This window comes from Hydrogenophaga sp. T66 (assembly GCF_057219855.1).
The window spans coordinates 112101-169771 of sequence record NZ_JBXVVX010000003.1 but is presented as its reverse complement, the minus strand read 5'-3'; the positions used below and the strand labels follow the sequence as shown (position 1 = coordinate 169771).

49 protein-coding genes, 3 pseudogenes and 1 riboswitch (2 of these 53 cut by a window edge) are annotated in these 57671 nt (G+C 65.7%); of the genes and pseudogenes, 22 read left to right on the top strand and 30 right to left on the bottom strand.

Going from position 1 to position 57671, the window contains the following annotated elements:
• On the top strand, nt 1–1634 hold the 3' portion of the coding sequence (locus AC2D80_RS13145) for an ATP-binding protein (protein WP_484633470.1). The gene continues 754 nt to the left of window position 1, outside the view; 1634 of the gene's 2388 nt are visible here — the last part of the coding sequence; its start codon lies off the left edge, out of view; it ends in the stop codon at nt 1632–1634.
• A 59-nt stretch (nt 1635–1693) separates the two neighbouring features.
• On the opposite strand, the gene AC2D80_RS13140 is transcribed toward AC2D80_RS13145, so the two are convergent.
• From AC2D80_RS13140 to AC2D80_RS13115, 6 genes are all read right to left on the bottom strand, one after another.
• The gene (locus tag AC2D80_RS13140; RefSeq protein ID WP_484633469.1) at nt 1694–2362 is read right to left on the bottom strand and encodes a TPR end-of-group domain-containing protein; all 669 of its coding nucleotides are present in this window, start codon (nt 2360–2362) and stop codon (nt 1694–1696) included.
• Entirely contained in the window at nt 2355–2513 is a 159-nt protein-coding gene (locus AC2D80_RS13135; RefSeq protein WP_484633468.1) for a hypothetical protein, read from the bottom strand. Before AC2D80_RS13135 ends, AC2D80_RS13140 begins: the two co-directional genes overlap by 8 nt.
• A 3-nt stretch (nt 2514–2516) precedes the next feature.
• A complete protein-coding gene (locus AC2D80_RS13130; RefSeq protein ID WP_484633467.1) occupies nt 2517–2666 on the bottom strand; it encodes a hypothetical protein in 150 nt (49 codons plus the stop codon).
• A 108-nt stretch (nt 2667–2774) separates the two neighbouring features.
• Nucleotides 2775–3119 carry a hypothetical protein gene (locus tag AC2D80_RS13125; RefSeq protein ID WP_484633466.1) on the bottom strand — a complete coding sequence of 115 codons (345 nt, stop codon included), beginning with the start codon at nt 3117–3119 and terminating at the stop codon, nt 2775–2777.
• 177 nt (nt 3120–3296) lie between these two features.
• The gene (recQ, locus tag AC2D80_RS13120; RefSeq protein WP_484633465.1) at nt 3297–5198 is read right to left on the bottom strand and encodes a DNA helicase RecQ; all 1902 of its coding nucleotides are present in this window, start codon (nt 5196–5198) and stop codon (nt 3297–3299) included.
• Between the two features lie 16 nt (nt 5199–5214).
• Nucleotides 5215–5637 (bottom strand): rhodanese-like domain-containing protein, encoded by a 423-nt coding sequence (locus tag AC2D80_RS13115; RefSeq protein WP_484633464.1) that lies wholly within the window; start codon nt 5635–5637, stop codon nt 5215–5217.
• A gap of 97 nt (nt 5638–5734) precedes the next feature.
• Here AC2D80_RS13115 and AC2D80_RS13110 point away from each other — a divergent pair, with 97 nt between their 5' ends.
• Both AC2D80_RS13110 and AC2D80_RS13105 read left to right on the top strand, forming a co-directional pair.
• Nucleotides 5735–6835, top strand: coding sequence for a homocysteine S-methyltransferase family protein (locus AC2D80_RS13110; protein ID WP_484633463.1), 1101 nt, complete (start codon nt 5735–5737; stop codon nt 6833–6835).
• A 243-nt stretch (nt 6836–7078) separates the two neighbouring features.
• Entirely contained in the window at nt 7079–8029 is a 951-nt protein-coding gene (locus AC2D80_RS13105) for a TerC family protein (RefSeq protein WP_484633462.1), read from the top strand.
• 80 nt (nt 8030–8109) lie between these two features.
• On the opposite strand, the gene AC2D80_RS13100 is transcribed toward AC2D80_RS13105, so the two are convergent.
• On the bottom strand, nt 8110–8694 hold the full coding sequence (locus AC2D80_RS13100; protein WP_484633461.1) for a cyclic nucleotide-binding domain-containing protein: 585 nt from the start codon (nt 8692–8694) through the stop codon (nt 8110–8112).
• Nucleotides 8695–8829: 135 nt separating this feature from the next.
• Here AC2D80_RS13100 and AC2D80_RS13095 point away from each other — a divergent pair, with 135 nt between their 5' ends.
• The 7 genes from AC2D80_RS13095 to AC2D80_RS13065 all read left to right on the top strand — a co-directional run bounded on the left by AC2D80_RS13095 (nt 8830) and on the right by AC2D80_RS13065 (nt 15233).
• On the top strand, nt 8830–10014 hold the full coding sequence (locus AC2D80_RS13095) for a sensor histidine kinase (RefSeq protein WP_484633588.1): 1185 nt from the start codon (nt 8830–8832) through the stop codon (nt 10012–10014).
• A 16-nt stretch (nt 10015–10030) separates the two neighbouring features.
• Entirely contained in the window at nt 10031–10690 is a 660-nt protein-coding gene (locus tag AC2D80_RS13090; protein WP_484633460.1) for a response regulator, read from the top strand.
• Nucleotides 10691–10834: 144 nt separating this feature from the next.
• Nucleotides 10835–12250, top strand: a complete 1416-nt coding sequence (locus AC2D80_RS13085; RefSeq protein WP_484633459.1) for a CmpA/NrtA family ABC transporter substrate-binding protein — start codon at nt 10835–10837, stop codon at nt 12248–12250.
• Nucleotides 12251–12314: 64 nt separating this feature from the next.
• A complete protein-coding gene (ntrB, locus tag AC2D80_RS13080) occupies nt 12315–13181 on the top strand; it encodes a nitrate ABC transporter permease (protein ID WP_484633458.1) in 867 nt (288 codons plus the stop codon).
• On the top strand, nt 13171–14055 hold the full coding sequence (locus AC2D80_RS13075; RefSeq protein ID WP_484633457.1) for an ABC transporter ATP-binding protein: 885 nt from the start codon (nt 13171–13173) through the stop codon (nt 14053–14055). Before ntrB ends, AC2D80_RS13075 begins: the two co-directional genes overlap by 11 nt.
• Before the next feature lie 163 nt (nt 14056–14218).
• Nucleotides 14219–14662: a cyanase gene (gene cynS, locus AC2D80_RS13070; RefSeq protein ID WP_484633456.1), complete on the top strand. Its 444-nt coding sequence runs from the start codon at nt 14219–14221 to the stop codon at nt 14660–14662.
• Nucleotides 14663–14765: 103 nt separating this feature from the next.
• Nucleotides 14766–15233: a nuclear transport factor 2 family protein gene (locus tag AC2D80_RS13065; RefSeq protein WP_484633455.1), complete on the top strand. Its 468-nt coding sequence runs from the start codon at nt 14766–14768 to the stop codon at nt 15231–15233.
• A gap of 9 nt (nt 15234–15242) precedes the next feature.
• Here AC2D80_RS13065 and AC2D80_RS13060 read toward each other — a convergent pair whose 3' ends face one another.
• A complete protein-coding gene (locus tag AC2D80_RS13060) occupies nt 15243–16109 on the bottom strand; it encodes a pirin family protein (protein WP_484633454.1) in 867 nt (288 codons plus the stop codon).
• A 117-nt stretch (nt 16110–16226) separates the two neighbouring features.
• Between AC2D80_RS13060 and AC2D80_RS13055 the strand changes: the two genes are divergently transcribed.
• From AC2D80_RS13055 to AC2D80_RS13045, 3 genes are all read left to right on the top strand, one after another.
• A complete protein-coding gene (locus AC2D80_RS13055; RefSeq protein ID WP_484633453.1) occupies nt 16227–17297 on the top strand; it encodes an RNA methyltransferase in 1071 nt (356 codons plus the stop codon).
• Between the two features lie 8 nt (nt 17298–17305).
• A riboswitch (S-adenosyl-L-homocysteine riboswitch) is annotated at nt 17306–17400 on the top strand.
• Nucleotides 17401–17429: 29 nt separating this feature from the next.
• Entirely contained in the window at nt 17430–20162 is a 2733-nt protein-coding gene (gene metH, locus AC2D80_RS13050) for a methionine synthase (RefSeq protein ID WP_484633452.1), read from the top strand.
• Between the two features lie 129 nt (nt 20163–20291).
• A complete protein-coding gene (locus AC2D80_RS13045; protein ID WP_484633451.1) occupies nt 20292–20729 on the top strand; it encodes a glycine zipper 2TM domain-containing protein in 438 nt (145 codons plus the stop codon).
• Here the strand turns inward: AC2D80_RS13045 and AC2D80_RS13040 are convergent, their stop codons facing one another.
• The 6 genes and pseudogenes from AC2D80_RS13040 to AC2D80_RS13015 form a co-directional block, all read right to left on the bottom strand.
• Nucleotides 20730–21533 (bottom strand): helix-turn-helix transcriptional regulator, encoded by an 804-nt coding sequence (locus tag AC2D80_RS13040; protein ID WP_484633450.1) that lies wholly within the window; start codon nt 21531–21533, stop codon nt 20730–20732.
• Complete coding sequence (locus AC2D80_RS13035; protein ID WP_484633449.1) at nt 21530–22321, bottom strand: acetoacetate decarboxylase family protein; 792 nt, start codon at nt 22319–22321, stop codon at nt 21530–21532. Before AC2D80_RS13035 ends, AC2D80_RS13040 begins: the two co-directional genes overlap by 4 nt.
• Nucleotides 22322–22418: 97 nt before the next feature.
• Nucleotides 22419–23060: pseudogene (locus tag AC2D80_RS13030) on the bottom strand (ATP-binding protein); the annotation flags it as partial.
• Nucleotides 23061–23374: 314 nt separating this feature from the next.
• Entirely contained in the window at nt 23375–24040 is a 666-nt protein-coding gene (locus AC2D80_RS13025) for a hypothetical protein (protein WP_484633448.1), read from the bottom strand.
• 73 nt (nt 24041–24113) lie between these two features.
• A complete protein-coding gene (locus tag AC2D80_RS13020; RefSeq protein ID WP_484633447.1) occupies nt 24114–30422 on the bottom strand; it encodes an ATP-binding protein in 6309 nt (2102 codons plus the stop codon).
• Between the two features lie 39 nt (nt 30423–30461).
• A pseudogene (locus tag AC2D80_RS13015) lies at nt 30462–30629 on the bottom strand (type I restriction-modification system subunit M N-terminal domain-containing protein); the annotation flags it as partial.
• 67 nt (nt 30630–30696) lie between these two features.
• Between AC2D80_RS13015 and AC2D80_RS13010 the strand changes: the two are divergent.
• From AC2D80_RS13010 to AC2D80_RS13000, 3 genes are all read left to right on the top strand, one after another.
• On the top strand, nt 30697–30990 hold the full coding sequence (locus AC2D80_RS13010; RefSeq protein ID WP_484633446.1) for a hypothetical protein: 294 nt from the start codon (nt 30697–30699) through the stop codon (nt 30988–30990).
• A 219-nt stretch (nt 30991–31209) separates the two neighbouring features.
• Nucleotides 31210–31707, top strand: a complete 498-nt coding sequence (locus AC2D80_RS13005; protein ID WP_484633445.1) for a hypothetical protein — start codon at nt 31210–31212, stop codon at nt 31705–31707.
• 32 nt (nt 31708–31739) lie between these two features.
• Nucleotides 31740–32759, top strand: a complete 1020-nt coding sequence (locus AC2D80_RS13000) for a hypothetical protein (protein ID WP_484633444.1) — start codon at nt 31740–31742, stop codon at nt 32757–32759.
• A 480-nt stretch (nt 32760–33239) separates the two neighbouring features.
• On the opposite strand, the gene AC2D80_RS12995 is transcribed toward AC2D80_RS13000, so the two are convergent.
• The 10 genes and pseudogenes from AC2D80_RS12995 to AC2D80_RS12950 all read right to left on the bottom strand — a co-directional run bounded on the left by AC2D80_RS12995 (nt 33240) and on the right by AC2D80_RS12950 (nt 46115).
• Nucleotides 33240–33644 carry a ribonucleotide reductase subunit alpha gene (locus AC2D80_RS12995; RefSeq protein ID WP_484633443.1) on the bottom strand — a complete coding sequence of 135 codons (405 nt, stop codon included), beginning with the start codon at nt 33642–33644 and terminating at the stop codon, nt 33240–33242.
• A complete protein-coding gene (locus tag AC2D80_RS12990; protein ID WP_484633442.1) occupies nt 33641–34330 on the bottom strand; it encodes a nitroreductase family protein in 690 nt (229 codons plus the stop codon). Before AC2D80_RS12990 ends, AC2D80_RS12995 begins: the two co-directional genes overlap by 4 nt.
• Entirely contained in the window at nt 34327–34998 is a 672-nt protein-coding gene (locus AC2D80_RS12985; RefSeq protein ID WP_484633441.1) for a carbonic anhydrase, read from the bottom strand. Before AC2D80_RS12985 ends, AC2D80_RS12990 begins: the two co-directional genes overlap by 4 nt.
• Nucleotides 34999–35011: 13 nt before the next feature.
• Entirely contained in the window at nt 35012–35845 is an 834-nt protein-coding gene (locus AC2D80_RS12980; RefSeq protein WP_484633440.1) for a peptidylprolyl isomerase, read from the bottom strand.
• A gap of 20 nt (nt 35846–35865) precedes the next feature.
• Nucleotides 35866–36588, bottom strand: coding sequence for a respiratory nitrate reductase subunit gamma (gene narI, locus AC2D80_RS12975; RefSeq protein WP_484633439.1), 723 nt, complete (start codon nt 36586–36588; stop codon nt 35866–35868).
• Nucleotides 36585–37280: a nitrate reductase molybdenum cofactor assembly chaperone gene (gene narJ / locus AC2D80_RS12970; RefSeq protein ID WP_484633587.1), complete on the bottom strand. Its 696-nt coding sequence runs from the start codon at nt 37278–37280 to the stop codon at nt 36585–36587. Before narJ ends, narI begins: the two co-directional genes overlap by 4 nt.
• A 137-nt stretch (nt 37281–37417) precedes the next feature.
• The gene (gene narH / locus AC2D80_RS12965; protein ID WP_484633438.1) at nt 37418–38947 is read right to left on the bottom strand and encodes a nitrate reductase subunit beta; all 1530 of its coding nucleotides are present in this window, start codon (nt 38945–38947) and stop codon (nt 37418–37420) included.
• A complete protein-coding gene (locus tag AC2D80_RS12960; protein WP_484633586.1) occupies nt 38944–39111 on the bottom strand; it encodes a cupin domain-containing protein in 168 nt (55 codons plus the stop codon). Before AC2D80_RS12960 ends, narH begins: the two co-directional genes overlap by 4 nt.
• A gap of 212 nt (nt 39112–39323) precedes the next feature.
• Complete coding sequence (locus tag AC2D80_RS12955; RefSeq protein ID WP_484633437.1) at nt 39324–43151, bottom strand: nitrate reductase subunit alpha; 3828 nt, start codon at nt 43149–43151, stop codon at nt 39324–39326.
• A gap of 45 nt (nt 43152–43196) precedes the next feature.
• Nucleotides 43197–46115 (bottom strand): annotated as a pseudogene (locus tag AC2D80_RS12950) (nitrate/nitrite transporter).
• 239 nt (nt 46116–46354) lie between these two features.
• On the opposite strand from AC2D80_RS12950, the gene AC2D80_RS12945 reads away from it, so the two are divergent.
• On the top strand, nt 46355–46735 hold the full coding sequence (locus AC2D80_RS12945) for a hypothetical protein (RefSeq protein ID WP_484633436.1): 381 nt from the start codon (nt 46355–46357) through the stop codon (nt 46733–46735).
• A gap of 10 nt (nt 46736–46745) precedes the next feature.
• Here the strand turns inward: AC2D80_RS12945 and AC2D80_RS12940 are convergent, their stop codons facing one another.
• Genes AC2D80_RS12940 through AC2D80_RS12930 form a run of 3 tightly spaced genes read right to left on the bottom strand, consistent with a single transcriptional unit; the run spans nt 46746 to nt 49870 of the window.
• Nucleotides 46746–47456, bottom strand: coding sequence for a response regulator (locus AC2D80_RS12940; RefSeq protein WP_484633435.1), 711 nt, complete (start codon nt 47454–47456; stop codon nt 46746–46748).
• Entirely contained in the window at nt 47453–49378 is a 1926-nt protein-coding gene (locus AC2D80_RS12935) for a type IV pili methyl-accepting chemotaxis transducer N-terminal domain-containing protein (protein ID WP_484633434.1), read from the bottom strand. The genes AC2D80_RS12940 and AC2D80_RS12935 overlap by 4 nt, the downstream gene beginning before the upstream one ends.
• 9 nt (nt 49379–49387) lie before the next feature.
• Nucleotides 49388–49870 carry an Rrf2 family transcriptional regulator gene (locus AC2D80_RS12930; protein WP_484633433.1) on the bottom strand — a complete coding sequence of 161 codons (483 nt, stop codon included), beginning with the start codon at nt 49868–49870 and terminating at the stop codon, nt 49388–49390.
• A gap of 138 nt (nt 49871–50008) precedes the next feature.
• Between AC2D80_RS12930 and ytfE the strand changes: the two genes are divergently transcribed.
• Nucleotides 50009–50677, top strand: a complete 669-nt coding sequence (gene ytfE / locus AC2D80_RS12925) for an iron-sulfur cluster repair protein YtfE (protein WP_484633432.1) — start codon at nt 50009–50011, stop codon at nt 50675–50677.
• A 235-nt stretch (nt 50678–50912) separates the two neighbouring features.
• On the opposite strand, the gene AC2D80_RS12920 is transcribed toward ytfE, so the two are convergent.
• The 3 genes from AC2D80_RS12920 to AC2D80_RS12910 form a co-directional block, all read right to left on the bottom strand.
• Nucleotides 50913–51242, bottom strand: a complete 330-nt coding sequence (locus AC2D80_RS12920; protein WP_484633585.1) for an HNH endonuclease signature motif containing protein — start codon at nt 51240–51242, stop codon at nt 50913–50915.
• 707 nt (nt 51243–51949) lie between these two features.
• Nucleotides 51950–52393: a helix-turn-helix domain-containing protein gene (locus tag AC2D80_RS12915; protein WP_484633431.1), complete on the bottom strand. Its 444-nt coding sequence runs from the start codon at nt 52391–52393 to the stop codon at nt 51950–51952.
• A 168-nt stretch (nt 52394–52561) separates the two neighbouring features.
• Entirely contained in the window at nt 52562–53380 is an 819-nt protein-coding gene (locus AC2D80_RS12910; protein WP_484633430.1) for an NYN domain-containing protein, read from the bottom strand.
• A gap of 234 nt (nt 53381–53614) precedes the next feature.
• Between AC2D80_RS12910 and AC2D80_RS12905 the strand changes: the two genes are divergently transcribed.
• From AC2D80_RS12905 to AC2D80_RS12890, 4 genes are all read left to right on the top strand, one after another.
• Nucleotides 53615–53893 carry a helix-turn-helix domain-containing protein gene (locus AC2D80_RS12905; RefSeq protein ID WP_484633429.1) on the top strand — a complete coding sequence of 93 codons (279 nt, stop codon included), beginning with the start codon at nt 53615–53617 and terminating at the stop codon, nt 53891–53893.
• Between the two features lie 247 nt (nt 53894–54140).
• On the top strand, nt 54141–54953 hold the full coding sequence (locus AC2D80_RS12900; protein ID WP_484633428.1) for a hypothetical protein: 813 nt from the start codon (nt 54141–54143) through the stop codon (nt 54951–54953).
• A complete protein-coding gene (locus AC2D80_RS12895) occupies nt 54910–56823 on the top strand; it encodes a hypothetical protein (RefSeq protein WP_484633427.1) in 1914 nt (637 codons plus the stop codon). Before AC2D80_RS12900 ends, AC2D80_RS12895 begins: the two co-directional genes overlap by 44 nt.
• An 80-nt stretch (nt 56824–56903) precedes the next feature.
• On the top strand, nt 56904–57671 hold the 5' portion of the coding sequence (locus tag AC2D80_RS12890) for a TniB family NTP-binding protein (RefSeq protein ID WP_484633426.1). 129 nt of this gene lie beyond the right edge of the window; 768 of the gene's 897 nt are visible here — the first part of the coding sequence; its start codon is at nt 56904–56906; its stop codon lies off the right edge, out of view.

The following is a 57671-nucleotide window of genomic DNA, read 5'->3' as shown; positions in this document are numbered from 1 at the left end:
TCTCCGAGCACAACATCACCGACCTGGCCGACCTGATGAAGGTCAGCGAAAAGCTGCCGCCGGTGTTGATGCGCGAGTACCGGTCCGAGAGCGACCTGATGGCGGTGTTCACCCGCCCGGCCGCCCGCTCCGCCCTCGGCCCGGACGACTTTGCCTACGTCGGCGAGGACGTGACGCTGCTCTGCGCGCTGCTGCGCGAGGCGGTGGCGCGGCGCGAGAGCGGCATCAACGTGCTGCTCTACGGCCCGCCCGGCACCGGCAAGACGGAGCTGGCCCGCGTGGTCGCCCATGCCGCCGGGCTGTCGCTGTTCGAGGTCGAGTACGCCGACCGCGACGGCAACGCGCTGTCCGGCCGCGACCGCTACCGCTCGCTGCAGATTGCGCAGGTCTTCCTCAAGGGCATGGCGCATTCCGCGCTGTTGTTTGACGAGGTCGAGGACGTGTTCCCGCCGATCTCCAGCGAGGCCGCCCAGCTCATGGCGCGCGCCGAACACGTCAGCGCGCCCCACAGCCATTCCGTCAGCGGCAAGGCCTGGGTCAACCAGGTGCTGGAGAGCAACGCCGTGCCCACGATCTGGGTCACCAACCGCATCGAACAGATCGATCCTGCGTTTCGCCGCCGGTTCGCCTACCACCTCGAACTCAAGAGCCCGCCGCCGGGCGCGCGCGAGCAGCTCGTGCGCGGCACGCTGGCCGGCGTGGCGGTGTCCGACGGCCTGATCCAGCGGCTGACCGAGCGCAAAGGCCTCACGCCGGCCCAGATCCGCACCGCGGTGCGCTTCGCCCAGCTCGCGCAGCCGCCGCGCGGCGGCCGCCGGCGCGCGACCGCGCCGCTGGACGCGCTCATCGAACGCCAGCTGCGCAACGCCGACCATGCCCTCGGCCGCGCGCCCGAGGTGCCGGCGCGACCCAGCGTCACGCAGTACAGCCTGGACATGCTGCACGTCGAGACGCGTTACCCCGTCCCGCGCATCGTCGAAGCCCTGCGCGAGCGCGGCCACGGCTGCCTGTGCTTCTACGGACCGCCCGGCACCGGCAAGACCGCGCTGGCCGAACACATCGCGCAGCGCCTGGAGCGCCCGCTCATGATCCGCCGCGCCAGCGATCTGGTCAGCAAGTTCGTCGGTGAGACCGAGCAGCAGATGGCCGCCATGTTCCGCGAGGCGCAGGCCGAGCGCGCCGTGCTGCTGCTCGACGAGGCCGACAGCTTCCTGCAGGACCGCCGCGGCGCACACCGCACCTACGAGGTCACCGAGGTCAACGAGATGCTGCAAGGCATGGAGCGCTTCGGCGGCGTGTTCATCTGCACCACCAACCTGATGGACCGCCTGGACCAGGCCGCCTTGCGGCGCTTTGCCTTCAAGATCCGCTTCAAGCCGCTCACCGAGGCCCAGCGCGAGACCATGTTCGTCGCCGAGGCGCTGGGGGGCGACGCCACCCGGCTCGACGACGCGTGGCGCCAGCGCCTGCGCCGCCTCGAGCAGCTGTGCCCGGGCGACTTCGCCGCGGTCAAGCGGCAGGCCGACATCCTGGGCGCCACCATGGAACCCGCCGAGTTTCTCGACCAGCTCGAAGCCGAACACCGCATCAAGCCCGAGGTGCGCGAGGCCCGCGGCATGGGCTTCGTGCACTGAGCCCGCGGGAGATGACGCCCGCCGGCTCAGCGCGGCATCAACGCGGCGTCAACGTGGCCTCAACGCTGCATGAGCGCCTGGAAGCCCGGGTCGTCCCGCAGCACGCGGAACTGCCCGTCGCCGCGCACCGTGTCGCGCCGCTCGGGCTCGCGCGCGAACAGCGCGGCCAGCGCGGCCACCGCATCGGCCGGCCGCCCGGCGTGGGCGTAGGCCAGCGACAGGTTGTAGCGGCCCCAGCCGTAGTCGGGCGCCAGTGCCACCGAGCGCTCCAGCGACGCCACGGCCTCCGCCACCCGGCCGGCGCGCAGCAGCGCGTAGCCGCGCAGGTCCAGCACCACCGGGCTGTCCGGGTCGATGGCCAGCGCCTCGTCGTAGTGCCGCACCGCCCCGGCGTAGTCTTTGACATAAAACTGCCGAAGGCCGAGCTGCAGGTCCCAGAACGCCGCGCGGGTGCGTTGCACGCGCGCCTGCTCGGCCGCCAGTCGGTCTTGCGCGGTCTTCAGCGCCGCGCGGGTGGCCACGATCTCGGCCTGCAGCGCCTGGCGCTCGGTCTGCTGCCGGTTCAGCTGCGCGGTGCCATAGGCGAGCGCGCCCAACACCAGCGCGGCACTCAGCGCCATGAGCACCAGACCGCTGCGCGCGTGGCGGCGGAAGCGGTGGAGGTCGTAGTCGATGTCGGCGCGGCGCACGGTGTCGTGCACCGCGGCGGCGTGCAGGGCCTCAGTCATGGTCGACCTCCTGCCCCCGCACCACCGGCAGCAGCACGCGCAGCGCGTCGCTCCACATGCGCAGCAGCCGCGCGCCGGTGAATCCCACCGCGCCGGCCGACCCAAACAGCAGGCTGAACGGCACGAGGTCGCGCTCCCCGCGCGCGAACACGACTCACGCGCAGGCCAGCAGCACGACAAAGGACACGGTGGAGATGGTCAGGTAGACCTTGCGCTCGATGTCGAAGATGGCGATGAGTTCGCGCACCACATCGAGCCGCTCACGCAGCGGTTCGGCCGCTGCCGCCGGGCGTCGGGTTGCCACGTCGCGTCCCTCCCTCGCGGCCCGATGCCGCGGGCGGGAGCTTCAGGCCGCCGGGGGCGGCCCGTCCTCACGAAACCCTCACCGCCGACCACGGCCGGCGGGCGGGCTTCAGTGCACCAGCGCCATGGGCTTGCTGGGCAGCTCGTCGGCCGAGTAGTCGGGGTGGTGTTCCACGAAAAACTGCAGCTTCTCGTCGAGCCGGGCCACGCGCCGGAAGGCTTCCGACTCGCAGTGGTGGCGGGAGATCAGGTTGAACAGCTTGCCGCGCAGGAACCACAGGTCCTTGGGGCTCTGGGCGTGCAGCAGGTCGGCGTGCAGCCGGCTCATGCGCTCGTCCTGGATGTCGGCCATGGCGGCCTGGAACTCGTCGATCAGGTAGTCGAAATCCAGCACTTGGGTGTCGCGAAACGACGCGGGTTTGCTTTTGCTGAACCAGGGCAGGCGGAAAAACATGCCTCGCTCCCTTGTGGGATGGCTGCCGGGCGGACCCAGGCGGCCGGTGCTGCATCGGCGATGGCCGTCGGGTGGACGACCGCGCGGAGGTGACGGGCGGCCGGCAGACGCACGGCGCGCAGTGTCACGTCGGGGTTTTCGGCGCCTTGAGTCCGAACTTGAGGATTTTTCGACCGTTCATCGGCTGGCGTTCACGATGTCCACCACCGCCTGGCCATAGGCTTCGCGCTTTTTCTGCCCGATGCCGGGCAGGCCATCGAGCTCGCTGAGGTCTTTGGGCTGCGCCACCGCGAGCGCGCGCAGCGTGGCGTCATGAAAAATGACGTAGGCCGGCAGGTTGTGCTCGCGCGCCACACCGGCGCGCCAGGCCTTGAGGGCGTCCAGCCGGTCGCGCTGCGCCAGGGTCAGCGGCGTGCCGTCGTCGGCGGCCGCGGCGCGGGCGCGCCCGCTGCGGCCGCGCGAGGTGGGCGCCCGCTCCGCCTGGATGCGCAGCCGCACCGTCGCCTCGCCACGCAGGATGGCGCGCGCCCCCTCGGCCAGGTGCAGCGTGTTGTAGGGCGCGTCGGTCACGCGCACGGCCTCGATCGCGATGAGCTGGCGCAGCAGCGCGCGCCACTGGGTTTCCGACCAGTCGGCGCCGATGCCGAAGGTGCTCAGGCGGTCGTGGCCGAGCTGCAGCACCTTCTCGGTGCGCTGCCCGCGCAGGATGTCCATCAGGTGTCCCGCGCCGTACCCGTGGCCGCTCGCCTGTTGCACGCGGTAGATGCATGAGAGCCACTTGCGCGCGGGTTCGGTGGCGTCGAAGAGCGCGGGCGGGTTCAGGCAGTTGTCGCAATTCCCGCAGGGTGCGCTGTCTTCCCCGAAGTACTTCAGCAGCCGCACCCGCCGGCAGTCGCTGGCTTCGGCCAGCGCGAGCAGCGCGTCGAGCTTGCCGCGCAGCACTTGCTTGAAGGCGTCGGCCGCGGGGCTGTCGTCGATCATGCGGCGCTGGTTGACCACGTCTTGCAGGCCGTAGGCCATCCAGGCGCTGGCGGGTTCGCCGTCGCGGCCGGCGCGGCCGGTTTCCTGGTAGTAGCCCTCGATGTTCTTGGGCAGGTCGAGGTGGGCGACGAAGCGCACGTCCGGTTTGTCGATGCCCATGCCGAACGCGATGGTGGCCACCATGATCAGGCCCTCTTCGCGCAGGAAGCGGTCCTGGTTCTGCTGGCGCACGGCGCCCTCTAGGCCCGCGTGGTAGGGCAGGGCGTTCAGGCCGGCCTGCTGCAGCTGCTCGGCCACGGCCTCCACCCGCCGGCGCGACTGGCAGTACACGATGCCGGCGTCGGTGCGGCCGTCGCCGCCGGTGTGTTCGTCGCGGATGAAGCGCAGCAGCTGCTGGGTGGCGTCCTTCTTTTCCACCAGCAGGTAGCGGATGTTGGGCCGGTCGAAGCTGCTGACGAAGGTGCGCGCCTGTTGCAGCTGCAGCCGCTCGACGATGTCCTCGCGGGTCAGCGCGTCGGCCGTGGCGGTCAGCGCGATGCGCGGCACGCCCGGGTAGCGCTCCGGCAGCACCGCCAGTTCGCGGTATTCCGGTCGGAAGTCGTGGCCCCACTGGCTCACGCAGTGGGCCTCGTCGATGGCGAACAGCGCCAGCGCCCCGCGCTCGTGCAGCGCATCGAGCTGGGCCAGGAAGCGCGGCGTGGTCAGCCGCTCGGGCGCGGCGTAGAGCAGCGTGATCTCGCCGCGGCGCAGGCGCTTCTCGACGCGCTGCGCTTCGTCGCTGCTGAGGCTGGAGTTGAGGAAGGCCGCGTCCACGCCGGCCTCGGTCAGCGCGCCGACCTGGTCGTGCATCAGCGCGATCAGCGGCGACACCACCACCGTCACGCCCCGCCCGGCGCGCTGGCGCACGATCGCCGGCACCTGGTAGCACAGCGACTTGCCACCGCCGGTGGGCATGAGCACCAGCGCGTCGCCGCCGTCGGCCACGTGGCGCACGATGGCGGCCTGCGGGCCGCGGAACGCGTCGAAGCCGAAGACCTCGCGCAGCACGCCTTCGGCGGCTTCCAGCGTCTCGGCGCCCTCGGCGATGTCGATGCTCATGCGGCGCGCCGCGGGCTCACATCTGTTCCCACGGCAGGCCGTCGTGGCGCCAGCCGTTGATGCGCGAGCGGTGGAACGCGTCGTCCAGGTCACCCTCGAAGCCGTGCACCACGTGCTGCACGCTGGTGAAACCGGCGGCCTCCAGCGCCGCGCCCGCTTCGCGCGAGCGCTGGCCGCTGCGGCACAGCAGCAGCACCGGCCGCTCGCGGTCGCCGCCGGCCTCCATCAGCACCGTCTCGACAAAGCGCGCCGCGTCGGGCGTGAAATCGGGGTACTCGTACCAGGCCACGTGCACCGTGCCCGGCGGGCGCCCCACGTACAGCGCCTCGATTTCCATGCGCACGTCCACGAACAGCGGCGCCGGCGCGCCCGCGGCCTCGCGGCGCGCGGTCTCGGCCTGCAGCCAGGCCCAGGCTTCGGTGGGGGTCAGGTTGTTCATCGGCCGCTATTGTCGGGGATCGGTCGTCGGCGATGCTTGTCGATGCCCCCACGCCCGCCACCCGCCAGGGTTGGACCCGCCTTCCTACAATCCCGGGATGAGTCCATCCGCCCACCCCCGCGCCCACCCCCGCGACTACACCCGCGCCCAGGCCCTGCCGGCGCTGCTCAACCAGCGCATCGCCATCCTGGACGGCGCCATGGGCACCATGATCCAGCGCTTCAAGCTCGATGAAGCGCAATACCGCGGCGCGGGCTACAGCGGGCCCGGCGCCGTGGGCGATCGCTTCCGCGACCTGCCGCGCGACGTGAAAGGCAACAACGAGCTGCTCAGCATCACCCGGCCCGACGTGATCCGCGACATCCACGAGGGCTACCTCGCCGCCGGGGCCGATCTGATCGAGACCAACACCTTCGGCGCGACCACCATCGCCCAGGCCGATTACGACATGGCGCCGCTGGCGCGGGAAATGAACCTCGCCTCCGCCCGGCTGGCCCGCGCCGCCTGCGACCAGTTCAGCACCCCCGAGCGCCCGCGCTTCGTCGCCGGCGCCCTGGGCCCGACGCCCAAGACCGCCAGCATCAGCCCGGACGTCAACGACCCCGGCGCGCGCAACGTGAGCTTTGAGGAACTGCGCCAGGCCTACCGCGAGCAGGTGGAGGCGCTGATCGAGGGCGGCTCGGATGTGCTGCTGGTGGAGACCATCTTCGACACCCTCAACGCCAAGGCCGCGCTGTTCGCCATCGACGAGGTGTTCGAGGCCACCGGCGAGCGACTGCCGCTGATCATCAGCGGCACCGTCACCGACGCCTCCGGCCGCATCCTCAGCGGCCAGACCGTGGGCGCCTTCTGGGCCAGCGTGCGCCACGCGCAGCCGCTCGCCGTGGGCCTGAACTGCGCCCTGGGCGCCGCGCTCATGCGCCCGTACATCCAGGAGCTGGCCAAGGTGGCCGGCGATACGTTCATCAGCTGCTACCCCAACGCCGGCCTGCCCAACCCGATGAGCGACACCGGCTTCGACGAGACGCCCGAGGTCACCAGCCGGCTGCTGCACGAGTTCGCCGCCGAAGGGCTGGTCAACATCGTTGGCGGCTGCTGCGGCACCACGCCCCAGCACATCGCGGCCATCCACGACCGCGTGGCGCCGCTGGCGCCGCGGGGTGTGCAGCGCGCCCCGTTCTACCGCGAAGCGGCCTGAAGCGCCCAGGATCCAGCCCCCGACAAGCCCCCACAGCTTGTCGGGAATGCAGCGGCTGCGGCACAATCCGCGGTTCCCTTCAAGGGGAGTAGTCAGCCATCCCCGGCGCCACGCCGGTTGCGATGCGCGGGGTTTTCGTCAGTACGCGGTCTTCGGCCGCCGGAAGCCCCCCGCCGCCCCACCCGGGCGGCGGCGGCAAGACCTTGGGGTGTTTGTGTCGCAACACCAACCAGAGGTTCCCTCATGCAAAGCATCGCGCCCGTGTGGCTGTGGGTCGTCTTCGTCGCGTTCGTCGCCGTGGCGCTGTTCGTCGATTTCGTGGTCCTGAAGAAACAGGGTTCCCACGAGGTCGGTGTCAAGGAAGCGCTGAACTGGTCGCTCGTCTGGATCGCGCTGAGCTTCGTGTTCAACGGCCTGTTCTGGTGGGCCATCAAGGACACCACCGGCTCGACCGAGATCGCCAACGAGAAATCGCTCGAATTCCTCACCGGCTACCTCATCGAGAAGAGCCTCGCGGTCGACAACATCTTCGTCTTCTTGATGATCTTCACCTACTTCGCGGTGCCGCCGGCGTACCAGAAGCGGGTGCTGATGATCGGCATCATCGGCGCGATCGTGCTGCGCTCGATCATGATCCTGCTGGGTGGCTGGCTGCTGGCCCAGTTCCACTGGATCCTGTACGTCTTCGGCGCCTTCCTGGTCATCACCGGCATCAAGATGTGGTGGGCCGCCGGCCAGGAGCCGAGCCTGGACGACAACCCCGCGCTCAAGCTGCTGCGCAAGTGGATGCCGGTGAGCAAGGGTTTTGACGGCGAGAAGTTCTTCACCGTCGAAAACGGCAAGCGCATCGCCACGCCGCTGCTGATGGTGATCTGCCTGGTCGGCCTGACCGACGTGATCTTCGCCGTCGATTCGATTCCGGCCATCTTCGCCATCACCCAGGACCCGTTCATCGTGCTGACCAGCAACGTGTTCGCCATCCTGGGCCTGCGCGCCATGTTCTTCCTGCTGCAGGCCGTGGCCAGCAAGTTCCACCTGCTCAACTACGGTCTGGCCGTGATCCTGGTGTTCATTGGCACCAAGATGATGCTGATCGACATCTTCAAGATCCCGGTGGCGGTGTCGCTGGGTGTGGTGGTCGGCATCCTGACCATCACCATGCTCCTGAGCATGCGCACCGCGCCCAAGACCTGATGGTCCGGGCGGCCTGAGTGGCCTGAGCGGCCTTGGTGGCCCGGGTGGCCGGTGGGCGTCCGGGCGCCCCCGGTCGCCGATCAGTCCGGCATCAGCCGGTCGATCTCCTGCTGCAGCGACTGCACCAGCTGGCTGTAGAACTTCAGCTTCCCGTCCACCTCGCGCAGCCGCCCGCCCAGGCGCTGGCCCACGGCGGCCAGCAGCTTGGCCGCCGTGGCCGGCTCGCGCGCCATCAGCGTCTGCAGGGCTTCGCGCGTGAGCAGCGCGCACACCACCTGCGGCGTGCTGGCGGTGCAACTGGCGCTGCGCGCGTCGCCGTCGAACAGGGCTACCTCCCCGATCACCTGACCCGGGCCGAGCACGCTCATGGTCAGCGGCTCGGCGCGGCTGATCAGGTTGGATTCCACCGTGACCTCGCCCTCGACCACCAGCGCCAGAAAGCCGCCGTCGCCGTCGGCGCCTTCACGGATGATGGCCTCGCCGGCGCGGTAGCGGCGCAGCGCCATGAAGGCCACGACCGTCAGGGCGTCGGTGCGGTCCAGCGTGGCCAGGGCGGTGGGCGCGCGCAGCAGGTCGGCGGCGTGGCGCCCGCGGACGGAGTCGCGCACGCGGGCGCGGCGGGCGGCGGTGTCGCGGGCGTTGAGAAGGCGGCGCAGCCAGTTCATCGGTGGTGCCATTGTGGCGCGCGTGGGGGAAGGCTGTCGCGAGAAAAAGGGGTGTGGCACACCCATTGCTTCCTGGTATTCATGCGCGACCCCGCCACCGATCCCGCCACCGGCCGCACCGCCGACGGCCTGTCCATGCTGGTCAGCGCGTCCCGGGCGCCCGCCGACGGCGCGTGGCGCGACCCGCTGGCGCTGATGCTGGCGTCGACCGGCGAGGGCGTGTTTGGCGTGGACCTCGACGGCCTGTGTGTGTTCATCAACCGGGCCGGCGCCCGCATGATCGGCTTCGAGCCGTCCGAGCTGCTCGGGCGCAACATGCACGAGCTGACCCACCATTCCCACGCCGACGGGCGGCATTACCCGGTCCACGACTGCCCGATCTTCAGGGCCTTCCTGGAGGGTCAGCCCTGCCGCATCGACAGCGAGGTGTTCTGGCGCCGCGACGGGACCGCCTTCCCCGTGGAGTATTCCAGCCACCCGATCCTGGACGGCGGCCGGGTGCGCGGCGCGGTGGTCACCTTCGTCGACATCACCGACCGCCGCCGCGCGGCCGACGCGCTGCAGCGCGCCAAGGACGAGCTGGAGGAGCGCGTGAGCGAGCGCACGCTCGCGCTGGAAACCGCGCTGCGGCAGGTGAGAGAGCTGGCCGCCTGGTCGGAGCGTGTGCGCGAGGAAGAGCGCACCCGCATCGCCCGCGAGGTGCACGACGAGCTCGGCAGCCTGCTCGTGGCGCTGAAGATGGACGTGAACTGGATGGACAAGCGCCTGGCCGAACAGGCCGCGCGCAGCGCCGACGAGGCCGAGGCCATGCGCCAGCGCATGCGCGGCAAGTGCCAGGCCATGAGCCGGCAGATCGAGCGCGCGGTCGACAACGTCGGGCGGATCATCACCGACCTGCGCCCCAGCATCCTGGACCACCAGGGGCTGTGGGCGGCGCTGGAGTGGCAGGCGCAGGAATTCGTGCAGAGCGCCGAGCTTGCACTGGAATGGTGCATGCGGACGGACGGTGCGCCCGAGCCGGCCGAACCGCAGGCGATGGCGGTGTTCCGGATCTTCCAGGAGATGCTGAGCAACGTGGGCCGCCACGCCCGCGCGCGCCGGGTGGCGGTGGACATCGCGGTGCGCGAGGGGGTGCTGCACCTGACCGTGCGCGACGACGGCGTGGGCGCCGCGCCGCAGGCCTTTGAGGCGCCCACCTCGTACGGCGTGATGGGCATGCGCGAGCGCGCCCGCCACTTCGGCGGCGACGTCGCCATCGACAGCGCCCCGGGCGCCGGCACGCGCCTGTCGCTCACGCTCCCGCTCACCGCGCCCGCCTGAACCCGCCGCCACCGCCATGACCCGCGCCGACCCGATCCGTGTGTTGATCGCCGACGACCACCGCATCGTGCGGGAGGGACTCAAGCAAATCCTGGCCGACGCCCCGGACGTGGTGGTCGCGGGCGAAGCGGTCAGCGGCCCCGACGCGCTGGCGCAGGTGGCGGCGCTGGGCGGGCGCGCGGGGCTGGACCTGGTGCTGCTGGACATTGCCATGCCCGGCGCCGACGGGCTGGACGTGTTGCAGCGGCTGCGCCGTGAGCACCCGCGCCTGCCGGTCCTCATGCTCAGCACCTACCCGGAAAAGCAGTACGCGGTGCGTTGCATCCGCCTGGGCGCGTGCGGTTATCTCAACAAAAGCGCCGATCCTGATGACATGCTGGGCGCGGTGCGCAAGGCCGCGGCCGGTGGCGTGTTCGTCACGCCCGCCACCGCCGAGGCGCTGGCCACCGCGGTGGGCAGTGGCGCCGCGCAGGCCGGCCCGGAGGCGCTCTCGCACCGCGAGCATCAGGTCTACCGCCTGCTCACCGCGGGGCACACGGTGAGCGAAATTGGTGCGCAACTCGGCCTGGCGCCCAACACCGTGAGCACCTACCGCGCGCGCATCCTGGAAAAGACCGGCGCGAAGAACGACGTCGAGCTCGCGCTGTACGCCGAAAGACATCGCGCCGGCGCCTGACGCGCCCGCGCCGGCCCGGTTTGTAGGGCTGGCCCTACAAGGCGTCGGGCCGGGCCCCGCGAAATACCGCCGCGGGCCCCCGCAGGCATGCAACTGGCCCGGCCCTTGCAAGACATGCCGCACCCATCAACCCCGAGGTGCGCCATGTCCGATTACTTCGATCCGTACGACGCCGACCGTCCGCTGATGCTCAAGTGCAGCTGCGGCCGCGACCACACCGCCGCCGAACACGCCGCTGAGGAAGCGGTGAACAAGGCGTCGGCCCAGGCCGCACAGACTTTGCGCGAACGCAGCGAGACGACCGAGTTCGAGGCCTACAGCAACGCCTTCGTCGAGGCCACGCTGGTCAAGGCCCTGTTCCCGCAGGACGCCGAGCGGCGGCGCTTCCTGCGCGCCGTGGGCCGCAAGACCGCGATGGCCGCGATCGCCAGCGTGCTGCCGGTGGCCAGCCTGCAGGCCATGGCCCAGGAAAAGGGTGCGCTGGAAAAGAAGGACCTGAAGATCGGCTTCATCCCGATCACCTGCGCCACGCCGCTGATCATGGCCCACCCGCTGGGCTTCTATCAGAAGCAGGGCCTCAACGTGGAAGTCATCAAGACCGCGGGCTGGGCGCTGATCCGCGACAAGATGATCAACAAAGAATACGACGCCACGCACTTCCTGTCGCCGATGCCGCTGGCGATCTCGCTGGGCGTGGGCTCCGCGGCGGTGCCGATGAACGTGGCAACGGTGCAGAACACCAACGGCCAGGCCATCACGCTGCACGTCAAGCACAAGGACAAGCGCGATCCCAAGACCTGGAAGGGCTTCAAGTTCGCTGTGCCCTTCGAGTATTCGATGCACAACTTCCTGCTGCGCTACTACGTGGCGGAAGCGGGCCTGAACCCGGACACCGACATCCAGATCCGCGTGGTGCCGCCGCCGGAGATGGTGGCCAACCTGCGCGCGGGCAACATCGACGGCTTCCTCGGCCCGGACCCCTTCAACCAGCGCGCCGTGTTCGAGGAGGTGGGCTTCATCCACCTGCTCACCAAGGACCTGTGGAACGGTCACCCCTGTTGCGCCTTTGGCACCAGCAGCGAGTTCATCCGCCAGAACCCCAACACCTTCGCCGCGCTGTACCGCGCCGTGCTCAACGCCGCGGCCATGGCCCGTCAGGCCAAGAACCGCGAGCTGATCGCCAAGGTGATCGCGCCGCAGGCCTACCTGAACCAGCCGGAGACGGTGCTGTCGCAGGTGCTCACCGGCCGTTTTGCCGACGGTCTGGGCAAGATCCAGAGCGTGCCCGACCGGGCGGACTTCGATCCGATGCCGTGGCAGAGCATGGCGGTGTGGATGCTCACGCAGATGCAGCGCTGGGGCTACGTGAAGGGTGACATCGACTACCGCGCGATCGCCGAGCGCGTGTTCCTGATCACCGACGCGCGCAAGCACATGAAGGACCTCGGCATGGACGTGCCGGCCGGCCCGGCCTATGTGAAGCACACCATCATGGGCAAGGTGTTCGACCCGGCCAAGCCGGCCGAGTACCTCAACAGCTTCGCGATCCGCCGCACCTGAGGCGACCCACCCTCCGTGAGACCGCGGCGGCACCCTCCGGCCGCCGCCCACCAGGAAACCCGCGATGAAATCCCTCCACCTCAACCTGCGCGCCGCGCTGGTCTCGCTGCTGCTGCTGGGCGTGTTCCTGGGTGCCTGGCACCTCGGCACCCGCGCGCCCGCCGGCGCCGGCCCGGCCACCACGATGACCGCCGAGGAAATCGAGTACGCCAAGATGATGGGCAAGGACCCCGGCGGCGACACCAAGGCCACCGGCTTCCCGCCCCCGCTGGAAGTCGCCAAGGCGAGCTGGCAGCACCTGTCGGACCCCTTCTACGACAAGGGCCCCAACGACAAGGGCATCGGCATCCAGCTCGCGCATTCGCTGGGCCGGGTCGCGCTGGGCTTCCTGCTGGCCATGGCGGTGGCCATCCCGCTGGGTTTCATGATCGGCATGTCGCCGCTCATGCAGAAGGCGTTCAACCCCTTCGTGCAGGTGCTCAAGCCGATCAGCCCGCTGGCCTGGATGCCGCTGGCCCTGTACACGCTCAAGGACTCGAGCGTCAGCGGCATCTTCGTGATCTTCATCTGCTCGGTCTGGCCGATGCTGATCAACACCGCGTTTGGCGTGGCGTCGGTCAAGCGCGACTGGCTCAACGTGGCCGCCACGCTGGAGGTCAACCCGCTGCGCAAGGCCTTCCGCGTGATCCTGCCGGCCGCCGCGCCGACCATCCTCACCGGCATGCGCATCAGCATGGGCATCGCGTGGCTCGTGATCGTGGCTGCCGAGATGCTCGTGGGCGGCACCGGCATCGGCTACTTCGTGTGGAACGAGTGGAACAACCTCTCCCTCACCAACGTGATCTTCGCGGTGCTGGTGATCGGGATCGTGGGCATGTTGCTCGACCTGATGTTTGCCCAGGCACAGAAGGTGGTGACCTATGTGGAGTGAGACCCGAACCCGCGCCGAGAGCGCGCCCGTGGCCGCGGCCACCCCGTCCCCGAAAGAGTCTTCCATGAGCGCCAACCCCGGCACCGGCTTCCTGCGCGTCGAGCAGCTCGGCAAGGCCTACCACGCCGACCGCCCGGTGTTTGCCGACGTGTCCTTCCAGATCGACCGCGGCGAGTTCGTCTGCATCATCGGCCACAGCGGCTGCGGCAAGACCACCATCCTCAACGTGCTGGCCGGCCTGGACAGCGCCAGCACCGGCCACGCCTTCATGGACGGTCGCGAGATCGCCGGCCCCAGCCTGGAGCGCGGCGTCGTGTTTCAGGGTCACGCGCTGATGCCCTGGCTCACCGTGCGCCAGAACATCGCCTTCGCGGTGCAGTCGCGCTGGCCCGACATGGACCGCGCGGCGCTGAAAGCCCACGTGGAGAAGTTCGTGGGCATGGTCGGGCTGTCGAACGCCATCGACAAGAAGCCCAGCCAGCTCTCCGGCGGCATGAAGCAGCGCGTGGGCATCGCCCGGGCGTTCTCCATCCAGCCCAAGATGCTGCTGCTCGACGAGCCATTTGGCGCGCTCGACGCCCTCACCCGCGGCACCATCCAGGACGAGCTGATGGGCATCGTGCGCGAGACCCAGCAGACCGTCTTCATGATCACGCACGACGTGGACGAGGCCATCCTGCTGGCCGATCGGATCCTGCTCATGACCAACGGCGCCGACGCCGGCGGCACCTACAAGCCCGGTGGCCTGGCCGAGGTGGTGGTCAACCCGCTGCCGCGCAGCCGCACCCGCGCGCAGCTCCACCACCTCGACGGCTACTACGACCTGCGCAACCACATCGTCGATTTCCTGGTCACCCGCGCGAAAGCGCATTGATCGAGGGCCCCCCTGCGCCGCTGCGCGGCTTCCCCCCGAGGGGGGACGGCACCGGCGGCCCGGCGAAGCCGGTTCCGCCGTGCCCCGCGGCGGGGATGGGCTTGCCGGCGTCTTTTCTTGTCGATTTGTTTTTCTCCTTTTTCCACCCCAACGAGGCAACACCATGAACCGACTCGCCGTCACCGAAAAAATCATCAGCACCAAAGTCGCCAAGGGCATGAGCTGGGCCGCCATTGCCAAGAAGGTCGGTCAGTCCAAGGAATGGACGACCGCGCTGTGCCTGGGCCAGATGACCGCCACGCCCGAACAGGCCAAAGTGCTGGGCAAGCTGTTCGGCCTGACCGCGGAAGAGCAGAAGTGGCTGCAGGTGGTGCCCTACAAGGGCTCGCTGCCCACGCAGGTGCCGACCGATCCGCTGATCTACCGCTGGTACGAGATCGTCAGCGTGTACGGCACCACCATCAAGGAACTCATCCACGAAGAATTCGGCGACGGCATCATGAGCGCCATCGACTTCAGCATGGACATCACCCGCGAACCCGATCCGAAGGGCGACCGCGTGAACGTGGTCCTGTCGGGCAAGTTCCTGCCGTACAAGCAGTATTGACCTCCCGCGGCGCGCCTCCCCCCAGGGAGGGAGGCGACGCCTTGGGCCGGCGGAGCCGGACCCCCGGCGTCCGCGCGGGCGGCGCACACCTGAAAGCACCTCGATGGACACCCGACCACCCCTGCCGCCGTTCAACGCCGAGACCGCCGCGCAGAAGGTGCGCCGCGCCGAGGACGCGTGGAACACCCGCGACCCGGACCGCGTGGTTCAGGTCTACACGCCCGACACCCGCTGGCGCAACCGCGCCGAGTTTCCGGTGGGCCGGGACGCGGTCCACGCCTTCCTGGTGCGCAAGTGGGCGCGCGAACTGGACTACCGGCTGATCAAGGAGCTGTGGGCGTTTGACACCCACCGCATCGCGGTGCGCTTCGTGTACGAATGGCGCGACGACGCCGGCCAGTGGTACCGCTCCCACGGCAACGAGAACTGGTTGTTCAACGACCAGGGCTTCATGGCCGAGCGCCACGCCAGCATCAACGACCGCCCCATCGGCGAGCGCGACCGGCTCTTTCACTGGCCGCTGGGGCCGCGACCGGCCGACCACCCGGGCCTGAGCGCGCTGGGGCTCTGAGCGCCGGGCTCAGGCGGGCAGCGGAATCCACTCCGCGTCGTCGCCCGGCGGCAGCGCAAAGCGGCCGGCGGCCCAGTCGGCCTTGGCTTGCTCGATGCGCTCGCGACGCGAGGACACGAAGTTCCACCACACGAAGCGCGGGCCCAGCGGCTCGCCGCCGAAGAGAAACACGGTGGCGTCGGTGTCGGCCGCCAACGGTGGCTCCGCTCCATCGATCAGCAGCAGCTGGCCGGCCTCCAGCGTGGCGCCGTCGGCCCGCACCCGGCCGCGCGCCACGTACAGCGCGCGCTCGGTGTGGCCCGTGGGCAGCGGAATGCGGGCGCCCGCGGATGCCCGCAGGTGCAGGTAGAACAGGGGCGAGGCCACGGCCACCGGGCTGCGGCACCCAAAGGCCTCGCCGGCCACCAGCCGCCACCACACGCCGCCGTCTTCGCCCTCGGGCAGCGCCGCGCGCGGCGTGTGGGCGAAGGCGGGCGCGCACTCTTCGGCCTCGGCCGGCAGCGCCACCCAGCTTTGCAGCAGCTCCAGCCCGCCGCCGGCGAAGGAGTCGGGGTGGGTGAAGCGCTCGCTGTGGCTGATGCCGCGGCCCGCGGTCATCCAGTTCACGTCGCCCGGGCGGATGTCCTGCACCGTGCCCAGGCTGTCGCGGTGGGTCATGGCGCCGCTGAGCAGGTAACTCACCGTAGCCAGCCCGATGTGCGGGTGCGGGCGCACGTCGGCGCCGCGCACCGCCTCGGGCGCCAGCGTCACCGGCCCGGCATGGTCCCAGAACACAAAGGGCCCGACCGCGCGGCGCTGCGCGTGCGGCAGGGCGCGGCGCACGGTCAGGCCGTGGCCGAGATCGGCGGTGCGGGCGGTGATCGGGGCGGTGGGCATGCGGGTCTCCGGGGGGGGCGGGCGGACGAGGGCCGCGCGAGGCCAAGGTTCATTGTGGCCAAGTCGCCTCGCCCTGGCCACCCTGCGCGACAATCCCCACCCCACGATCCCCACCCCATGACGCACGCGCCCCCCACCCAGCTGACCGACCTGCGCGAGCGCCTGCGCGCGCTCGGCGCCGGGCCGCTGCATGTCCAGCGCGTGCTGCGCCACTGGCTGCACGCACTGCCGCCCGATGCCGGCCGGCGTCAGCCCGCGCACCACTTTCCCAAGCCGCTGCTGACCGCGTGGCCCGCCCTGCGCGAATCGCTCGCCGGCCTCGCGCGCCTGCAGGCCGAACACCCCGGCGAAGACGGATCGGCGCGGCTGCTCGTGGCGCTGCACGACGGGCAGACGGTCGAGTCGGTGCGCCTGCCGCGCGGCGGCCTGTGCGTGTCCACGCAGGTGGGCTGCGCCGTGGGCTGCGCCTTCTGCATGACCGGCACCGGCGGCCTGATCCGCCAGCTCGGCAGCGCCGAGATCGTCGCGCAGGTGGCGCTGGCCCGCGCCGGCCGGCCAGTCAACAAGGTCGTGTTCATGGGCATGGGCGAGCCCGCCCACAACCTCGACGCGGTGCTCGATGCCATCGAGTTGCTCGGCACCGTGGGCGGCATCGGCCACAAGAACCTGGTGTTCTCCACCGTTGGCGACGAGCGCGCGTTCGACGCCTTGCCGCGCGCCGTGGTCAAGCCTGCGCTGGCCCTGTCGCTGCACACCACGCGTGCCGACCTGCGCGAGCGCCTGCTGCCGCGCGCACCGCGCCTCACGCCGACGGAGCTGGTCGAGCGCGCCGACGCCTACGCCCGCGCCACCGGCTACCCGGTGCAATACCAGTGGACGCTGCTGGCCGGCGTGAACGACGGCGACGATGAAATCGAGGGCATCGAGCGCCTGCTCGGCGGCCGTTACGGCGTGCTCAACCTGATCCCCTACAACGCGGTCGAGGGGCTGCCGTTTGAGCGGCCCGCCTGGGAGCGGGCCGCCGAGATCGCCCGCCGCCTGCACCGCCGCGGCATCCTCACCAAGCTGCGTCACTCCGCCGGCCAGGACGTGGACGCTGGCTGCGGCCAGCTGCGCGCCCGCGCGCTGGACACCGGCGAGCGGGTCGTGGCCGTGCGCCGTCGTCCCGCGGCGGTGTCCGCCGGGTAAAATCCGCGCCTCTCAAGGAGCGTTGCAGCGCCAGCCCCGGCCCCCGGGTGCCCGGCGTCAGGCTTGAGTGGGCGCGAACAGGCCCCAACGACGCTCGCCGGTCTGTTTTCCCCGAAAACCCTGGTGAGCCGCATGCCCGAGTCCCTCCGCCCCTCGTCCCCGCCGCCCATGGTGCTCTCCGGCCTGGAGCCGCTGGTCATCGGCCCCGGCAGCCTGTTCGTCAACATCGGCGAACGCACCAACGTCACCGGCTCCAAGGCCTTCGCCCGCATGATCCTGGAGGGTCGTTTCGAGGACGCGCTGGCGGTCGCGCGCCAGCAGGTCGAGAACGGCGCGCAGATCATCGACGTCAACATGGACGAGGCGATGCTCGACAGCCAGGCCGCGATGGTGCGGTTCCTCAACCTGATCGCCGGCGAGCCCGACATCGCGCGCGTGCCGGTGATGATCGATTCCTCCAAGTGGTCGGTCATCGAGGCGGGGCTGCAGTGCGTGCAGGGCAAGGGGGTGGTGAACTCGATCTCCATGAAAGAGGGCGTGGAGGAGTTCAAGCGCCAGGCCCGGCTGATCCGCCGCTATGGCGCGGCCGCGGTGGTGATGGCGTTTGACGAGCTGGGCCAGGCCGACACCTTCGCGCGCAAGACCGAGATCTGCGAGCGCGCCTACCGGGTGCTGGTCGACGAGGTCGGCTTCCCGCCCGAGGACATCATCTTCGACCCCAACATCTTTGCGATCGCCACCGGCATCCCGGAGCACGACAACTACGCGGTCGATTTCATCGAGGCCACGCGCTGGATCAAGCAGCACCTGCCGGGCGCCAAGGTCAGTGGCGGCGTGAGCAACGTGAGCTTCAGCTTCCGCGGCAACGAGCCGGTGCGCGAAGCGATCCACACCGTGTTCCTGTACCACGCAATCCAGGCGGGCATGGACATGGGCATCGTCAACGCCGGCATGGTCGGCGTGTACGACGAGCTGGACCCGGTGTTGCGCGAGCGGGTCGAAGACGTGGTCCTCAACCGGCGGCCCGATGCCGGCGAGCGCCTGATCGAGATCGCCGAGTCCGCCAAGGGCGCTGCGCGCGACGACAGCAAACAGAACGAGTGGCGTCAGCTGCCGGTGCGCGAGCGCCTGTCGCACGCGCTGGTGCGCGGCATCAACGAATTCATCACCGAAGACACCGAGGCCATGTGGCAGGAGATCCGCGCCGCCGGCGGCCGGCCGCTGTCGGTGATCGAAGGGCCGCTGATGGACGGCATGAACGTGGTCGGCGACCTGTTCGGCGCGGGCAAGATGTTCCTGCCGCAGGTGGTCAAGAGCGCGCGCGTGATGAAGCAGGCCGTGGCCCACCTGCTGCCCTACATCGAGGAGGAGAAGCGCTGGCTCGAAGCCGCCGGTGGCGACGTGAAGTCCAAGGGCAAGATCGTGATCGCCACCGTCAAGGGCGATGTGCACGACATCGGCAAGAACATCGTGGCCGTGGTCCTGCAGTGCAACAACTTCGAGGTGGTGAACATGGGCGTGATGGTCCCGTGCCACGAGATCCTCGCGCGCGCCAAGGCCGAGGGCGCCGACATCGTGGGCCTGTCGGGCCTGATCACGCCGAGCCTGGAAGAGATGCAGGTGGTGGCCGCGGAGATGCAGAAGGACGCGTGGTTCCGCGAGCGCCAGGTGCCGCTGCTGATCGGCGGCGCGACCTGCAGCCGCGTGCACACCGCGGTGAAGATCGCGCCCCACTACGAGGGCCCGGTGGTGTACGTGCCGGACGCCTCCCGCAGCGTGGGCGTGGCCCAGGGCCTGCTGTCCACCCAGGCGGCCGCCTACATCGAGGAGGTCAAGGCGGATTACGAACGCGTGCGCCAGCAGCACGCGAACAAGAAGGCCGTGCCGCTGTGGCCGCTGGCCCGGGCGCGCGCCAACAGGACGCCGATCGACTGGTCCGGCTACACCCCGCCGGTGCCCAAGTTCATCGGCCGGCGCGTGTTCAAGAACGTCGACCTCGCCGAGCTGGCCCGCTTCATCGACTGGGGTCCGTTTTTCCAGACCTGGGATCTCGCCGGCCCGTTCCCCGAGATCCTGAAGGACGAGGTCGTGGGCGAGGAGGCGCGGCGGGTGTTCAGCGACGGCAAGCGCATGCTGCAGCGCCTGATCGATGGCCGCTGGCTGCAGGCCAACGCGGTGATCGGCCTGTACCCGGCCAACCGCGTGGGCGATGACGACATCGCGCTCTACGCCGACGAGGCGCGTGAGCGCCCGGTGCTGGTGTGGCACGGGCTGCGCCAGCAGGCCGAGAAGGCGGAGGTCGACGGCGTGGTGCGGCCCAGCCGCTGCCTGGCCGATTTCGTGGCGCCGCAGGGCGTGGCGCGCGATTACGTGGGCGTGTTCGCGGTGACCGCCGGCCTTGGCGTGGAGAACAAGGAGCGCCAGTTCCTCGCCGACCACGACGACTACGCCGCCATCCTGTTCAAGGCCCTGGCCGACCGGCTGGCCGAGGCGCTGGCCGAGCAGATGCACCACCGCGTGCGCACCGACCTGTGGGGCTACGCCGCCGGCGAGTCGCTGAGCAACGAGGACCTGATCGCCGAGAAGTACCAGGGCATTCGCCCCGCCCCGGGTTACCCGGCCTGCCCGGACCACTCGGTCAAGCGCGACATGTTTGACCTGCTGCAGGCCGGCGACATCGGCATGGGCCTGACCGAGAGCCTGGCCATGACGCCGGCGGCCAGCGTCAGCGGCTTCTACCTCAGCCACCCGCAGAGCACCTATTTCAACGTCGGCAAGATTGGCGAGGACCAGCTGGCCGATCTGGCCGAGCGCAGCCGCGTGGCGCGCGACGAGTTGCAGCGCTGGCTGGCGCCGAACCTCTGACGAAGCGCTGATGAGCCGGTGATGAGCCGGTGACGAACCGCTGCCAGCGGCCACCGGCCGGAACCCCCTGGCGCTGGGCCGGCCCGGCGGCTACGCTGCAGGTCTGTCCCACCCTGCTCGGAGGAGCCCATGAACCTGTCCACCCCCCGCCGTTTTCTCACCCCCCTGGCGCTGGCCACCGCCGCGCTCCTGACCGCCGGCCCCTCGCTGGCCGACAGCAAGAAGCTGTGCCCCACCTGTGGCGTGGTGCAGGCCGTGCACAGCGAAAAGCGCGACGGCGAAGGCGGCGCGGTGGGTATCGTGGGCGGCGCGGTGGTCGGTGGCCTGCTGGGCAACCAGATCGGCGGCGGCACCGGCAAGACCCTGGCCACGGTCGGCGGCGCGGTCGGCGGCGCCTACGTGGGCAACGAGGTGCAGAAGAAGGTGACCAAGAAGACCGTGTGGGTCACCGACGTGAAGATGAAGGACGGCAGCCTGCGCCGTTTTGAAACCGCCAGCCAGCCCACCTGGGGCAAGGGCGGCGTGGTGCGCGTGGACGAGCGCGGCCAGCTGATCCCGCTGAAGTGATCAGCCGGCGGCGCGCGCGGCGTGCGCGAGGTCGCCCGGTGAATAGCCAAACAGCCGCTGGAACCAGCGCGTGAAGTGCGCCTGGTCGGCGAAACCGCAGGCCGTAGCCACCTCGGCCAGCGCCATGCCCTCCAGCACGAGACTGCGCGCGCGGTGCAGGCGCACCGCGAGCAGGTAGTCCCGCGGCGTCAGGCCGAGCGATTGCGTGATCACCCGGTGCACGCGTTCGCGGCTCACGCCGCAGCGCGCCGCCACGCCGGCCACCGTCGGTGCGCCCTCGGCCAGCGCGGCCTGCATGGCGGCGAGCAGCCGCTGCGCCGCCGGACCGAGCGGCCGCGGGGCCGGCGCGTCGTGGCCCGGGGCCGGGTTCGCGCGGCGCCACGCCCGCAGCAGCGCCTGCAGCCACTCGCGCGCCGCGTCGGCGCTGCGCACGTCGCGCGCGCGGGCGGCCAGCCCGGGCAAGCGGACCCGGCCGCTGCGCGGCGGCGGGTGGAGCCCCTCGGCCGCGAGCCAGGCCTCGGGCGCGTACAGCATCACCACCGCCACCGAGGCCGTCGGCCCGGCCGGCAGCAAGGCGCCGGTGTGCACCTCACCCGGCCGGATCGCCACCACGTCGCCCGCGCGCACCGTCAGCGGCTGGCCCCCCACCACACAGCGGCACTCCCCGTCGATCACCGCGCCGAACGACCATTCGTCGTGCCAGTGGGGCATCCACTCCTGCCACGCTTGCGCGTGGTCAACCCGTTCGACCCCCGCGGCCAGATGCAGCCGTCGCACGCGGGAGCGGCGCGGCGGCGCGTTCATGCGTCCAGCGCGCCGGTCACGGTCAACCCCAGCCAGCCCGCGCTGGCGCTGTCCACCGCACACCCGCCCAGCGCCCCGACCTCCTCGGTCGGGTGCGGCAGGAAGTCCAGCGTGGCTTCGGCGGCGTGCCAGCCGGCGTCCACCTTGCCGGTGATCGCCGAGCGCACGAAGGTCGGCACGGGCCGCTCGTGGGGCGCGCGCAGGTCGGGCCAGCCGACCGCTCCCACCGTGGGCAGCGCGAGAAAGCCCAGCGGCTGGCCGGGTGCGCCGGTGAGGGTGGCCCGGGCCTCGACCAGACGCCGGTCCTTCACCGCCAGGCTCGCGCCCAGCCGGCTGCCGGCCATCACCGGCGCGGCGGCCGGGTGAATCAGCGGCAGGCTGCGGGTGAGCCAGGTCGTGCCCAGCTTCTTGGGCCAGCCCTGCAGCAGCCCGCGCACCAGCGCCACGTCCTGATCCACCCAGATGAACGGGCAATAGGCCGCGGTCTGGCCATCGGCGCGCGCCACTTCCAGCACCACGATCGTCTCGCGGTACTGCGCGTGCACCGGATCGAGCAGCTCACGGCCGTCGGTGCAGGCCTGCCAGTCGGCGAAGTGCACACAGCCGCGCCCCGTGGCCCGGCCGACCACCGGCGGCACCCAGCCCGCGGCGAGGGCGGCGTCGAAGCGGAAGGCCACGTTCAACAGCCATCCCGCGTAGTGCCAGGGCGGCGGCGGCACCAGCGCGGCCCGGCCGCGGGCGGTGAACGGGGCGGTGAAGCTGGCGTGGGGCCAGGCGGGGGTGTCCATGGCGCGATGGTGCCGCCGCCCGTGGCGCGTGGCTAGAACGTTTGTGAACCCCGCGGCGCTGACCGTCGGCCTCGCTCCCCTCACTTCACCGCTTGCCTCACCCCCCGCGCAGCACCCGCCGGTACTGCACGGCCTCGGCCACGTGGCCGACGGCGACCGTGTCGCTGGCGGCGAGGTCGGCGATGGTGCGGGCCACGCGCAGGCAGCGGTGCATGGCGCGGGCGCTCCAGCCCAGGCGCTGGGCCGCCGCTTGCAGGAAGGCGCGGGCGGCGGGGTCGACGGCGGCGTGGGTGTCGAGTGCCGCGCCGTCGAGATCGCGGTTGGGGCCGCCCTGGCGCGCGGCCGCGCGCGCCCGCGCTGCCGCCACCCGCGGGCGCACGGCCGCGCTGGGCTCGCCGGGCGGGCCGGTCAGCAGTTCGTCGGCGCGCAGCGCGCCCACCTCCACCTGCAGGTCGATGCGGTCGAGCAGCGGGCCGCTCAGGCGTCCCTGGTACTGGGCCACGCGCTCGGGCGTGCAGCGGCACGCCCGCGTGGGGTGGCCGAGGTGGCCGCAGGGGCAGGGGTTCATGGCGGCGATGAGCTGGAAGCGGGCGGGGAAGTCGGTGGACTGGGCGGCGCGGGCGATGCGGATGTGGCCGGTTTCCAGCGGCTCGCGCAGGGCCTCGAGGGCGCTGCGCGGAAATTCGGGCAGCTCGTCGAGGAACAGCACGCCGTGGTGCGCCAGCGAGATTTCGCCCGGTGGGCATAGCCAGAGTTAGAGGTTGTGTCGATCTCAAAAACGCGTAAATTTGAACCCGCGTAGTACCTAAGGGCTGTTTTTTGCGCGTAGGCTATCGTTCAGTAGTAGATGGGCTGCCGTCCGCCACGTTGTTGGTCTGCACCGATCAACCGTAGGGCTGGTCTAGACGAGATGCTCGTTGGAGCCGACCGGTCACAGAACTGTTTCCAACTTGCCCTAGGTTGGGCTCGCTAATGGCGAGCCAAGCTCGAATGACGGGTTTGCAGCGGTTGCAGTCACTCACGCCCGCAAAGTGAGAGTCAGCTTCAAGCCCGTCACCGGGCACTCTCGGGTCGTTCGGAGACAGTGGTCACAGAACCTGATTTGGCTGTCTGATCGGATGATCCCGCATCGATCTCCCGGACACGATCGATCAGTAGGCCCCGGATGTCGGCCAGCGCCTTGGCAAGCCCATCAATGCTCTCAACTCGGCGTTGAAGCATCTCCTTCAGAACCGACTGCTCGTCCCGTGGAATGATGTCCTTTAAGGCACCTGCGTTCTGAATGACAATCCGCACGAGCTTTATGTCCGTGTCCAAGGTACCTTCGACCTTCTGAGCTAGCTCGACCCAATCAGCCGATTCGTCCTTCGTCTCGGCAGCCGCTCTAGAGATGCAATATCCAATGAGCGTGCGCGCCCCGCGATCAAGAGATCGCGCAAGGTCCAGCCAATGCCTCGCGGGTTCTTCTAGCAAGTCCACTTTATCGACGCGAGCGCCGAGTTCTCGAAAGTAGAAGTAGGACGCACTATCGGGGTCAAGCGCCTCCAGCGTGTTCAGAAGAGGATCCAACTTTTCGAAGGGGCGGGAACCGTGTCTTAAGCTGTTTCGATGGGCCCATAGCTCCAAGATGGCGCGCCGACACTCGGCCTCAAGCTCTAGCCGATCGCCAGCGCCTTGTGCCTCCAGTCGCTGCATGAGTTCAGCGATGTGGTGCGCCATCCAATGAGACAGCGTGTCCCTGTTCTCGTCCCCGTCAAGTTCGGTTACGAGTCGCTTCCCCAGTTTGACCACGTCAGACAGTTGAGTAGTAGCTTCCATCGGGCATTAGCAAGAAGATTCCCGCGTAAGGGAAGGTATAACCAAGCGAGTCATCGGACTCGCTGCCGTAACGGGATCGCGCCAGATTTCGTTCCACTCGTACATCGAAGATGAGTTGCATGGAGGTCTCTGCGCAAAGCCGACGCAAGAGCGTGGGCGAAGCGGACAGGACCCTTCCGCCATCCCGCCTGCCTTCAAAGTAGTCGTCCTGATTAAGGTCCTCCCATGTTCCCCACACCGAGCAGCTGATCGTTTCGTCCGCGTGACCGGATACTGACTGACGCCAGTTTCTAAGTTCCGCGTCTGCTTCCAATCCCAACATCTGAACCAAATCAGCAGTCGGTGCATACGGGGGGAACTCAATGGAGCCAGCCCAAGGATCGTACTGATCGAGCCCCTTCTCGATGTGAGGATCAACTATCCAACCGCGTAGTCGGAAAGGACTGTGATCAATCTCAGAATCATCTCCTGCTTTTGGCAAGTGATGCTCGAACGGACTCCGCGCGCATTGAAGTGCATGAACAAGCGCAGTGGCCCGTTCAGGTGCTACCAGGGCACTTGAAACTCGCACTTCTTCAATCCGGCGACCACAGCGTACGGCCCAGGTCCCACACACAACTGTTTGCCCGTTTGGAAGGTGCAGATGCTTCTTGAAGTGGTCACGCTGAACAGAGGTGGGCCACTCCTTGTCGGATGGCATGACCGAGTCGACCCACGGCAACTGCGGTGCAGGGTCCCGTCTGTCGGCGAGCCAAGACCCATCGGGCTTAGTGAGCGCGTGACCTTTCAGCCAAGTCGTGAAGCCGTCCTCAGTGTCCTCTGGGTCGGTGTGGGCTGGCGTCGTACGAAGCAATTTGCCAGCGACGATCATGATCGCGTGATACGAAAGATAGTTGCGCAGGTTGCTGCAACGCTCGTCATCACCGTACGAGTAGCTGTTCCTGCGTTCGAAGTGTTTCCGCTTCCCGCGCTCATCCCGGTCCCAATGCCCGTTCTCCTCTAGCTGCCAGTCATCCCAGACAACGTCTCCAATCATTCGTTCGACTGTGGTTCCCGAAACTGCGAACTGTCGACCCAGGTTGTCCGGCCAATGCTTCTTGAAGTCATAGCCGACAAGGAACCTGGGGTCCTCTTTCGAAGGCTTGGTGCTATGAGTATCACTGTCCCTAGCCGATCGCTCATACTGTTTGGAGATGATCTGAGCGAACGGCGACCTGTTCACGGCATGAAGCTGCTCAAGCTCGCTATTACTGATGACGCCTGACGCCGCGCGCGCGACATTGATGAGGCAGTCGGCGGCGAAGTGGCGCAGGAGGACGTGCATTTCGCGGCCAAGCGCGATTTCTCGTAGCACCGGGACATGACGCCCGACAACTGCCGGCACTTCCTGGGCTGCCCGTGCCAATGCGATCAGTAGCCACTGTTTCGCGTGTAGCGAGTAGAAGAAAAGGGACTGGTCGGCGAATGGGCCAGAAACGGGATTTCCCAACCGCCCCGCAAGTGCATCAAGTGTTTGAATCTGACCGAAGCCGCTTAGATTCCGAACCACATGAGCCGCTTCCCAACGAATCGAGGCCTCAGGTGATGCCAACGCGGCCCAAACGTACCCGGCAACGTTCGCTTCGAGAGTCGCCTCAGGACTCAGCTCTGGCCTCCAAGGACCGTCACCGTCGGTTGGCCGCATGGCGCCATCGAGAAGTTCAAGTCCATACTCAAGCGCAGCTTGGGACTCGCTCGGCGTCATTGTCTCGGAGAGTAGATTGACAACCCTGAAGAGACTCTGGGTGTCTAGCACCACATGCGACTTGCCGATTGCGCCAAGTGCAAGCGCACAAAGCTCAGGTCGCGAGTACCCCGACAGATGGCTGGCCAAATCAAGTGGCAGCCGTTCATGGGGCGTGCCCGGAGCCAGTTCAAGGCAATGCGCTGTTACGACGCCTCTTATCAACGAGCGCAGCGCTGGCCTGACTGAGACGCGGGTGAGCCACTGCTCGGGGATCGATGAAAGCACTCTGCGGTAGTCCCAAAGGTCCAACTCAGTGAAGGACTCCAGCGCCGTGACTATCGCGGCCTCTTCCCCCGGTTGCACGTGTGCAAACGCCCGAGCCACGAACTCGGAGACATTGTGCCGTTCGGACTGCCCTCTGTAGTTTGCGTACGCCGCTTGCAGATCCACGTGGTCGTGCAGTTTGCGCGGTCCAAACACGCGGCTCCAGTCAGGGTGAGCCTTAGGTTCGGCTGCATGGGCAATTAAAGGTTTTTCCTGGGCGCCTTTTTGGTTTGCAGCAGCTTGGAGCTGTGTTTCGCGGGCAATCTCAGCATCGATGTCGTCGAGAGCTACACCATTGGCAACCAACACCTTCCTGATCGCGAGCCACGCCTCAAGTGTGTGAGGCTCCAGTCGAACCTTGTCAAGATAGAACTCTGCAGCCTTCACCTTGTCCGATCGCTCTTCGAGACCGTTAAGAATCAGGGAGAGGTGAGGCGCATAGTCCCAGTCGGCCCGAAAACCAATCAGCGACAGTGCGATCCATGGATTAAGGCGCCCTGACCTCAGAAGATGCTCTACCGTAACGGGCAAAAGGCGTCGCCAACGACCGAAGCGGCGATCTCTCCAGCGGCTAAGAATCGCGACAGCCGAGTTCGGGCAAAGCGATAGAACTGCCTCGACGCTTCTTTCCCAATCGAAGTGATCTTGTCCGTAGTCGTAGATCAACTCAGCTGCCCGCGCTGTCCGATACGCGAGTTCGCCTTGCGGATGTCCTGCATCTGCCGCCTTCTCAGCAAGACAAAGCAACGATGTCCACCTGGCAAGGCTCTCGTCTCCGACCCGATTCGCAATATCGATAGCGGTCTTGAATAACTGGTTCGCCTCGGACGCGCTCACAGCGATAACTGCGCGGCAAAGCGCCACGAGGGCCCCGGCCGTCGATGCGGCGTCGTCGCGTTCACTGACCAAGCGTGCGAACGTTGCACTAGTCTGCTGAAGTGCCAGGTCGGGAGAGCCAACACGGCGCGCCGCATACCAGACTATGCGCGTAGTCGTTGGCGTAGCCAGCGGGTGCCGCAATCCCGCGATCCAAGAGATCAAGTCCGCCCAAGAGCTTTCGTGCGCGGAGCGACTGGCGCACAAGGCTTCAGCCCACACTTCGGCAATCTCGTCCGCAGTCGTCAATTCCTCGCGGTAGCTGGAGCCCTCGGCCTTTCGCGATTCCGCCAACGCGTTAGCGCAGGTGCGATCTAGGTCAGCGGCGGCTTGTGTCGACAGGTGCAGCGATGCCCACAGGCGGCACCATGGTAGTAGCGCTCCAACCGACTCCCTAAACTCCCGGAATTCGCGTGACCCCTCACCTCCGCGCGCCTTCTCGAGGGCTTTCTTGGTCTCGGCATCAGCTAGGTCCATTACCTGGAGGTTGGTTCCTTCCAGCTTCTCCAGAAGGGCATGAATCCGAAGCAGATGAACTCTTCGGCGACCGTATCGAGACATGCTTCCCCGAGGCAACTCATGCGGATAGTGCCGCCGCAGCGCTTCTGCAATTTTGGCGGTCGGAATGACTTGATAGTGCAGCGCTGCACAGACTAGGGCGGCAACTGCTGCATCCTCAAAGCCGTCGGTCTTCCAGTGCGCCGTGTTCCGGATGTTGAGATACCGTCTGCTGCAAACCCTAGCTGCCCGCTTGACCACGTCCACAGATGGTCGAAGGCCGACTGTCTGCAAGACGGAAGTCATGGCAAGCGCTAAGCCAACGTCTCGAATACCAGCTGTCGCAATGGCATCAATGTCCGAGAAGCGGCCAAGGTCGGCGAGCCGCGCTGCAACCAAAAGCCCAACACGAAATGCCACTGATCTAGGGCTCCAACCCAAGAGTTCGGCAGCGCAAGCTTTGGGCCCATGAACGTTCAACTGAGCGATGGCAAGCTCGGCTATGTATGCGTCGTCGATTTGAGTCTTTCGGCGCTCCTCGGACGGCAATGACGACCAATGTCGCAGCCAGTCACGTGCGATTCGAAGGCGACTGCGCGCGTCGGATTGAAGCTCCGGTCGACCGGAGAGGAAGCTTGCCTCGTAGGCGTAGTGCTCGCCAAGCCACTTGCCGCGAAATGCTCGCCTCGACACCAGTTCAAGCATCCGGTCCGGCTCAATGAAAGTGGCAGCCAGGTCAGTGTTTTCCGACAGTAGGCGCTGCTGACGCTCGTCTGCAGCCGCCTCCCCAGCTGCCTTTTGCGCAATCTTGCTGGCATCGAGATGCCGGCCGCCTCGAAGACACGCCTTCAGGGCAAATTGCAGGCGCTGCAGTTCGAGGTCGCGTCTTTCAAGGGGGTTGCCTTCTGGCAGCGCCTTCGACGTAAGCGCGAGGTCTACCAGCTCCGCGACATGGCCCGCCTCAAGCATGAGTTGAGGCAGCACTGAAGCCACATAGACACTCTGACCTGCTAACGGTTGCAACGCGCGCAGGTAGTCGACCAGCGCAGCGCCCGTCGCACGAAATCTTTCTTGAAACCACGTCTCTGTGGGTTCGTCAATGAACTGCAGCAAGTCGCCGCGCAACAGAAGCGGGCGTTGAAGATCATTGACAAAACTCCTCACGACCGAAACAGGCACCGAAGCGATCGTCGACACGACACCCAGAGGAATGAGCGGTCGCAACGTGGCCATCGCCTGACATACTCGATCGATCGACTCTGCACCTGAGGCGCCAGCCTCGTCCCTGACTCGCGCAACAGCTTGCTCAAGAAGGTTCTCAATCAGGGTTTGAACAGTCGACGGATTCGGGCCAAGGGCCCGCAGAATTTCAGGCAACGTTTTGTGGGCGACCAAAGCCGCAGCCTGAACTCTCGGGTTGTGTGAACTCAGACGATGAAACTCGTCGACATCCTGGTCCGACGCATCGGGGAATGCCTGCTTTAGATTGCTTTGCGTTTCCTGCCTACTGAATGGTCGAAGCTCAATCTTGCGACAGGCAGGCGGTGGGTTTAGAAGCGCGGTTCGGTATGGCCGGCAGAGCAAAACCACGCAGACGCCCCCTGGAATCTGTTCGCGCAAGAGGTCACGGGCAAAGGAAGGCCCATCAGAGTTCTCCTGCGCTGCCATCTCTGCGTTGTCGGCAGCGTCGACGACTATCCACAGAACAGCGTCCGACGACCGCGCTCGAAGGGACTGCACGGCCTGAGCTAGCCGCGCCAAGAAGGCCCGCGTGTACGCTGCGCTGTCAGCACCTGCTGATGGAACCAATGGATCGCACAGAGTTGCGCCTGCCAGTTCATTTGCGATCTGCACCAGCGCATCTCTGTGGCGATGTCGAAACCCGCTCGGTGATCTGTATGCACCATTGCCAAAGCAGTCATACACCACGGCGTGCGACCCACTCGGTAGATGCAAGGGCAACCTCAGAGCCAAGACTGTCTTACCAACGCCACCATCGGCCTCAACGATAAGGCTCTGGCCGGTAGACTGAACAATCGCCCGTGCCAATTCGGCCTCTTGCTCTCTAGCCACCACGCGAGCGGGGGGCTCGATGAGGCAACGCGCTGGGAAGAGGTCTTCTTCGCTGGACCCGATGGACTTCAGTACATCGAACCTAGTGATCTGCGGCGTTCCAGTGAACTCGGTAGTCGCCTTGCGGGTTACTAGTTCTTTGAGCTGAAGGGGTGCTTCTGAGTCAGGCCCTGGAAGGTATCGTCGCAATCCTTGGGTCAGTAGTTGACGCTGCTCCAAGAACCCTTTCTGTTCTGGCTCTAGTCGAATAAGACCGCAGACTTCTGCCAGGTCAGGTCCCTTCAGGCCGCAATACTCTTCGAGGAACGCGAAGACCTTGGAGTGACGTGGGGGCTGGCTCTTCGCGGCATCTTCGATTGTTTCAACAACATCCTGTGAGATGGGTCTGTTCGTAATGAAGTACAGCTCCAACCAGCCGGCCAATGGTAAGCCGTTACGTTCCTTCTTCAGTGCGACGCAGAGTTTTGCAAATCCAAGCAGCGTCTTTTTCAGGCCACTGAGGGTCCACTCTTCCGAAGCGTGCTTGGTCGAGTGCTTCAATTGCACGTACTTCAGCAGCCTCGCAGAGGCAAGCTCTTGGCTGCCGTAGTACTCCCCTATATCAATCACCTCCTCGCCGGCCTCAATGGTTTGGCCGCTGCCGCGTTCTTGTGATGAAGCTCCTTCAATGGATACAGCTACAAGGTCTGAGCTTTGGGACAAAAGCCCCAGACATCTTTGAGCGGCCCACAGGTAGTGGAACTGATCACCATCCCGACTTGACCGGACGAGTTCGCTGTCACTCATTTTTCATCGCCCGGGCTGCGAACGGCGGGATTCGACGGCAGGGCCGGCCAAGCGCGCGGTCAGTGCCTTGCTCTTGGCCTGGAAAGTGTCTGAGATGTACCTGCCGAAAACACTGCCGAGCATTAGGCGCTTGTACTCGGCAGCATCCATGTTCGCGCGGAGCTTGTCGGTGGTGGCCCAGTGTGTGCGTTTGAGGTTTTCGATCATGGGTGGCGGAGTCGGCTCGCAACGGGGCGTGCATCTGGCCACATGATTACATGCGGCGGGACGATTTATGCCGGTATACCTGCCGCACTGGCTCTTCGCTCGCATCGAACTACAGAGTCCGCCGCAAATCGATCGGCGCGTCAAGCTACTTCTCGCCTTCGTCGGTCTGCTAACGGTTGAATGGCTCCTCGGCCATGTCCGCTGCGACAACATGGTCGCGTTCTGGGATTCGAGTGGCGACGGCGATGTGCGACCGATCGACCGGTCTCGTATGCCGCGTTCCAGTATTGAGCCGGTGCTCGCGAAGGTCGGCTTCACGCATCCGCCGACGTACAGGATGAATCCATCGAATGTCAGGTGACAGGCTGAAGCCGACAGCCTCTAGGTCAAGCGCGCCTGCTGCACGGCCCAAACCCCGCTGGCAAAGGTCGGGAGAGCGAGGCGGTCAAGCCGATCTCGCGCTGTTTCCGGCAAGCGCCTACGACCAACCAACCCTCAAGGGGCTGGACTTTGCATCTTGATGAGTCGGATTCTGCAAAATGCAGCGGTAGGCAAAAGCCGGTTGACAAAGGGAGCCGACATGGGTCACGAACGTTCATTTGATAAGGGCGTAGGCAAGCGCCCGAGTACCGCCCTGATCGTGCGTCGTGCGGCGAGCAAACGCTCAGCCATCAACGAGTTCCAAGCCCAGCACTTATGCGCCTTGGCCCGCCACATGGTCCAAGCCGTCGTGGAGCAATCAGAGGTGGACTCTGTGGATGACTTGCCCGAAGAGGGCTGGGAAGCCTTCACGAAGATGCCGGAGTACGAGCTGTTCGTCCAGGGCGCATACGCCTGTGGCTTTGTCTGCTCCGATCTGATCCCCGATGTGGATCTGAACGCTGTCACATCGCGCCCGCGAGAAATGCTCCGCGAAATGTCGCTGCCGCAACTCCGGCATTACGTCCATACCCTCATGCGATCGGAGCGCGCAGGGCATGGATATGGAAGTGTGATTTATGACGCCTTGCGTGCTGGGGTGTTCGACGTCTTTTGCGAGCGTCTTGAATACGGTTCAGACCTCTACGAGAGTCTGTGACCGGAATCGCTACCACCCCAACGGAGAGAGTCATGGCATTTTTTCTGCTTCCCAACAACTCGATTGCGATGGCGCATGACGTGCCCAAGATGTTCATCAAACAGGCCGGATACACGGAGAACGACGTTCGGGATCTGGTGGCCGCCAACATCGGAACGTTCTTCCCGGGCTTGATGACCATCGCCACGGAGTTCAGCCGCTGGGAGGACAGTTCGCGACGACTGGACATCTTGGCCATCGACACCGATCGCAACCTCTACGTGATCGAGTTCAAACGCGACAACGACGCTGCGCACGCCGAGTTGCAAGCCATCCGGTACGCCGCCATGTTGTCGGTGTGTGATGTCGATGATCTGGTACAAGCGGGTTATCACTACCGCAAGAAGATGGATGCAGGGGTTCAGCCGGAGTCTTGGCAGGCTGAGCTGCTGAAGTTTCTGGGAGAGACCAGCCTCGACGAAATTGAACTGCGGCCAATTCCCCGTATCGTCCTGGTATCCAGTCAGTTCAACAAGGAGATCACCACGACGGTTCTATGGCTCAACGAGCGGTTTGGGTCCACGGAGGAAGACGGTCCAGGCATGTACATCATGTGTTTCGAGATGGGTGTGTATGAGTTCGCTGGGCAGAGGGCCCTGCACTTCGATCAGATCATTCCGATTTCGCAGGCCGAGGAGTACCAAGTTAAAGCCAGGGCCAAGGAACTCGACAGCGCGAAGAAGCAAGCCAAGTCCAAGCGAGCGCGATCAGTGACCCTGCTGCAGGCCAGCGGCAAACTGCAACCGGGCAGCAAGATTGTTCTGATGCAGGGAGCGTTCAAGTCACTTACTCAGATGAGCCCCCAGGATCGAGAGGCGACTTTCGTCGGGGGTGGGCGGTTCAGGTGGGCAGCAGACGGTGAAACCTACGACTCCCTCAACGCGCTGACCCGAGCCCTTCATGAGAAGCATGGCCAGCCCATGGGCACTATCCAAGCGCCCCAATACTGGCGCATCGAGTCAAGCACGATTTCCCTGGCGGAGCAGGCTAACCAACTGGCTGACGGCGGATAGAGCGCTACTTCCCGAATAGGGATCCCGCAGGGGCGTTTTCCTTTGCTTTCGCTCATGAGTTGCTATCCGATCTCCTGGCGTGTCACCTAACTGAAATGGGTACCGAGTACGTCGGCGGAAGCCGTCTTTCTGATGCTCTTCTGGCGCGACGCGCTACATCACTTCTGACCAGAGGCGCCAAACGGCTCGGGTACAGCTGAATCTTTTCTGTCTGCCAATCGGGCAGGCGTACCGCCGACGCACTCATAGACGAGATGCTCGATAGAGCTGACCGGTCACAGAACTGTTTCCGACCTGCCCTAGGTTGGGCTCGCTATTGGCGAGCCGAGCTCGAATGACGGCTTTGCAGCGAAAGCTGTCAGCTGATGGAGCTTACCGAACTCACGGTGTGCGCTCTAAAGCGGTCGTTTGGGAGAGCCAACCGTTTCTCGTATCTCCGCACGTTTCCCATCGACTCAGGGAAACAGATACCGGTCCAGCTCAGGAAAAGTAAACAGTCTGCCCCTGTCGGTCAAAAGTCAAGGCGCCTGGAATCTGCCCCTGGTGCACACCCTTGAGCATGCGATTGAGCGCCTGCTGAATGAACTCAGTGGTTGCCGTCTGTCCATCTCGGCCAGACAGCGCTGCCGCTATCACCATGCGCCACGCGGGCGATTGCTGATCTGCTTCGGCAGCAAGATCCGTCCAGTCGGACAAATCGGCCGCGGCTCGGTCTAGGCACATGCGCGGGGTGAGCGCGCCGCCTTGTCCCTGCTCGAAACGTGTGCGTTCGTCCAGACTGGCGTCGGGGGGCAGCTCAACATCCACAAACACCATCAGCAGGGTCTGGGGCGTGGGCTGGCTGCGGGCGGCGGCGATCAGGTCGTCAAAGCAGGTGATGTTCATGGGGTGTCCGTGTTGGAGGCCTCGATCAGACCGTCGATGGGGCCGGCGTCGGTGAGGGTGCGCACGATCTCGTGCACGCCCGGGCGTGGCGGGGTCGGCTTGCGGGCGCTGGCGGTGCCCACGCTCAGGCAGCACAGCGCGTGCTCCTGCGAGCCGAGCGCGAACAGCGCACGCAGCGCGGCGGACTTGAGCGCTTTGCCACTGGTGAGCGCCGAACCCCAGCCGCGCGCGGTGGCCATGAGCAGCAGGTTCTGCACCGCACAGCCGGCCGAGAGGATGCGCTCGTTCAGATCGATCTCGGGGTCACCGACCGCGCCGTTGACCACCACCAGCAGCAGCACCGGCGCGCGCAGGGCCTTGTCGTGCGCCTGTTCCAGCTGGTCGGCGGTGGCGGCGGGGTCGCGTTCGCGCAGGGCGTCGGCAAAGGCCTGGCCCAGGCGCGGGCGCTGCGCGGCGGGCACCAGCACCAGGCGCCAGGGGCGCAGGCGGTCGTGGTCGGGGGCACTGGTGGCGCTGGCCAGCCAGTCACGCAGTTCGTCGGCGTCGGGGCCGGGCCCAACCAGGCGCTTGGGCAGCACGGTCTGGCGGGCGTCCATCAGGGCCCGCAAGGCCTCGGCGGGGGACGCCTCGTCGGGCGCCGGCGCAGCTAGTGCGACAGACGGGAAGCGGTGCAGGGCAGCGTTCATTCTGAGATTTGCCCGTCGGGTTCCACATAGGCCAGGTATGGGCCGGTCCCGCTGTGCGCGGCCTCGGCGGCCGGCACGAAGGCGCCGAGCGCGGCGTCGAACACGTGCACCTGTCCGCTCTCGATCACATAGTGCCAGCCGTGCAGGCTCAGGTGCCCGGCTTCGACCGCACGGCGCACCATGGGGTAGTCCATCAGCCGTTCAAGCTGCAGCACCACCGCGCGTTGTTCGGTGCGGCGCAGGACCTCGGGCCCCGGGCTGACGGGTAGCAGCGCCTCGTCGGCCAGCTTGAGCCAGGCCTTGAGCGCGATGGCCTCGTCGGGTGCGCCTTCGTACGCTGCGCGGATGGCACCGCAGTGGCTGTGGCCGCAAACGATGATGTGCTCGACCTTGAGGCTGAGCACCGCGAATTCGATGGCGGCCATGGTCCCGTGCAGACCGTGCGACTGGTCGTAGGGCGGTACGAAAGCGCCCACGTTGCGCACGAGAAACAGCTCGCCCGGCGCGGCGCCGGTCAGCAGGTAGGGCACCAGGCGCGAGTCGCTGCAGCCGATGAACAGCGTCTTGGGATGCTGGCCCTGGGCCACCAGATCCTGAAAGCGCTGCTGGTGGTGCGGGAAATAGTCGTCCTGGAAATCGCGCAGGCGCAGCAGCAGGTCGTCGGGCATGTTGGCCTCTTCTTCACTGCACCAGGGGCGAGTCGGCCCCTTCGAGCTCTATGCCCTCGACGGTGGCCTGCCCCACCAGCAGGCGTATGTACTGTCGCAGCGCGGTGGCGCGCGACTGGTGCTGCAGGCGCTGGCGGATCGCGTCAGCCACGTCTTCGTACGGCGGCAGGGTGCCCTTCTTGCGACCCAGCACCTCGATGATGTGCAGCCCAAAGCGCGTGTGCACCAAGCGCGGGTGCACGCCCATGCCCCAGCGCGAATCGGTCTGGTGGAACAGCTCGTTGGCCAGCTCGGGCGCGCAGTCCTCGGGCGCGACCCAGCCCAGGTCGCCCCCTTCGGCGCTGGACGGGCAGTTCGACAGCTCGGCCGCCAGCTGCTCGAAGCGACCCGGGGCCACGTCCTTGCGCGCCAGCTCCAGCAGGGCGCTCTCGGCGCGCTGGCTGAGCGCGTGCACGTTCACGCCGGGTGTCACCGCGAACAGGATGTGCCGCACGTGCAGTGCCTGGCCCACGATGAAGTGGGTCTTGTTGGCGTCGTAGTAGCGGCGGCACTCGGCGTCGGTCGGCTCGGGTGACGAGACCTCACCATCGGTCATGGCCTCGATCACGTGGCGCTCGGCCGCGTCCAGTTCGGGGGCGACCAGCACATGGGTGTTCGGCAGCAGGCCCAAGTGCACGGCGCGCTGGCGCAGCAGTTCGCCGTAGGCGCGTTCGCGCAGCGCGTCACCGTCCAGCGCCTGGCCCGGCTCGTGCAGGGCGATGCCGTTGATGCTGGCGGGCACGATCTGCATCTGGTCCGAGCAGGCGCAGTTCGCGCTGCCGCAGCCGGTGGACTTGGGGTCGGTCACGGTGGGTCCTGGTGACATGGTCAACGACCCCGCTGGCTCAGAGGCGCCTGGGGCTTGAGGCCGACACGGCGGCTGCGCACCACCTGGTAGGGACGAACGATGTAGGCCAGCGTGCCGAAGCCGCTCCACACGTGCACCAGGCGCGAGAAGGGGAAGAGCAGGAAGATCGTCATGCCCAGCACCAGGTGCACCTTGTAGGGCCAGTCCAGCGCCACCAGGCCGGCGGCGTCGGGGCGCAGGGTGACGATGCGCTGCGCCCAATCGGCCAATGCCAGCATCACGCCCGCATCCTTGTGACCAAACGAATACGGCAGGGTGATCAGGCCCAGCACCAGCTGCACCCACAGGATGATCAGGATGCCCAGGTCGGTGCGGTGGCTGGTGAGGCGGATGCGCTCGTCAAAGATGCGCCGGTGCAGCAGCATCGTCAGACCGATGAAACAGATGACACCGGCGATGCCGCCCGCCGTCACGGCCACCAGTTGCTTCTGTTCGGCGGTGATGAAAGGCTCGTACATGAAGTGGGGCGTGAGCAGGCCAACGGTGTGACCGCCGAACAGGAACAGGATGCCGACGTGGAACAGGTTGCTGCCCCAGCGCAGCTGGCCCTTGCGCAGCAGCTGCGACGAGTCGCTTTTCCAGGTGTACTGATCGCGGTCAAAGCGCGCCAGGCTGCCCATGAGGAACACCGCCAGGCAGATGTAGGGATAGACGTTGAAGAGGAAGTTGTGCAGCGTGTTCATGCCTGCGCTCCTTGAGAGGTGGGGGGTGACTTTCTGACGATCTGGATCGCTTGCGGCTGGCCGGGTTTGGCCTGGCCTTCGGTGGAGCAGCCCCCGAACACCTCGGGCTCGGCCCAGCTCTCGTCCATTTCAGGCTCGGGTGCCACGGCCACGGCTTCAGCCCTCTCGCCCGCCAGCTCCAGCACGGCCGCCAGCACGCTGGCGTAGGGGCTGTTGCGCGCCGTCAGCGCACTGAAGATGTTGCGGGCAATGTGTGCGATCTCACCGAGGAACTCCCGCGCCTGAGCGGGTGGCTGTGTGGACGCGAACTCCAGCAATACGGGCAAATGATCCGGCAGCTCTTCGGGACCGAGGTACAGCCCCCCTTTTTCATAGGTCTGGATCAGGTCGATCATGGCCGGTCCTCGCTCGCGCGAATCGCCGTGCACATGCTCGAACAGGTGCAGCGCGGTTCGGCGCCCGCGGTCGAACAGTTCAACGTACTCGGACTCCACATCCAGCGCAGGGGAACGCTCGAGATGGCGCAGCAGCGCGCCGAGTTCGGCCAGACGCATCGGCGCCAGTGCGGCCTCCGACTTGAGCGCTTGCTGCATCTCCGGAACGTGAGCGCGAAGCGCTGCATCGGGGTAGCGCAGCACATGCGCCAGCACGCGCAGTGTGTAGGTGGCTTTGGGAGGAGAGGAAGAAAACAGATTCATGGCATCAAATCCTTCAATCAAAAACAGGCCATTGGGCTCGCCGGGCTATCAAGCCAGGGCACCGCGGAACCGGCTCTGCCGGGCCGCCAGTGCCGCCCCCTTGAAGGGGGTCGCGCGCAGCGCGGCGGGGGTTAGCCAATGTGTATGGGGATGGTGCGCTTCTTCTCGCTGCCGAAAAGGCTGGTTTCGGTCTGGCCTTCCGAGCAGCCATTGCCAAAGCTGAAGCCGCAACCGCCCTTGACGTTGAAGGTGTTCTCGGCGTACTCGCGGTGCGTGGAGGGAATCACAAAGCGGTCTTCGTAGTTCGCGATCGCCATGTACCGGTACATCTCTTCGACCTGCGCAGCGCTGAGGCCGACCTGCTCCAGAACCGCCGTGTTGACCAGACCGTCGACATGCTTGGTGCGCTGGTAGGCGCGCATGGCGAGCATGCGCTCCAGGGCATGCACCACTGGCCCCGTATCCCCTGCAGTCAGCAGATTGGCCAGGTACTTCACCGGGATGCGCAGCTGCGACACGTCCGGAATCTCGCCGTTGAGACCCAGGGCGCCCGACTGGGCTGCGCCGGTGATCGGCGAGAGCGGCGGCACATACCAGACCATGGGCAAGGTGCGGTATTCGGGGTGCAGCGGCAGCGCCACTTTCCATTCCACCGCCATCTTGTAGACCGGGCTCTGGCGGGCGGCGGCCATCCAGGCATCGGGGATGCCGTCGATGCGCGCCTGCTCGATCACCTTCGGGTCGTTCGGGTCCAGAAAGATGTCGAGCTGGGCCTGGTAGAGGTCGATCTCCCTTTCCACACTGGCGGCTTCGGCGATGCGGTCGGCGTCGTACAGCAGCACGCCGAGGTAGCGGATGCGGCCAACGCAGGTCTCGGAGCACACCGTGGGCTGACCGGCTTCGATGCGCGGGTAGCAGAAGATGCACTTCTCGGCCTTGCCGCTTTTCCAGTTGTAGTAAATCTTCTTGTAGGGGCAGCCGCTCACGCACATGCGCCAGCCGCGGCACTTGTCCTGGTCGATCAGCACGATGCCGTCTTCCTCGCGCTTGTAGATCGAGCCCGAGGGACACGAGGCCACGCAGGCCGGGTTCAGGCAGTGCTCGCACAGGCGCGGCAGGTACATCATGAAGGTATTCTCGAACTGACCCATCATGTCTTTCTGGGTCTGCTCGAAACCGTCCAGGTTGGCGTCCTTGCTGCGTTTGCTGAACTCGCCACCGAGGATTTCTTCCCAGTTCGGCCCCCACTCGATCTTCTCCATGCGTTTGCCGGTGATCAGCGAACGCGGGCGCGCGGTGGGGGCGTGTTTCATCTCCGGCGCCGACTGCAGGTGGTCGTAGTCGAAGGTGAAGGGCTCGTAGTAGTCGTCGATTTGTGGCAGGTTGGGGTTGCTGAAGATTTTCATCAGCAGCGACCACTTGCCCCCCTGCTTGGGCTGAAGGGAGCCGTCGGCTTTGCGAACCCAGCCACCGTTCCACTTGTCCTGGTTTTCCCAGTCCTTGGGGTAGCCGATGCCGGGCTTGCTCTCGACGTTGTTGAACCAGGCGTATTCCACGCCGGGGCGGCTGGTCCAGACCTGTTTGCAGGTGACCGAACAGGTGTGACAGCCGATGCACTTGTCCAGGTTGAGCACCATACCGATTTGTGCGCGCACTCTCATGGGGTTTCTCCAGAATGACTAGACGGATTCGCGTGCGTGCCGATCAAGGTCAGCAACGCGGAGCTGTTTGCAAGCGCATGAACAGCGTGTATTTCTTCGGGCGGCAGGTGACACATATCGCCTGGGTTCAGGGTCAGTCGGCGACCCATGGTTTCAAAGACCAGCTGACCTTCGCGGCACTGGATGATCAGTTGCTGGTGGACCCGATGTGGCTTGAGCAGATGCCCAACGGGGAGGACCAGGCGAGAAATCTGGAGATCTCGCTCGTTGACCAAGGTGAGCGAATGGCCGTTGGACCAATCGCCTCCCAGTGGTCCAGCGGCGATGACTTCGCCGGCGGTGGCATGAGGTTGTGCCATGGTGCAGATCTCACGCGTCAGGGGTTTTCGCCCTGCGACTGGTAGGCGCGAACGAGGTGGTCGTCCGCCGGCGTGTCGAGCCAGTCAACCTTGTCCATCTTGCGCACCACCACGAACTCGTCGCGGTTGGTGCCGATGGTTCCGTAGTAGTTGAAGCCGTAGCTCAGCTGCGCGTACCCGCCGATCATGTGGGTGGGCTTGAGCACGATTCGGGTCACCGAGTTGTGGATGCCGCCGCGCACGCCGGTGATCTCAGACCCGGGGGTGTTGATGATCTTTTCCTGCGAGTGGTACATCATCACCATGCCGTTGTTCACGCGCTGGCTCACCACCGCCCGGGCCGCCACGGCGCCGTTGATGTTGAACAGCTCGACCCAGTCGTTGTCTTCAATGCCAGCCGACTTCGCATCGTCTTCGCTGAGCCACACCACGGTGCCGCCGCGGTTGAGCGTGAGCATCATCAGGTTGTCGCTGTAGGTGGAGTGGATGCCCCACTTCTGGTGCGGCGTGATGAAGTTCAGCTGGATCTCTTTGTGGCCGTTGGGCTTGATGTTGTGGATGCCATTGGTGGTCTTCAGATCCACCGGCGGGCGGTAGCTGCCAAAGCCTTCCCCGAAAGCGATCATCCAGGGGTGGTCCTGGTAGAACTGCTGGCGGCCGGTGAGGGTACGCCAAGGGATGTATTCGTGCACATTGGTGTAGCCGGCGTTGTAGCTCACCGTCTCGCTCTCGATACCGCTCCAGGTGGGCGAGCTGATGATCTTGCGCGGCTGCGCCTGGATGTCGCGGAAGCGGATCTTTTCGTCTTCTCGGTAGAGCGCCAGGTGGGTGTGGTCACGCCCGGTCTGCTTGCCCAGCGCTTCCCAGGCCTTCACGGCCACGTGGCCGTTGGTCTCGGGCGCCAGTTGCATGATGACTTCGCAGGCGTCGATGTCGGTCACGATGCGCGGCATGCCCTGTGACACGCCCTCGTCCAACGTCTTGCCGTTGAGCTGGCCGAGCTGCTCGACCTCGGTGCCGGTCTTCCAGCCGATGCCCTTGCCACCGTTGCCCAACTTGTCCAGCAGCGGCCCCAGCGCCGTGAAGCGCTTGAAGGTGTTGGGGTAGTCGCGCTCGACCACGGTGATCTGCGGCGCGGTCTTGCCGGGGATCAGGTCGCAGTGGCCCTTCTTCCATTCCTTGACCTCGAACGCTTGCGCCATCTCGCCGGGGGTGTCGTGCATGATGGGCGAGAGCACCACCTCTTTTTCCACACCCAGGTGGCCCACGCAGACCTCGCTGAAGGTCTTGGCAAAGCCCTTGTAGATCTCCCAGTCCGAACGCGCCTGCCACACCGGGTCCACCGCCGCACTCAGCGGGTGGATGAAGGGGTGCATGTCGCTGGTGTTGAGGTCGTTCTTTTCGTACCAGCTCGCGGTGGGCAGCACGATGTCGGAGTACAGGCAGGTCGTGCTCATGCGGAAGTCCAGCGTGACCAGCAGGTCCAGCTTGCCTTGCGGCGCGTCCCGGTGCCACTTCACCTCTGAAGGCTTGGCCTCGTCCTTGCCCAGGTCCTTGCCCTGCACACCGTTTTCAGTGCCCAGCAGGTGCTTGCAGAAGTACTCGTGGCCCTTGCCGCTGGAACCCAGCAGGTTGGAGCGCCAGACGAACATGTTGCGCGGCCAGTTCTGCGGCGCGTCCGGGTCTTCGCAGCTCATCTCCAGCGTGCCGTCCTTGAGCGCCTTGACGACATAGTCCTTGGCGTCCAGGCCGGCGGCCTGTGCGTCTTTGACCACCTGCATCGGGTTCGTCTTGATCTGTGGAGCGCTGGGCAACCAGCCCATGCGCTCGGCGCGCACGTTGAAGTCGATCATGCTGCCGCTGAAGGCGGCTTTGTCGGCACTGCTGAGCGTCGGTGAAACGATCTCGTCCATGCCCAGCTTCTCGTAGCGCCACTGGTCGGTGTGGGCGTAGAAGAAGCTGGTGCTGTTCATCTGCTTGGGCGGGCGAATCCAGTCGGTGGCAAAGGCCAGCGGCACCCAGCCGGTCTGCGGGCGCAGCTTTTCCTGGCCCACGTAGTGCGCCCAGCCGCCGCCGCTCTGGCCGATGCAGCCGCACATCATCAGCAGGTTGATGACGCCGCGGTAGTTCATGTCGGCGTGGTACCAGTGGTTCATGGCCGCGCCGATGATCACCATGGACTTGCCGTGCGTCTTGTCGGCGTTCTCGGCGAACTGGCGCGCCACGGTGATCACCTGTGCGCGCGGCACACCGGTGATGCGCTCCTGCCAGGCGGGTGTGTAGGCAGCGTCGTCGTTGAAATCTTTCGCGCCGCTGCCCAGGCCGCGGTCGATGCCGTACTGCGCCACCTGCAGGTCGAACACGGTGGCCACCAGGGCGTAACGTTCTTCGCCAGCCTTGCCCAGGCGCAACCGGACGGCCGGCACCCTGGCGTGGTTGATCTCGCCGTTCTGCGTGTTGCCGGTGAAGTTGGGGGTGTCGCGACCGCCGAAATACGGGAAGCCGACGTCCACCACCTGGTGCTCCTGCTCGCCGTCTTCGATCACCGAGAGCTTGAGCTTCACCTCGGTGTTGGTGCGCGCTTCCTTCGCTTCCAGGTTCCACTTGCCTTCGTCTTCACGGCCCGGTTCGCCCCAGCGGAAGCCGATCGAGCCATTGGGCAGCACCGCCTTGCCCGCGGTGTCGAACGCCACGGTCTTCCACTCGGGGTTACTCTTTTGGCCCAGGTGGCCGTTGAAGTCGCTGGCGCGCAGGTAGCGGTCGGGCACCCTGGTCACCGTGCCGTCGGGCAGGGTGTGTTCCTTGAGCATCACCAGCAGCGGCAGGTCGGTGTAGCGGCGGGCGTAGTCGTCGAAATAGCTGGAGCGCGGTTTGCCGCCGTCGGGGAAGTAAAACTCCTTGAGCGCCACGTGGCCCATGGCCATGGCCAGCGCCGCGTCGGTGCCCTGCTTGGGGTGCAGCCAGATGTCGGACAGCTTGGCGACCTCGGAGTAGTCGGGCGTCACCGCCACCGTCTTGGTGCCCTTGTAGCGCACCTCGGTGAAGAAGTGGGCGTCGGGCGTGCGGGTCTGGGGCACGTTGGAGCCCCAGGCGATGATGAACGAGCTGTTGTACCAGTCGGCCGACTCGGGCACGTCGGTCTGCTCCCCCCAGATTTGTGGGCTGGCCGGGGGCAGGTCGCAGTACCAGTCGTAAAAGCTCATGCACACGCCGCCGATCAGCGACAGGTAGCGCGAGCCAGCGGCGTAGCTCACCATGGACATGGCGGGAATCGGCGAGAAGCCGATGATGCGGTCGGCGCCGTGCTGCTTGATGGTGTAGACGTTGGCCGCTGCGATGAGTTGGTTGACCTCGTCCCAGGTGCTGCGCACAAAGCCGCCCATGCCACGCACCTGCTGGTAGTCGCGGCGGGCTTCGGGGTTCTGCTGGATCAGCGCCCAGGCGTCGACCGGGCTCTTGCTGACCTTGAGGGCGGCGCGCCAGCGTTCCAGCAGGCGGCCGCGCACCATGGGGTACTTCACCCGGTTGGCGGAATACAGGTACCAGCTGTACGAGGCACCACGCGCGCAGCCGCGCGGCTCGTGGTTGGGCATGTCCCAGCGGGTGCGCGGGTAGTCGGTCTGCTGGGTTTCCCAGGTGACGATGCCGCCCTTGACGTAGATCTTCCACGAGCAGGAGCCCGTGCAGTTCACACCGTGGGTGCTGCGCACGATCTTGTCGTGCGCCCAGCGGTTGCGGTAGCTGTCTTCCCAGGTGCGGTCTTCGTTGGTCGTCAGGCCGTGGTTGCCCGAGAAGGCTTCCTTGGGCAGGCTGAAGTGGGTGAGGCGGTCGAGAAAGTGACTCATCGTGGGTCTCCGAAGAATGGGGCGTGGCTTCGTGGATGCGCGTGTTCAGGGGTTGCGGATCTCTGCGCCCTTGCGCAGGTAGAACCACCAGTTCAGCACCAGGCACAGGGCATAGAAGATGGCGAAGCCATACATGGCCAGTTGCGGGGTGCCCGCCTTGATCTGCGCGCCGATGACGACCGGTGCGATGAAGGCGCCGTAGGCGGCGACGGCGGAGGTCCAGCCCAACACGGGGCCGGCCTGCTGGCGGTCGAAGATGACGCCGATGGTGCGGAAGGTCGAGCCGTTGCCGATGCCGCTGGCGAAGAACAGCACGATGAACAGGCCGATGAAGGCGGGGAAGTAGTGCTCAGGCGTGGCCGAGCCGTAGGCCTGCATCATCACGTAGCCCACCGCGACCGACGCGGCCACCATCACGGCCGAGATGACCTGGGTGACGATGGAGCCGCCAACCTTGTCGGAGATCCAGCCGCCGATGGGGCGCACCGCAGCGCCCACAAACGGGCCGATCCAGGCGTAGGTCAGGGCCGAGGGCGCATTGGGGTTCTTCAGCGTGTGTGTCATCACGCCGGCGGCGTCGGGGATGTGCTGGAAGCCGAAGATCACCGTGATGGCCAGCGGCAGCACCATCGAAAAACCGATGAAGGAACCGAAGGTGACGATGTAGAGCGCGGTCAGCGACCAGGTGTGCTTGTTGCGAAAAATGGCGAACTGCTTGCTCACGCCCTCTTTCATGGGGCCGAAGGCGGCCAGCTTCATCATCAGCAGCGCCAGGACGACGTCCAGCGGGATCGCGATCCACATGTTCAGGATGCCCAGACCGGTGGGGGCCGGCAGGTACAGCCAGAGCATGAAGATGGCCGGGATGAAGGCCAGGGTGTAGAGGTAGGTGACCTTGGCGAATGCGACGATGGGATTGCCCGTGGCGGGCGACACCGTCTTGAGGTTGTTCATGCCGAACCAGGCCAGGATGGACAGCGGCACCAGCGAGAGCACCCAGGCATAGCCGGCGTTCTGGATCCAGGTCGGCGTGCCGGCGGCGATCTTGCCGAAGATCCAGCCGCTGTCCTTCACCAGCGTCATCGGCTCACCGCCGAAGGCACCGAGCAGGGGCAGCGTCATCACCAGCGGGATGACGATCTGCATGGTCGTCACGCCGAAGTTGCCCAGACCGGCGTTCAGACCCAGCGCCGTGCCCTGCAGGCGCTTGGGGAAGAAGGTGCTGATGTTGGACATCGAGCTGGCGAAATTGCCGCCGCCCACGCCCGACCACAGGGCCAGCAGCTGGAACGCCCACAGCGGCCACTCGGGATGCTGCAGCGCGACGCCGGTGCCGATGGCCGGGGCCAGCAGCATGGCGGTGGTCAGGAAGATGGTGTTGCGGCCACCGGCCAGGCGCACCAGGAAGGACGCCGGGATGCGCATGGTGGCGCCTGAGATGCCGGAGATGGCGGTGAGCGTGAACAGCTCGGCCTGGGTGAAGGGGAAGCCCAGGTTGAGCATCTGCACGGTGATGATCCCCCACATGCCCCAGACCGCGAAGCCGCACAGCAGCGCGGGCACCGAGATCCAGAGGTTGCGGTAAGCGATCTTCTTGCCGGTTGCGTTCCAGAAGGTTTCGTCTTCGGGGCGCCAGTCCTGGACGTCGGCGCCGTTGTGTGTGTTGGTGTTCATGGGGTGTGCTGACCGGAGCGGTCAGTTCTGAAGGGAAAAGGGCTTGGCGCTGGCGCCCATGACCTCGGTCTGGCGGACTTCGGTCCAGTACATCCAGATCAGCGAGACCCAGACGACGCCGTACATCAGCATGAAAGCGCTGGAGCGGATGCCGGTGAGATCCATCAGCACGCCGAACAGGATCGGCAGAACGAAGCCGCCCATGCCGCCGGCCAGGCCGACGATGCCGCTGATGGCGCCGATGTTCTGGGGGTAGTCGTCGCTGATGTACTTGAAGACGCTGGCCTTGCCGAAGGCCCAGGCCACCCCGAGGATGAACATCAGGCCGGTGAAGACATAGACGTTCAGGCCGATGTGGAAAGTGGTCGGGCCGTTGACGGTCTGCACCGTGAAGTCGGTCTGCGGGTAGCTCAGCAGGAACAGGCAGATCCAGCTCACCCACATCACCCACCAGGTGACCTTGTGGGCGCCGTACTTGTCGGACAGCACGCCACCGATGGCGCGCAGCACGCCGCCGGGCAGCGAGAAACAGGCGGCCAGCAGCGCGGCTACGCGGATGTCCAGACCGAACTCACCCACGTAGTACTGCACCATCCACAGCGCCAGCGCCACGTAGCCACCGAACACGATGCTGTAGTACTGGCAGTACTTGATGACCTTGGGGTCCTTCAGCGCCTTGAGCTGGTCGGTGAACTTGACGTTGCTGGGCACCAGGTGCGACGGGTCGCTGTGGCTGAACAGCCAGAACAGCACCAGGGTGCCAAGCATGATGGCCGCGTACACCTGCGGCACCATGGTCCAGCCAAAGGCCACCAGCAGGACCGGCGCCACGAACTTGTTGACCGCCGAGCCAGAGTTGCCTGCGCCGTACACACCCATGGCCATGCCCTGGCGGCTCTTGGGGAACCAGCGCGCCACGTAAGGCGTGCCGACCGAGAAGGAGCCGCCCGCCAGGCCGACGAACAGGCCGATGGTCAGGAAGTGCCAGTACTCGGTGGCGTAGCTCATCAGCCAGATCGCCGGCACGGTGATCGCCATCACACAGGCCATGACGATGCGGCCGCCGTAGCGGTCGGTCCAGATGCCCAGGGGCACCCGGATCAGCGAGCCGGTCAGCACCGGCATTGCGGTCAGCAGGCCGAACTCGGTCGAGTTCAGGTTCAGCATCTTCTTGATCGGGATGCCGATCACGCCGAACATCATCCAGACCATGAAGCAGACGGTGAACGCCAGCGTGCTGACGATCAGGACCGACCAGGCCTTTCTTTCGTTTCTCAGTTCTGAAGCCATGTTGTCACTCCGAAGGACATGGCATGACTGTTCCACTTCAGGGCCAGGCTGAACATCCGCCAATGGCACGCAAGACCTCGGCAGAAGAACGATGCGACCACGCTCGGGCATCGTCCGAAAGAACTACCCGCGCGGGTTTCTCAGGTGGCATTGCGCCAGATCAAGTCCATCACCCTCCCCGTTGGGGCATACCGTGATCGCATGGCGCTGTGCATCACAGCGCTTCAGGAGATGCCCCCATGTCGACCCGCCGCTTCATCAAAATCCTGGCCGCCGTGGGCATGGTGTTCGGCGCGCTGACCGTGTTCAGCGGCTGGCAGGGCCTGTTCGGCGACGCTTCCACTCGCACGGCGCTGGGCGACACCGTGGGCTTCGTGCTGTGGTTCAACTTTCTGGCGGGCTTTGCCTACGTGGCCGCCGGGCTGGGCCTGTGGCTCGGCCAGCGCTGGGGGCTGTGGCTGGCAACGGCGCTGGTGCTGGGCACCGCGCTGGTGGCGGTGGCCTTCGGCGTGCACGTGCTCGGCGGCGGCGCCTTCGAGATGCGCACCGTGGGCGCGCTGGCGCTGCGCCTGGGGTTCTGGGTGGTGGTGTGCGCCGTGGGCTGGCGCCAGGCCCGGTAGCGCCAGGGCGTCAGGCCAGGCCCTGGCTGGTGGCGAACACCGCCGCCTGCACGCGCGAACTCAGGCCCAGCTTGCGCAGGATGTGCTGCACATGGATCTTCACCGTGGTTTCGGCGATGTCCAGCTCGCGTGCGATCAGCTTGTTGCTGTCGCCGCGCGCGATCAGCAACAGGATTTCGCGCTCGCGCGGTGACAGCAGGTCGGCGCTGCACGCGGCCTCTCGCGGTATGGCTTGCGCCACCGGAGCGCCGACAAGGGCAGCGGCTGGCACGGCTGTGGGCGCTGCGGACGGACGCGAACGGACCACCGCCACCAGCTTGGTCATCATCTCCGGGCTGATGACCGACTCGCCGTCCACCACCTTGACGATGGTCTCGGCCAGCTGGTCGGACTCCACCGTCTTGAGCAGGTAGCCGTCGGCCCCGGCCTGCAGCGCGGCGGCCAGGTCGTTCTCGTTCTCGCTGACGGTGAGCATCAGCACGCGCGCAGCGGGCGCGGCCTCCTTGAGTGCGGGAATCGCGTCCACCCCGCGCACGCCGGGCAAGTGGTTGTCCAGCAGGATCACGTCGGGCCGCTGCTGCGCCAGGCAGCGCAGGGCCTCGCCCACGTCACCGGCCTCGCCGGCCACCCGGAAGCGCTCGTCCTGCGACAGGAGGGCCTTGAGGCCGCGGCGGAACAGGGAGTGGTCGTCGACCAGCAGCAGTTGGATGGAACGGGTCATGGGTTGCTCAGGACAGAGTCGGTAAAGTCCAGGCCCGCCGTGCCCACCCCCACGGTGGTCACCGGGTTGGTGGGCAGCGTGAGCGTGACGGAAGTGCCCTGGCCGGTCAGGGATTCGATCAGCACCGTGGCGCCGATGCGTTCGGCACGCTCGCGCATGATCTTGGTGCCCACATGAGTTTCACCGTGCCGCTGCGCGGTGTCGAAGCCGCTGCCGTTGTCGCGCACCACGAAGCGCCATTGCGAGCCCTTGTGCACGTCCAGGCTGACGTGGCTGGCCCCGGCGTGCTTGCGCACATTCGACAGCGCTTCCTGCACCACGTGCAGCACCTGCACCTGCACGTCGGCCGGCAGGGGCAGGCCATCGCCTTCAAGCTGCAACCGCGTGGGCAGGCCGGTCTGGTGCTGGAACTTCTGCAACGTCTCCTGCAGCGCGGCTTCGATGTCGTCGGTGTTGGTGCGGGTGCGAAAGTGCACCAGCAGCTCGCGCACGTCGTTGATGCTCTCTTTCAGCCCCGCGTCCAGCTCGTCCAGCGTGGCCTGCACCTGCTCAGGCTGCTGTTTCTGCACCGCGCCGCGCAGCAGCTGGGCCTGGATTTTCAGAAAGGCCAGCGACTGCGCAATGGAGTCGTGCAGCTCGCGCGCCAGCAGCGCGCGTTCCTCGCCCACCGCGGCCTCGCGCTCCAGCGCGGCCGCGCGCAGGCCTTCGAGCGCGCTGGCCAGGTGGCTGGCCAAGGCATCGAGCAGCTCGGTTTCGTCGGCATTGAGGTGCACCTCGCTGCGGAAGAACAGGTCGATTTCGCCGATCAGCCGCTGCTGCAGCCGCACCGGCACGCTCACCAGGTTCTGGTAGCCCGCGCGCGCGCAGTGGCGCATGGGCGCCGCGTCGTGGCTGTGGATGGGGATGACGCGGGTGCGCGCATCGGGCTGCAGGCTGCCGCAGGCGCAGGCCCCGGCGATCAGGCTGCGCTCCTCGGCCTGCATGTCCTGCGGGAAGCAGTCGGAGGCCAGCATCAGGTAGCGCTGGTTGGCCTCGTCGGACCAGCGCACCGCCACCGCGTCGGCCTTCATGACCGAACGCACCCGCTGCGAAAAGCCCTGGGAGAGTTCCTCGATGGTGTTGGCCCTGGCCTGGAAGGCGCTGACCTCGTACAGCGCCTCCAGCCGCGCGCGCTGTGCCTCGATGTGTGCGGTCTTGGCGGCCACCTTGGCCTCCAGCCCTTCGTAAAGCGACTGCAGCGTGGCCGCCATTCGGTTGAAGCTGGCCGCCACCTGGCCAAACTCGTCCTGCGTGTCGACATCGATGCGGGTGCCGAACTCCCCGCCCTCGACCTGCGCCAGCCCGCGCTGCAGGTGCCCCAGCGGGTTGATGACATACAGGTAGCCGGTGTAGAGCATGACCACCGAACCGGCCACGGCCAGCGCCATCATGGCGAACTGGAACAGGTTGAGCAGCGCGGTGTAGCCGGCCAGCTGGTGCTCGATGGCCAGCACCAGACGGTCGATGGCCATCACGAAGGCATCGGCCGAGCTGATTAGCACCGGGTCGTCGGGCATCCGTGGCGCGGTCCAGAGCGCGCGCTGGCTTTGCCACAGGCGCTCGACGGCGCCGAATTCGCGCCGCACGTCGTCGTCCCACGGCACGAAGAGCGGACGGGTGGGGTCGCCTTCGCGCAGCACACCCAGGCTGTCGTCAAACCGCTGCACGAGGCTCTGCACCTCTGGCGCGGGCCGCTGCGCCTGCACCGCACTGGTCAGGCGCCAGGTCTGCATGCGCATGCGCCCAGCCTCGTTGACGGCGGCGGCGCCGCCTTCGAGCTGCCAGGTCACCCACAGCGTGAGGCCAATGGAGGCGAGCGCCAGCACCAGCAGCGCCGCGCCGATGCGAATGAGCTTGGTGGACAGGGATGCGGTGGCGGCCATTGTGCGAGGTTACCCGGCCAGCGGCCGTGCAGACAACAGGGCCGGGTCGGGCAGGCCGGGCACCCAGCGCACGCGCGCGCTGGTCGCCGGCGCCACCAGGTCGGCCAGGGTCACGCCGTCCAGCACGGCCAGGTACGCGTCCATGGCCTGGCCCAGCACCGACTGCAGGTGGCAGCGCCCGCCCATGCGACAGGTGTTGCCTGTGGCGTCAAAACACTCCACGAGCTGGAAATCGGCCTCGGTCTGGCGCACCACGTCGCCCACGCTGACCTGCCCGGCCGGGACCAGCAGGCGCAGGCCGCCCCCGCGCCCGCGCAAGGTTTCCAGCCAGCTCTGGGCGGCCAGGGTCATGACGATCTTGGTCAGGTGGCTGTGCGAGATGCCGTGCGCCTGCGCGATTTCGGCTACGGTGGGCAGGGCCTCGCGGCCCTGGGTGGCGGCGCAGTACATGAGCACGCGCAGGCTGTAGTCGGTCCACTGGGTCAGTCGCACGGCAGGCTCCGGTTGGGGTCCAAGGGGGTGGTGGGGGTCGTTCGTCCGGATGCCCGGACTCGTTCCATGGAAATATGCACTCCGAATGCATTTTATGGCTAAATACATGCATCCCAAATGCACATTCAGGAGCTGCACATGAACACCACCACCCTTGAGCGTCCCCAGGCCCAGCAGGCCATCGGCCAGATCGCCGTTGACCTGCCAGGTGCCACCGCCATCTTCCGCCGCCTCAAGCTGGACTTTTGCTGCGGCGGCCAGGTGCCGCTGGCACAGGCCTGCGCCAGCAAGGGACTGGACACCGACGCTGTGCTGGCCGAACTGGCCCGCCTGCAGCGGGACGACCAGGCGCCCGACACGCAAGACCCCGCGGCGCTGATCGACCACATCCTCACGCGTTACCACGCGGTGCACCGCGAGCAGTTGCCCGAAATGATCCGCATGGCCCGGCGTGTGGAGGCGGTGCACCGCGACCACCCGGCCGTGCCGGTGGGTCTGGCGGCCCTGCTCGAAAACATGGAAGTCGAGCTGCTGGAACACATGGAAAAGGAAGAACAGGTGCTGTTCCCCGCCATTGAGGCCGGCAGTGCCGTCCTGGGCAGCCCCATCGCCGCGATGCGCGACGAACACACCGGCCACGGCGCCCTGCTGGACCGGCTGGCCGCCCTGACCACCGACCACACACCACCGCCGGGGGCCTGCAACACTTGGCGTGCGCTGTACGCCAGCACCGCGCAGCTGACCGATGACCTGATCAGCCACATCCACCTGGAAAACAACGTGCTATTTCCTCAAGTCGAGGGTTGAAAAGCTGCCCCTTGCAACTGAAGGGCGCCAGCCAGCGGTGGGCAGTTCAAGCCAGGGTCTGCCACCGCGTGAGGCACTCAGATCGCTTCAACACATCCCGTCACTCTCCAGTTCACAGCAGTCGTTCTTCCGATAACTGCTGAGAGGCTGCATTCAGCCTACAGCAGACCTAATCTGCCCCGCGATGAGAGCCGCAGGTGTTCTGCAGGTCACCTGCCCGCTTCTAAAAAATGCTCTACCTGGAGCCGTTCACAGACCACCGCTCCACACCCCGCTGCAGCGCCGTGAACTCGACCGCCTCGCGGAACCGGGCAAACAGCTTGTCGGCCCAAGCGCCCGTATTGGGCAACGGCTCTCCAGCCAGGGCTTGTGCCTGACGGCCGAACGCTTCGGGCAACCGGTCCCGCAGAACATCCCAGGACGCGACGATCCGGGGCTTGCTCTCTTCCAGCAGCTCGGAAGCCGGCAGTTTGTCCGACTTGGACAGATTGACCTTGGGGTCTGCCGGCACCAGGTTCCACAGGTCGTTGTTGCCCCAGAGGGCGAACGGAATGGCATGGTCCACCGCCAAGGTGCCCTTGAGCGGTCGACTGGACCAGGTGCACGACGACACGCCGGCATCGAGGTAGGCCGCTCGTGCCAGCTGGACCGACCGGGTGGCCTCCGGTCTCCCTGGGCATCCACCCGCACCACACCAGCGGCCATCAGGCGCTGAATCACGGTCGCCGATCTACTCACGGTGTCTCGCGCATTCCAGTCATCGAAGCGTGATCAGGTTTCCACCGTTGCGACTACTCCGCGAGCTTTGCTGGCCTGGCTGGTTGGTTCTCAGCCCGGGGACGGACCGAGTCCATAACCATCAAGGGTTCGAGGGAGGGAAGCGATAGATTGATCAGACCGTAACTACCCTTTTTCAGGGGCGACTTGTTCTCGGCGCTGGACGGACGGACGCGATCTGTACCACATTTATGTGCAGAGATTCCGCGAGACTAGTTCCTCGCTAAGAGTGTCGACACGCTGGTAGAAAACCTTGTGGCCAGTCGTCGGTAGCCTGTGTCCCCACGACGTCCAGCGATGTTTCCATCAGGCCTTGCGTACAGCCGTCGGTCAACTCGCATGACTGCAGACAGCCAGGAAGGCCTGCAGGGTGCTCTATGGAACTCCAGCCGTCTTTGCTTTGGGATCGCAAGCCTAGAGGGAATATGCATCGAGGTCTGTCAGCTAGCCAGACGCTCATCGCATGTGTTCAACTGCACCGCGACCTTAGGTCAGCTATGAAGCCTCAAGCACCTGGGCAACTTCTCGCTTACCCATCGCCATGACCTCGAAGTAACGCACAAGCTTAGAGGCGCGAGGCGTTACTTGGCCAGACTCCCACTTCCATTGACTGAGGGTGGAGATGCCGAGCAGGGCTGCCATCTGTGCCTGGCTCAGGCCCAGGGCAAGTCGTTTCGCCTTTAGGCGTTCAGCATCGAAGGATGCCTTTCGGCCTGCACGCGGTACCGCACCCTCCTGGGATTGAGGAGGCGCGTTTCGAGCGGAGGCTCTTTGAGTGGCGCGCAACTGCACCTGCAAATCCTTGACCGTACGCTTGAGAGCAGCAATATCTGACCTGTAGCCGGAAGCTGCCTTCCTAAGCGCCGCGACGTCTTGGCGCAACTCCTTGCGTACGATGCGGGCAATCTCTTGCTTGAGGGTCTGTGCGAGGTTTTGCATTTGCGCATCGTACGTCCATGCTCAGGATATGCAAATTCTGGCCTCGGCCAACGAGTGCGGCGGCAGCAAGAACACGCCGTTGCTCACCACCTTGAAGTCCATCTGATCGGACCTAGTAGAGGTCGTTCGTAGGCTGCCAGCGGCGCCAAGGATGTGCTCGCACGCTTGCTAACGCCGCAAACGAAGCTGGTGATCGTCCTCGCCCTTGCGCACCTCCACAACTGCGTCCAGCGCCTTGAGCATTTCGCCAAATCCGGCGTAGCCGTGGTCCTTCGGGTCGAAGGTGGAGTCCAAGCGCTTGATCATATGCAGCACGTTGGCCTTGTTCACCCACGGCTCCCCTTTCAACTCAGAGAGCAAGTGAATGGCACGGCGAAGCAACTCTGCGGCAGGATCTGTTGGCTGGGGCGGCACTGCCTCCTGCAGGTCCGTCGTCATCTTGTCTGGCACGACCTCGGGCGCTACAAGGGTGTCATAGAAGCGAAACTCGTGGCAGCTCTTGGCCCAGTGCTTGTTGGTGTTCTTGCGGTTGCCGATGCCAATCAAGGTGCGTCCAGCGGCCTTGATCTTCTGTGCGACAGGCATGTAGTCGCTGTCCCCGCCCACGACGATGACCGTCTTGATGTGAGAGAAGCGGCTGAGATCTTCTGTGGCATCAAGGCACAGCTTGATATCGGCGCCGTTCTTCGCGGAAGCCCCGGGCGGAAATAGTTGGATCAGCTCTACCGAGCTCTGCAGTAGCGCATCGCGGTAGCGGCCCAAGTATTGCCAGTTGCCATATGCGCGGTTGATGGCGACCGGACCGAACGACGCGCCAAGCTCGACCAATGCTTGGACATCGATCAACGGCTCCTGAACCTTGAAGCGGTTGTCTTGCTTGGCATAGGCACCTTCGCCGTACTTGGCCTCCATGAGACCAGCGTGGAGATTTTCAAAGTCCCAGTACAGCGCGACTGAGCCGCCTTCTCCGTTGTCGGTGATTCGCATCCGTGTCTTCCTCCCATTTGTTCGGTTCATCGTAGCGCCTGTGGGGGGGCAAGTGATGCAGGACAGAGCTGTCCTTCATTTCGCATTTGCGGCCAGGCGGGCGCATGGTCTTGCTTGTCCGGAAGCCATCCCCTGCCACCCGACACCCTTCTAGGGCCGGGCCGCTTCATGCGTGCTGAGGCACGAGCCAAACTAATTTTGTGCCAGGATATCTTCGCAAATAACAGAAAGTAGATGTTTGACCTTCTTGTTATAGCTGCTGTATATTTGCAGTGCAGTCATCGTTGCAGCTCACTTCTTCCCACCCCCATGCACAGCCTCAAGCAAAGCTCTCGCGGTGCAGGCGCGCTAAGTACACAGGCGTTTAGGGCGAGGTATGGGATTCCGGTGACAGCTTGGGCCAGACGCCGGGGGTACGAGCCAAAGCTTGTGTACGCAGTCATTTCGGGAGCGCGCAAATGCCTACGCGGCGATAGCCTGCGCATTGCAAAAGAGTTGGGTCTAAAGCCCTGATGCACCAGCGCGCGCTTTAGGCCGCTGGCACCACAGCCCACGCATGGCGCGTGGGCGGAAAGAAAAGCGCCTCCCGCGGGGGAGGCGCTTTATTGACCACAAATCTACGGGCTGCAACCCCAGATTTGCCTCAGTAGGAGTTACCCACTGGCGGTTCGCAATGCCAGTTTAAATGCACTAACTGGTGCAGGGCAACTCCTTTTTTGTTGAACGTGCACGGGACCATTACCCGTGAAGAGGAGTTGCGATGCACCGCAGACGTGAGAGATCCCATTTAGCCGATGACAAGGGGTGGCGGGATGCTATCTTTGATGGGCCACCCGCACGCCGAGTTGCAGGCCGATCGAGGCATACCCAGCGCAGCGTAATACAGGATCCTCGTGGTGCCGACCATATGTGTGAGGGCGGCAACGAGCTGACAGCAGCGCTGCTGCTCAACCACTTTTTTCGCCTTGGCCTAGTCCAGCGCTACAAGTTTCAACCCTTCAGCTTGGAAGACTACGGCGGAAGTCACGGCTACCCCGACCTGCTGGTGGAGCTGTATACGGGTGAGCTGGTCGTCGTAGAAGTCAAGTCCGCGAAATACCTAACCGCGGAGTACCTAACAAGTTTTCGCGACCGGGAGCGAGAACTCATCGCGCTTGGCTTAAGCGCGGTCTTGTGGTCCGACAAGCATGCCCAACACGCTTATGCGGCATTAGGCCAAAGCGCGCGGAACAACCTGCTGGATATGGAGCGCTGCTCCCGGATGCCAGCACGAGACTCCGTTTTGGAGCGGCTCTCCTCCCAGGTGCGCAGCAGCAGGATGCGACTGGCCGAACTGCTGAACAGCTTAGGAGCCACATGGGATGAGCTCATGTTTGCCTGGGCACAAAACTACGTTCAGGGGCCCATCGCGGAGACACTTAATGAAACCACGTACTTCAGTCCGGCTGCTGCCCCAAGCGATTACGGCAGTTACTTTCAGCCTCGGGCAGGTTCTGCGGGCTGGTGGGGACGTCTTCCGGATTTGGCACTTGACCAGCACGAACGTGGTCCTCGAACACATCGTGACGTTTGAGCGCAAGGAAATCCCCCTAGCTGAACTGTATTCCGCTCTCGCGCAGGGCAATGTATCCATAGAAGAACCTCGCGCCTTTCTGGCCGTACAGGATCCTGAAGCTGCAGATCAGTTAAAGGCGCGGGGTGTATCGGCTGCACAGTCCAGGCACATGACCGACAAGCTTCGGTGGCTGGATGCCCTGGAGCGTGCGGGTGTGCTGCCAGATCCAAAAAGCGCAAGAGCTCGCGCCACCTATGCACAACTGCGGCAGGGCGGGCTTGCCGATGCTGTCCCATACACCTTGCGGACGCTCCAACGCGCGCAGAAGTCACTTGACCGATCAGGTGGCGATGCAACCATTTTGCTTCCACGATTCGACCGGCGCGGAGGCGTGGGAAAGCCACGCACTGACGACGCAGCTGAAGCAATCCTCCATCAAGCAATCGCCTTGGCGAAGGACCTGCCGTACGTCAAGGCGGCAACTGAGGTTTACCAGGACGTGTACGCCGCAGTGCGTGCCGAGGGAATGCGCCGCGGTCAGGAGATAAAGGCGCCTTCTCTGAGCACCGTGAGGAGGCGGCTTGAAGCATCCGTGTCCAAGTACGAGCGCGACAAAAAGCTACTCGGGACACGTGAAGCAAACCGCAGGTACCGAAACGCCTACCCCAAGAAACGCACAGATCGCCCCTACCTGGAGGTGCAGATCGATGACACCGACACAGGGGTCTTTTTGATCGATGACCGAACAGGCTTGCCGATTGGTAGGGCGATATTGACGGTGGGAATCGACACCTACGATCTCGTCCCACATGGCCTCATCGTAGGGCCCGACCCGCGTTCGGCACAGTCAGCAGTGGACTGCATATTGGATGGCCTGCTACCGAAGGACCCAAGGCGGCCAGAGTATGCAGAAGTTGCCAGTGGATGGATTGGCTATGGCAGGGCTGCTAACTACGTAATGGACAACCCGCCGCAGAACCATGCCGATCAGCTGTTAGCGCTGCAGGTGAAGCTGAACATGCCCATGAGCTGGGCCAAACCATACACGCCCACTGAAAAAACCTGCGTCGAGCACTTTAACCACATCCTCAAGACGAAATGCCTGCCGAGGCTGCCGGGGTGGTCGAGTGGCGAGGTGCGAAACGACTCCGTCAAGAACGGCATGCACCAAGCCATTCTTACGGCGTCACAGTTCAGGCGGCATATCGCGCATTGGATCGTGCGGGTCTACCTCAACGAGCCGGGCAGCGACGGACTCACACCGCTACAGCGCCGAGCACAGTCACCCAACCCAGCGCCGCCGGTGATGAACATCACCCACGCTGACCTTCAGATCCTGCGCATGATCCCGAAAGAGGCCCGACTCCGAGAAAGCGGCGGACTCCTTATCCTGCAGCTACGTTACAACAGCGACCAACTTGAGAGGCTGCGTCGGCGAATCGGCAGAAACGCGCTGGTGAAGGTATTTCTCGACCCGGATGATCTTGGCCGCATCGCCGTGGAGGATCCCGGAACGAAGGCTATGTTCTTCGTACCTTGCCTTGAGGATGAGCGCTACACGTCCTTCCTCAGCGTGAAGCAGCAGCAGCAGATCCTCAAGCTCGCGCGCGAGCGGGGCCTGAGAAACCCAAGCATCGAAGACTGCGTGGGGGCGCGCAACCAGCTGGCCGAAATCGTGGAGTCCATGAAGAGGGACACCAAGCTTCGAGTCCGCCAAAAGGCACACCGCGTCGATGTTCAGCCGATGTCGGTCCTACCACCCACAAGAGCAGCTGCATACGTCACTCAAGAACCTGCTGAACCAAAGATCCTGATGACGGATGCTGAGTACCAGCTCGCGCAGCTCGACAGCATCGACATAAGCGACCTCGAATGGGAGGTCCGATGATCATCGGTAACCCTGCACCTCCGGACAAAGCAAGGTGGCGAGGCGCAAGTCGAGAAGAGCGAGACGTTTGGCGGCGGGAAATGTTCATTCCTCACCCAAAAATCCGCGAAGCACTTGACGCAATGTCCGACCGAATCGAGCTTACCGGACGGACTGGCGCTTCTACGGGACTCTTTGTGTATGGGGAAACCGGCTCGGGAAAAACAAGACTTGCTTCATACATGCGAGACCTCGTGTCCGCGATGCCATCAGAACCAACGCCCGACGCTGACCACATTCCGGTGATCGTCGTGAAGTGCCCCGAAGTGTCAACGCGCAAGCAACTGGCGCTTCAAGTCCTTGCTGCCATGGGCGCTGCCACACCACGCAGCCGAAACTACTCCGAGCTCATCTATCAGATCTCGAAAATCTCACGCCCCACCAGGCTGAGGGTCATCATCATTGACGACGTCCAGGATCTGTTGCGAGGGCGTTCTAGAAATGGGGCCAGGGAGACCGCCGTGGCTCTACGGGATCTGCTAGACCTGTTGAGCGTGACGATTGTTCTATTAGGTACCCCGGATTCGATACAGATCCTGCAGGACAACATTCAGCTGCGTAAGCGGATTCCGTTTAGGCACCAGCTCCCCTACTTTGATATGACAGGGGAGCAACAGATGCAGCAGTTCAAGAAGCTAGTGCACGAGCTCGAGAAGTGGTTGCCGGTCGCTGACCGCTCCGATCTGACCTCCTCGGAGATGCTGCTTCGCCTCGCAAGGGCATCGAACGGGATCTTCCAGTTCTTGTTGGACCTGCTGGACCGGGCGGTCACAGAAGCAATGGCCGACGGGGTGGAGTCGATTGACAAA

Coding starts and splice junctions, on each gene's coding strand:
- ntrB (WP_484633458.1), top strand. CDS start 12,315: ATGAAATCCCTCCACCTCAACCTGCGCGCCGCGCTGGTCTCGCTGCTG.
- AC2D80_RS13065 (WP_484633455.1), top strand. CDS start 14,766: ATGGACACCCGACCACCCCTGCCGCCGTTCAACGCCGAGACCGCCGCG.
- AC2D80_RS13005 (WP_484633445.1), top strand. CDS start 31,210: ATGGGTCACGAACGTTCATTTGATAAGGGCGTAGGCAAGCGCCCGAGT.
- AC2D80_RS13010 (WP_484633446.1), top strand. CDS start 30,697: ATGCCGGTATACCTGCCGCACTGGCTCTTCGCTCGCATCGAACTACAG.
- AC2D80_RS13140 (WP_484633469.1), bottom strand. CDS start 2,362: ATGACTGAGGCCCTGCACGCCGCCGCGGTGCACGACACCGTGCGCCGC.
- AC2D80_RS13060 (WP_484633454.1), bottom strand. CDS start 16,109: ATGCCCACCGCCCCGATCACCGCCCGCACCGCCGATCTCGGCCACGGC.
- AC2D80_RS13090 (WP_484633460.1), top strand. CDS start 10,031: ATGACCCGCGCCGACCCGATCCGTGTGTTGATCGCCGACGACCACCGC.
- AC2D80_RS13040 (WP_484633450.1), bottom strand. CDS start 21,533: ATGAACGCGCCGCCGCGCCGCTCCCGCGTGCGACGGCTGCATCTGGCC.
- AC2D80_RS12910 (WP_484633430.1), bottom strand. CDS start 53,380: ATGCGAATCACCGACAACGGAGAAGGCGGCTCAGTCGCGCTGTACTGG.
- AC2D80_RS13115 (WP_484633464.1), bottom strand. CDS start 5,637: ATGAACAACCTGACCCCCACCGAAGCCTGGGCCTGGCTGCAGGCCGAG.
- AC2D80_RS13105 (WP_484633462.1), top strand. CDS start 7,079: ATGCAAAGCATCGCGCCCGTGTGGCTGTGGGTCGTCTTCGTCGCGTTC.
- AC2D80_RS13025 (WP_484633448.1), bottom strand. CDS start 24,040: ATGGCGCACCACATCGCTGAACTCATGCAGCGACTGGAGGCACAAGGC.
- AC2D80_RS13085 (WP_484633459.1), top strand. CDS start 10,835: ATGTCCGATTACTTCGATCCGTACGACGCCGACCGTCCGCTGATGCTC.
- cynS (WP_484633456.1), top strand. CDS start 14,219: ATGAACCGACTCGCCGTCACCGAAAAAATCATCAGCACCAAAGTCGCC.
- AC2D80_RS12905 (WP_484633429.1), top strand. CDS start 53,615: ATGTTTGACCTTCTTGTTATAGCTGCTGTATATTTGCAGTGCAGTCAT.
- AC2D80_RS13000 (WP_484633444.1), top strand. CDS start 31,740: ATGGCATTTTTTCTGCTTCCCAACAACTCGATTGCGATGGCGCATGAC.
- AC2D80_RS13020 (WP_484633447.1), bottom strand. CDS start 30,422: ATGAGTGACAGCGAACTCGTCCGGTCAAGTCGGGATGGTGATCAGTTC.
- AC2D80_RS13110 (WP_484633463.1), top strand. CDS start 5,735: ATGAGTCCATCCGCCCACCCCCGCGCCCACCCCCGCGACTACACCCGC.
- AC2D80_RS13035 (WP_484633449.1), bottom strand. CDS start 22,321: ATGGACACCCCCGCCTGGCCCCACGCCAGCTTCACCGCCCCGTTCACC.
- AC2D80_RS12935 (WP_484633434.1), bottom strand. CDS start 49,378: ATGGCCGCCACCGCATCCCTGTCCACCAAGCTCATTCGCATCGGCGCG.
- AC2D80_RS13055 (WP_484633453.1), top strand. CDS start 16,227: ATGACGCACGCGCCCCCCACCCAGCTGACCGACCTGCGCGAGCGCCTG.
- AC2D80_RS12900 (WP_484633428.1), top strand. CDS start 54,141: ATGCACCGCAGACGTGAGAGATCCCATTTAGCCGATGACAAGGGGTGG.
- AC2D80_RS12940 (WP_484633435.1), bottom strand. CDS start 47,456: ATGACCCGTTCCATCCAACTGCTGCTGGTCGACGACCACTCCCTGTTC.
- AC2D80_RS12945 (WP_484633436.1), top strand. CDS start 46,355: ATGTCGACCCGCCGCTTCATCAAAATCCTGGCCGCCGTGGGCATGGTG.
- AC2D80_RS12915 (WP_484633431.1), bottom strand. CDS start 52,393: ATGCAAAACCTCGCACAGACCCTCAAGCAAGAGATTGCCCGCATCGTA.
- narH (WP_484633438.1), bottom strand. CDS start 38,947: ATGAGAGTGCGCGCACAAATCGGTATGGTGCTCAACCTGGACAAGTGC.
- AC2D80_RS12995 (WP_484633443.1), bottom strand. CDS start 33,644: ATGAACATCACCTGCTTTGACGACCTGATCGCCGCCGCCCGCAGCCAG.
- narI (WP_484633439.1), bottom strand. CDS start 36,588: ATGAACACGCTGCACAACTTCCTCTTCAACGTCTATCCCTACATCTGC.
- ytfE (WP_484633432.1), top strand. CDS start 50,009: ATGAACACCACCACCCTTGAGCGTCCCCAGGCCCAGCAGGCCATCGGC.
- metH (WP_484633452.1), top strand. CDS start 17,430: ATGCCCGAGTCCCTCCGCCCCTCGTCCCCGCCGCCCATGGTGCTCTCC.
- AC2D80_RS13045 (WP_484633451.1), top strand. CDS start 20,292: ATGAACCTGTCCACCCCCCGCCGTTTTCTCACCCCCCTGGCGCTGGCC.
- AC2D80_RS12985 (WP_484633441.1), bottom strand. CDS start 34,998: ATGCCCGACGACCTGCTGCTGCGCCTGCGCGATTTCCAGGACGACTAT.
- AC2D80_RS13100 (WP_484633461.1), bottom strand. CDS start 8,694: ATGAACTGGCTGCGCCGCCTTCTCAACGCCCGCGACACCGCCGCCCGC.
- recQ (WP_484633465.1), bottom strand. CDS start 5,198: ATGAGCATCGACATCGCCGAGGGCGCCGAGACGCTGGAAGCCGCCGAA.
- AC2D80_RS12955 (WP_484633437.1), bottom strand. CDS start 43,151: ATGAGTCACTTTCTCGACCGCCTCACCCACTTCAGCCTGCCCAAGGAA.
- AC2D80_RS13125 (WP_484633466.1), bottom strand. CDS start 3,119: ATGTTTTTCCGCCTGCCCTGGTTCAGCAAAAGCAAACCCGCGTCGTTT.
- AC2D80_RS13075 (WP_484633457.1), top strand. CDS start 13,171: ATGTGGAGTGAGACCCGAACCCGCGCCGAGAGCGCGCCCGTGGCCGCG.
- AC2D80_RS13095 (WP_484633588.1), top strand. CDS start 8,830: ATGCTGGTCAGCGCGTCCCGGGCGCCCGCCGACGGCGCGTGGCGCGAC.
- AC2D80_RS12990 (WP_484633442.1), bottom strand. CDS start 34,330: ATGAACGCTGCCCTGCACCGCTTCCCGTCTGTCGCACTAGCTGCGCCG.